The sequence below is a fragment of the Roseobacter weihaiensis genome, from assembly GCF_020622345.1.
Taxonomy (GTDB): domain Bacteria; phylum Pseudomonadota; class Alphaproteobacteria; order Rhodobacterales; family Rhodobacteraceae; genus Roseobacter; species Roseobacter weihaiensis.
In genome coordinates, this window is sequence record NZ_JACNMO010000005.1 from 113,320 (window position 1) to 170,990 (window position 57,671).

Sequence of the window (57,671 nt, forward strand, 5' to 3'; positions counted from 1 at the left end):
GACGACATCAACCCCGACGCAGGGGATCTGGATGACCCGTCCTATCTCCTCAAGGGCCGCTACACCTTCGGTGAAACCCGGGCGCATTCCCTGACCTTCAGCTACTCCAATACCGAGCAAGAGCAGTTTGACGTGCCCTACGATACCTTCGGTCTCGCCAATTTCGGCAACGTTGACCGTTTCATCGAAAACGAAGTGGCCAGCTTGCGGTACAATTACGATCCAGCAGGCAGCGACCTCATCAATCTCGATGTGGAGCTGACCTATTCGGATGAGCTTATAGAGAGCCAGGCAATTGACCGGTCTCTGCCGGTTTTCAGCCTCAACCTTCTTGATGCCGACAACCGCTATGAGACCACAACCTTGCGGATCCGCAATACGGCGCTGTTTGAGATGGCAGCCGTGCAGCACGAGTTGCGTGCCGGGGCCGAGTACATCCTGCGCGAGCGTCAGGACGCCAGCGCCGGGGCCGCCCCCGGGGGCGAAAAAGAGGTCTTTGCGCTGTTTCTGGTCGACGAGATGCAGATCGGGGATGCCTGGACCATCATGCCAGCGCTGCGCTACGAAACCCAGGAGATCACGGAGGATCCGATCAACGGCGCGGCAGAATTCGGGGATGATGCGCTGATGGGCGGACTTTCACTCCGGTACGCTTTTGCCAATGGTATCTCCGTCTTCGGCTCGGGTGCCTATACAGTCAATCTGCCCATCATTGACGATATCAGCAGCGACCTCATCCAGCAATCCGAGCGAGCCACAACCTATGAGGTCGGCGTGGCGTACGACGGGCAGGATGTTTTTGAGACAGGCGATGCTCTCGCGCTGAAGCTGAACTACTATACGCAAGAATCCAGCAATGTCACAACCATACGGGCCATCGGCAATCCACTTGATTCCGTGGATGCGGTTGACCGGGATGGCTTTGAACTGGAGGCGTCCTATGCGCGGCAGAACGGCCTCTATGTCGATCTGAACGCGCATATCTCAGATGGAGAAGAGACATTGCTGAACGGCACGGTGCAGGATTACCGGTTCAATCCGGCAGATTCGGTCCGAATCACGCTGGGACAAAGGATCAGCGACATGCTGGATCTGAGTTACGAACTGGTCGCGCAGCGACGGTATGATGAAGGCACAGATATTGCGCCTGGTTTTGGCGTCAGTAATCTGCGCGCGACCTATATGCCACAACGAGGGCTGTTGGAGGGCACGGAAATCCGCTTTGGGATCGAAAACGTCTTTGACAAAGTCTATCAGCCGCGCCTCTCGACACGCAATGCGACGGGGCGCAATTTCATCCTGACGCTCGCTGCGACCTTCTGAGCCTTGATCGACGCCCGGGAGATGCCAAATGAAGACCCATGTAGAACGACCCAATGGAGACCAGATATGTTTATCGCAATGAACAGGTTCACAGTCCGGACCGAGAACGCCGAGGCGTTTGAGGCGCTTTGGCTGGGGCGGGACAGCCACCTGAAAGACATGGATGGCTTTGTTGAGTTTCATATGCTCAAGGGTCCGGAGGCCAAGGGCACTATCCTTTACGCCTCTCACACCGTCTGGGCGTCCGAGGACGCTTTTAGAGACTGGACCCGCAGCACGGCCTTTCGCGATGCACATAAGAACGCGGGAGCAACCGCCAAACTGCACGAAGGATCGCCCACATTCGAAGGGTTCTCAACGATCCAGCACATCGCCTGAGCGCGATCACGATCTGATAGGGCTGCCCGGCACAGACAATCAGCACCATGAGACAGCAGGTGCCACCCGGTATCGCCAAGGTCCTTTTCAACGTTGTTGAAGATGAACGGCGCATGTTCATGCACCGTCTTTTGCAGGCTCCGGTGGATACTCTGTCTGCCCCACGATGGTCACAGGAACCGCGCTCTCGTGGCGAAAGGCGCTAAAATCTGCTGCGTCGTCATGTTCCTCACAGGTGATTTCGCGCGCATCGGGTAGTCAGACAGCATTTGGCTTTGGATGGGCAGGCCTGGCCGGTTTGTTTCAAAACGCCATAACAGGACACGGCTTTGCTCATCGGTCCACGGTTCGGGTCAGAGCAGTTTCGCGCGCCTGCTTCAGCCGGGGACCTTCAGGGCAAATGCATAAGTCATTCTCTGCATCCCATTCGACGGGCGCTCTCACCCACGTATCGCCAGATCGGGCCGCCTTGTCGAAGACAGAAACGTGCGGCGCGACCTTGCGGTCGACCAGCAAGCCCAGCATCGGTTCAGCACAGCAGGTCTTCGAACCGATTGCGGATGCCCTGCTACATCCAGCAATCGGATTGCACTCCGCTGCGACGATACTAGAATACTGCTCCATCGACCCAAGGTTTCCTTGAAATGCCGTGCACCAAATTCTTCCCGACCCTCGGCCCGGTATAATGTAAGAGTATCCTTGCGCACCAGTCTGTTAAGAACCGGGTGACGTGCAATAATTCAAAGGCGGCAATCCTTTCACACGAAGAAGGGCCGTGAACTGGGAGAGACCAATGGAAGCAACACTCACACTCATCATATCCTTCGGGATACTGCTGGCGCTCGCGCTCGTGGTGTTCTGCGTGATCAAGTGGTGGAACATGCCGGTGATTGGCGTCACGCCCGTACCCTTGTTCACCTTTATCGCGATCCTGTTCACATCCGGTCTGGATGTCGGTCTTATCATGTTCCCATTGGGTGAATTCCCAACCTATGCCGACACGGCAGGAAATCCCGAATATAGCTTCACCAACCCACTGGCGATTGAATTCGGCTTTTGGGGCTTTCTGATCTGGGGGTTCTACTTCCTGACAAGCTTCTATTTCTGCGCTATCGAACCGCGTGTAAAGTTCTTTGACATCCCCTTCGTCCGGGTTCTCAACAACATTGTCATCATTGGCACCTGTGCATTCACCGCAAGTCTCTTCCTTGTCTATCTCCCGTTCTATATCCCCGAAATCGGTGATGGCGAGACGGTCGTCGCGACGTTCTATGTGATTGTCTTCTGCGTCATTCTGGCTGCGGCTTACTCAAGCACCGACATCAAGTTTGTCCGCATCCTGAGTGTCGGCTCAACATTCCTCTTCCTGTCGCTGATCGTGCTGATGTGGGCCATCGGAGATCTGGGTATTACAGGGCTGGCCGGGACCCTGTCGAATATCGGGGGGTACTTCACGAATATCCATAAATTCGTCGTTCCGATCAACGCCTATCACGAGTTTTATCTGTTCTGGTGGTTCGCTTGGTCGATCATGATTGGCCAGTTCACCTCCCGCTTTGTGGGTGGGTTGAAAACACAGCACCTTTTGCTGGCACTGCTTGTCATTCCATCGATCCCGCTGGCGATCTGGTTCTCGGTTCTCTACCACTACTACGTGAGTGAGATCAGCACAGACGGGTTGCTGAACATTGCAATGGTGATTGTCGGCGTAACGTTCGTCATCAACTCTCTGGATAGCTTGATCCGGCTCTACTCGGACAACCTGAACATCACCGCCCAGCGGTTTGGCAAGTTTTGGTACATCGCGGGCAACGTGGCCGTTCTCTTTGGTCTCACCCTGCTGTTCAAAAGCCAGTGGCTGCAGATTCAGTGGATCGGTGCCGTCGTGGTGGCGATCTATCTGGCTTGTGTGATCTACATCCTTTTCCGTCACCGCGACGGGGTTCTGTCGATCGCAACCTCACCGCCCGAAAACGACCTCGATTTCGAAAAGATCAAGGTGTCAAACTAGTCAAAACCAAGCTGCGCCGGACTGGAGCCGGCGCAGTTCCCAAAAGTCTTGGCGGGTGCGCTGTTACGTGTCCACAATTGCTTGAGGCTTTGCGCAGGCCTCCGTGCGCGGCTCAAAAAGGGAATGTTTGGTAAGCTGCAGCTCCACGCCGCCTCGCGTCGATGTAAGTCCCGAAATTGCCGCGATGTGCAGGAATGCCGGTTGGCAGCAGTCGAGTTCCTCGCTCACTCCAGCGGAGATGCCAGATGGGTAGGTGTTCGATCATTCGGAATAGCCGAAAATCCCGCGCCCCATCTGCGGGCCTGTCCAATGCACGGTGCGCCGCTTTGCAATCCATAGTCACCGGCGAATGGGCTCCAGCTATTGCGCTGAAACCAATAGATGCTCCTTCCGCCGAAGCTCTTTGATACAGCCATCCTCCATAGTTTCCGAACGTAGGTGTCAATTGGACTTGGCGCCTTCAATACATCGCCTTGTTGAGCGTGATAGAGACGGGTAATCCAGTTGCGACCTGCGCACTGCCCCGCGCCAGAAGCCAGCCGTCTTCACCCTCCAGACGGGCAACAACCTGCAGCGTTGGCGAAGGGGTCGAGCTTGCGGGCACCGCCAAGGAAAACGCTATCGTCTGTGAAACGCCGTCGCTTTTGATCCGCGTTTTCACATGGCGACGTTGTTCTTTTTCCTGCAGGGCCGAGTCCTCCAGATAGATCTCGATCCGGCCTTCCGGGATCGCCTTGCCACTTTCGAATTTGATGGTGCCGTGCATATCTTGTGGTTGCGCCGATACTGCTCCGACGACCGCGACGACAGCCGCAAATCCTGCGGTTGCGAATAGGGTTCGGCGATTGATCCGGGGCTTCATCACAAGCTCTCTCACCTCTTTACTCTCCTCAGGTGGCAGCTCCGCGCATAGGGGATGGCTTCAGAAGAGGCGCCTGAAAAGCACCCCTCTCGTCCCGCGTCAGATGATAATGAAATCGTCTGCCGAAAGATCCAGATTTGTACCCAGTTGCGCAAACTGGATTGCATCAACCTCACCAGAGCCGTCCGCGTCATAGGACAACGCCCCATTGCCGGTGTCATAGATGATGCGGTCATCGCCATCACGGCTTGCCCCCGTCGCACTCCCGTGAAACGCGCCGAACGAAAGTACGCCCTCATCGCCCACGTCTTCAAAGATGAGATTGTCCAGAAGGATCACGTCCTCGCTGACTTCGAAATCCTCGATCGTGTCGATATTGCCGTCTCCAAGCGCTGTCGAAAACCGGAAAGAATCCTCTCCCTCTCCGCCAATGAGCGTATCGGCCTCCAGCCCGCCATCGAGCAGGTCGCTGCCCCTGCCACCGCGCAGCATATCGGCACCCGCCTCCCCCGGTTCAGCGGGTGCGGGGGGGAAGTCCACCGAGACGTTCAGCGTATAGGTCGAGCCCTCGGGCACGGCTTCCGTCCAGCCGCCTTCCTCGGACTCCGCCGTCCAGCTGCCTTGCAGGATGTAATAGGTGCCTGTTTCCTCCACGACAAAAACCGTGCTTGAATCCCGATTGCTTGTTGATCCGGGGTCGCCACCGCCATCATCGTTTTCGGTGACGATATCGCCATTGCTGTCCAGCAGCCGGACCCAGCTGTCATGCACGTTTGGATCGGCAATGCCGTCAATGTCGATTGACAGGATGGTTCCAGCCGCCAGATCGATACTGTAATAGCCGCCCTGTCCGTTCCCGGTGGCTTCCACAGTCGTGTGAAGCACGGTGGTCGAATCGAAGATGTCAGGGTCCTCGGCCAGAGAAAAATTATCCGAAATGTCGAAGGCCGTCGCGATGGAGTTATTCGTCGCATCCGGTCCCAGCGTGGCATAGCCGGTGCCCATTCCCGGTGTCGGCAGCGCATCACCCTGATAGGCGAAATCGCCCAGCAGCGTGTCATCACCGCGACCGCCGCGCAGCTCATCGTCGCCGCCCTGCCCCGTCAGCACATTGGCGGCAGCGTTGCCTTGCAGACGGTCGTCAAAGCCCGATCCGGAGAGGTTCTCGATCGAGACATAGGTGTCACCCTCAGAGGTGTCGCGGCGCAGATTGAGCCGGACCCCGCTGGTCGCATCGGAGTAATCCGCCGTGTCACTGCCGGCCCCGCCGTTCAACAGATCTTCGCCGCCGCCGCCGGTCAGAATGTCGTCCCCTGCTCCGCCCGAGAGGGCGTTGATCTGGTCATCGCCGATCAGCCGGTCATCGTGGAAAGAGCCCACGGCGTTTTCGAGATCGACGAGGATGTCGTGCCGGATTGTCGTGCCACGGCCCACGATCTGCACGGGTCCATCGGCATCACCGCCCGTGGCCGTACCATTGGCGAGGTCTACCGTCACGCCACTGGAGCTGCCCCTGTAGACGACTGTATCATTGCCTTCGCCGCCATCCAGATAGTCCTGCCCGGCACCCCCGATGATCGTGTCGTCGCCGCCTTCACCGTAGAGGATGTCGCCATCATTGCCGCCATCCAATATGTCATCGCCGTCGCGGCCGTTGAAGACATCGCCGCCGCCCTGGCCCAAGAAGTGGTTTGCCGCGGAGGTCCCGATGAACCGGTCGATGCGGTCGTCGGACCCGATCAGATTCTCGATATCGTAGAATGTGTCACCCGACGCGGTACCGCCGCTGGCGACATTGGTCTCAAGATTGACGAGCAGCTGGAAGGGGCTCTCGCGGCTGTAGTCAACCGTGTCGACGCCGTCACCGCCCCGGAAGACATCGACACCGGCCTGGCCGCTCATCATATCGTCACCGTCACCGCCATCGAGCAGGTCATCGCCCTGACCGCCAAGGATCATGTCGTTACCATCTCCGCCGTAAAGCGAGTCGTTGCCATCGTCGCTCTCGGTCTGGTCTTCGAGGTCTGCGACGTCGATGGTGTTGTTGACATCGCGGCTGGCAAGCGAGTCGCGCCCGCCGATGATCATGTCATCACCGCCCATGCCGAAGATCGTATCGTCACCGCTGCCGCCGTCCAGCGTTTCACTGCTGTCGTCACCGAAGATGATGCTGGTCCGGGTATTGTCGCCCACGCTGGATGCGGTTTCACCGCCCGTGTCTTCTGGCTGGTCCGCCGCCAGCTGGTCGGCCGCGCCGTCGGCGTAGATGATGTTTTCGACATTGGCGATTTCGCCTATGTCGAGGTCTCTGGACATCACGATGACCGTATCGTTGCCGCCATCCGCTTCCTCGCGCACGATGTCGTCAACGGAATCGACGAAATAGGTGTCGTCGCCATCGTTCCCCGCCATCCGGTCAGCGCCGCCACGGCCATCCAGAACGTTGTCGCCGTCATTGCCGATCAGAATGTCGTCATACCGACTGCCGATGCCGCTCTCGATGTAATACTCGGTCTCATCGGCGTTGTGCCCGGCAAAGATCGACACGTTGTTGTTGTGCCCGTTGACGCTGGAGAACTGTCCGGCACGCAGATCAAGGATCGTGCCCGCGGTGGAGCCGGAAAAGTCGACGGTATCGGTGCCGCCGGTATCATGGATCACAAAGCCGATGTCGCGCTGCATGCCCGATGACGTGAGCTCATAGCCATATTTCGAGCTGTTAAACCCGTAGACGTCGTCATCGGTATTCAGGTCGATGGTCTGATAGGTCCGCTCCCCATCCTCGTCCACTGTGGAGAAATAGCTGCGAATGACGGCTTCGATATCCCCCATCAGCGGCGTCGAGGCCGACCAGCGGCTGTCTTCGCCGACATCGATCCCATCGAAGTAGGACATGACGCTGTATTGCTGACGGTCATAGGTCCAGGTCGCATTGTTCAGGTAGTTGATCTGCACGCCCCCGGGGCCGCTATAATTGTAAAGGCCGGGATGGTTCAGGCCGAACTCATGACCCAGTTCGTGAATGAAGCTGTCGAAAACATAGCCGCCGATATCGGTCAAGTTCGGCTCGGTGTCGTGGAACCGTTGACCGACGCTGATAAAGCGGTTGCTTGAAAAGGCGCTCCCGTCGCTCTGCTCGCCCAATTCGGGGCTGACAATCTGCATCCAGTCCGTTTCCGCATCGAATGGCGCATCGTCGACGATTTCGAACTGAAACGGGGCGACAGAGGCCCACATCTCCAGGGCGCCTATAGCAGACTCCTGATAGTCGGGATGGTTACTGAGCTCCTGGACATTGATCCGCATCGGCTTACCCGCGATCTCTGGCGTCAGGTCGCGAGGAAGGGCGCCCAGATAGTTGAGATAGGCTTCGTAATCCTCACTTTTACCGAATGGGTTGTCCGGCGTCTGATCGTTGATCCACCATTGCTCGCTGGCGTTGTCGGTATCGAATTGCGCGTTGGCCGACAGTTGAAGTGGTCCGCCCTCTGCGCGCGAAAGCATCGCTTCAGGACCGTTTGCGGCGTCCGGGGTTTCGGTAGAGCTACCCGAGGCAACAGGATCCGGGACATGTTCTTCTTCGAGAGCCGCCAGATCAGGCATCGTCTCTTGAAGAGCTGTGGTTTCATCCAAGTTCGCTTGAAATCCAGCCTTTTGAAACCCGATCTTTCCAAAAGAAGTTTCTTGCTCGGGGCCGTACCCCATTTCACACATGATGCACATGTTCAGATCATCCTTTCTTAACGATGCCGGAGGCGTAAATTCAAGTCGTCGGGGTCAGGCCGCGGGTCAGCGTGCCGACGTAATCTAGGAAGGCTTCGCAGTCTTTGTTTTTGCCAGATGGATTGTCTGACGTCTGATCGTTAACCCACCATTGGTCGTTGATCTGGATCGGAGAAGGCATGTTTAAGGACTCCCTATCGGACAACCAAAAGTTGTTGAGGCTGTTCGGGTTTGATTGAGCCAAGTATCAACTGGCTTCGTGTGTGCTGACGGCGGAGAAAATGTGCTGGCTGTAAAAACTTTACACCTTCATCAATAATAATGCGGTGTTTTTATGTGGTTACGATTCTGCCTGTGCTTCTTTTTTTCGAGATTTACGTATTAAATTCAACTGGAAATCCGGATAGTAACACTATCGGCGAAATTTGGCTTGGTAACCGGAGCGTGTAGGCACAGCGACACTCCCCACCATCAAGATCAGAATTTGGTGGGCCAATGAAGCGCCCAAGCGCCCGCGCGCGCCAAAATCAAGGCGCATCCCAGAGGTCAATTGTGATGCTCCGCCGACAGGTTGACCTGTAGCGTGGCGGACTGATCGGCACCGCCCTGAACGCCCTAAGAACGGAGGTTAGACTTGCGTAACCGCGGGGTTGCCTTTCCCGTATTGCAACCGCTGATCCGGCCAAGAGTGCGGCGCGGTGGACGGATGTCCGATATGGCAACCGGTCAGGTCCGTTTTCGCTGATGCGAATGGCCTGTATTGGCTGCCCAATTCCAAAGTGGCGTGAGCGTATTCTCTATCAATCCGTTGTTTTCCTGAGCCAAAGATCGAATGCAACCACTCCTCATGAGCGCCTCAGGCACCCTAACATGGCTGTGGTGAGTTTGGAGCCATCAACGGGTTTTCGTCCGCATTGCATGCGCGTAGACTGAAAGAGTTGTTTAAGAAAGGGCCGTGAGTTGGAGGCGTTGTTTGTTGTTCTGGGACTTGCATTCCTTGGGATCCCGGTAGCGGTCATCTACCTACTGGTCCAGCATTTTGGCGTTAAGCGCGAATTGCGAAACCTGCAAACGCAATTGACGTTGTTGCAAGAACGCCTCGGAGACCGCGCACAGCCTGTGGACGATCAAGGCTTCTTAACACCCGGCGCCGCAACGCCGGATGCGATGACTTCCCCCGAACCTCTTCCCACAGGAGGGACCGTTGGGCCCTGGGTCCAGCCTAAGCAGGGTGTCATCGAACCGACCACTGAGGCTAACATCACAGCGTCGCAAGATCCATTGCAACAGGCAGAAAGCAGTGCTGAACCGCCCCGAGCCGTAGTCCTGCGGCGCGAAAACCTCCGAAAGTTGGCGGCCTGGTTGTCCGGGAACTGGTTCTATGTCGCCTCCGCCATTTCACTGGCGCTTGCCGGTATCTTTTTAGTTCAATACGGGGTCGAAAACGGTCTCCTGCCACCGCGCATCCGGGTTTTGGTCGCACTTGCCTTTGGCGCAACCCTGATCGCAGTCGGCGAAGTGATCCGCCGCCGCTACGGCGACAACGATGAGGCAACAACCGCCTACCTGCCGTCTGTATTTTCCGGAGCCGGGATCGTCACGCTGTTTGGAGGCATTCTATCTGCGCGTCTCTTGTACGATTTGATCACCCCCGAGACCGCGCTCAGCGGGATGGTTGCGGTGGCTGTCGTGGCGCTTGTGCTGGGCTGGTTCTACGGCGCACTTCTGGCGGCGGTCGGGATCGCTGGTGCCTTCATCGCACCTTTCATTGTCGGAGGCAGCTCAAACGACCCGAGCTGGCTCTATGGATATTTCGCCGTGATCGCGATCCTTGGCCTTGGGATCGACGCGGTTCGTCGCTGGGCCTGGATAACGGTGCTGACGCTGGTCTTGGCCTATGCGGCTGGAGGCCTGGTTGTCCTTGGCAGCCCGGGCACCGCAGGCGCCTTCGCTCTTTTCGTAACGGCCGTGGTGGTGTTTGCGATCCTCGTGCCTGTCCGACGCCTGTCCCCCGATCATGACGGCACAATGGTGCTTGAGGCGCTTGCCAGGAGACCCGGGACGCCCTGGCCCGACTTTCCGGCGCGCGTGGCGTTCGCGGCAATGCTGGCAACTGCGGTGAGCCTTTTCTGGGTCTCGATGGCAGGCGTCACCGAGTTCTGGCTCGCAACCGGGCTTCTGACCACGCTTGCTGCCTTGCTGATCCTTTGGACACGACAGGGCCCTGCCCTTCAGGATGTGGCCCTTCTGCCCGCCATCGGGCTCATCAGCGCGCTTACGTGGCAAGGCAAGGAGCGGATGGATGTATGGCGTTTGTTCAACGAAAACTATGACGATACCCCCGAGGCGGATTTCCCGCTCGCAGTGACAGCCCTCCTTCTGATGGCAGCCGGTGTTTCGGTTCTCGCGTTCTGGCGGGCACTGGCGTCGCGCGGCTCGGAGGCTCGCTTTGGTCTCATCTGGGCGGCTGCGGCGGCGCTGTCAGTACCTGCGGCTGCGATCAGCCTCGAGCTCCTATGGGAACCGGCCGCCGTCATCGGTGCATACCCCTGGGCCCTGCACGCCGTATCACTGGCCGCTCTGATGGTCGTCTTTGCCGAGCGGTTGGCCCGAACCGACGGCCCGGATGATCGCCTGCGGATGTCGCTGCCGGTGCTCTCTGCGCTGTCGGCACTGGCATTTGCCTTCACCATTCTGTTCTCCGAGACCGCACTCACGCTGGCCTTGGTTGCGACAGTGGTTGCCGCCGCCGCGCTGGACCGGGCGTTCCGGATACCGCAGATGACGGCCTTCATCACCGTGGGTGTTGTCACCATCGGCTACCGTGTGATCGCAGATCCCGGTTTAGGCTTCGCTCTGCAAGGACCGCTTGCAGAGGTCATTTTTATTCATTGTGGCACCCTGGCCGGTTTTGTCACAGCGTTCGTCCTGATTACCGGACTGACCCGGCCCACAGCCAAAACCATGCTGGACAGTGCCGCCTGGGCTACGGCCGGGTTGCTCCTCTCAATTCTTCTCTTTCGCTGGCTGGACACCTTGTCTCAAAACCAGGATGCGTCACACTGGGCAATGGGTCTTTATGCGACGATCTGGCTTGGCCTGATGGCAGCGCAGCTCCAACGGCTGTCACTGGGGGGACTGCTGCGCTATGCACGCATCTTGCTGTCCGTCGGTTTCGGCCTTCTCGGATTTGGGGCCACATTAGTTGCCCTGACGTTCGTGAACCCGGTCGTCAGTAACTGGTCCGGGACGGTGCTTGGTCCGCCGGTCTTCAATACGCTGGCGATTGCCTATCTTTTGCCGGCCCTTTTGCTGCTGGCGACAGCGCTACGGCTACATGTTCTGGACCGGCGGGCCAAAATCGGTTTCCTGACAATAGCTGCGGGCCTGATTTTGTTCTGGGTCTTTGCGACGATCCGACACTACTGGCAGGGCGCAGAGGGTATGGTCCTCGATCAAGGCATCTCCCAGCCTGAACTTTACAGCTACACCGTTGCGCTCCTCCTGGTCGGGGCAGGCTTGTTTTATCAGTCCTTGGCACGCCACTCGAATTCGATGCGGCGGGCGGGGCTGACCGTCATCGCTCTGGCGGTGGGAAAGGTATTCTTCATCGATGCGGCGGGGTTGACCGGTCTGACGCGGGTGTTTTCGTTTCTGCTGTTGGGTGTTGCGCTCGCCGCGCTGGCATGGCTTGGACGCTGGGCCGGACGGAGCATGGGCCGTGAGCACCTTTGACCCAAACGGATGTTGGATTGCTGCGGGGGACCAGGAAACCCATCATGGACATTTGTTACGAATGGTCTCAACACGCGGCCCACAGAGGCGAGATACTATGGGCCGCCCCTGGACCAGTACAGTTGAGAACAAGGCACCTATGAGCCGAACCCCATGATGCGCCAATTCGTCTGGGTTTACGGCATGGTGATCCCGGAACACTTTGCAGACCCAAGTGAAAGCCGAACGGTATATCAAACGTTGAAGAAATTCCGCCAAGAAAGGCCCCCGCGAAGGCGGCATGGGTGTACGACCGCTATCAGAGGCGTAGCGGCGCCGAAAGCGCTGCCCGGTTTAGCGCCGAATGACTGTTGGGATCTTGAACAGCTTTGAGAGCATGAAACCTGCGCCTCTTTCTGATGACTTCGCGCTGCGTTTGGTCAGAAGCGGCAGCGGGAAATTGGCCATCCGGGCGTGACGCGGGAACACCGACCCCATAAACGGCTTTCGACGGCTCAACAGCGGCAGGATCAGATCTGCCATCCTTGCGTGGCGCGGAAACGCGAATTTGTCAATCGGCTTGCGCGCGCTCAGAAGCGGTATTGGAAATGCCGCCATCCTCGGCCCGTCCGGGATCACCGCATTGGTACCCGTTTTCCCATTGATGAGATGCGGGAACGGCCAACTGGCCATCCGCGGATGACGCCCAATCAGGGATCCTGCATAGGGCTTGCGGCGGCTGATCAGCGGCAACGGCCAGTTTGCCATGCGGGCATGACGCGGGAAAGCAAAGTTGTCGGACGGCTTGCGTCGAATGGTGAGGGGCAGCAGGATGTTGGCCATCCTTGCATGACGCGGAAATATGAACTCGTCACGTGGTTTATGCCGGGTGATCAGCCGGAACGGCCAGTTTGCCATCCGGGCATGAGGCTCGAACAGCATATCCGCGTATGGCTTGCGGCGGCTGATCAATGGTATCGGCCAGTCCGCCATATGGAAATTGGTATTCGAGGGGTCTCTGTCGCGGGTCAGAAAACGTGGATGATCGCTGAGAATAGAGGACTTCTTGACCGGTGGATTCGGGACGAACACTTCCTCAGGCAGGTTGCCCAGGCTCACCGCACCCATCTTTGCCATGATCTCTCGCGTCGTCTGAGCAACGCCAAGCGGTTTGTAACCAGCAACGACCAATACAACAGCGCCGCCATTCGCAACGCGGTGCTCATATGCTTCGGCCGTCGCAGGTTCCACGTGGGCCGTGGTGAGCGCACCGACGAGGCCGTCCGCATCCGTGTAGACCCGTATGACTTTCTTCGGAAGCCTCGCGAACCGAAGCTCTCGCTCGGCAGCGCGGGCGCGCGCCGCGTCACTGAAATATCGCGTGATGACCGTTGTCATGATGCCTCCACCGGTTTGGCTTGCAGATCCGGCGCTGCGGATCCTTCAACACTGTTCTTACGCGACCGTTGCGCTGTCTTGCCGCCCACCAAGAGATACAAGAGCGCCCCGCAGGCGAGAATGAGAAAGACGATTTCAACCATGAACACTATATTATAGGGTGTATGGGCCGAAATGCTAGTTTGGGATGGCGCGTTGAGGATCAGATCCCGCGCAATCCCGGCAGCCGCGACCCCCAAACCGGCCGATGTCGCCTGCACCGCCCCCCAGGCCCCAAGGGCCAGACCGATCTGGTTCCGCGCGGCAGACCGCATGGTTGCCGTCAGCATGGCGTGGCCGAACAGACCCGCCCCGAGACCCGTAATCACCGTACCCGCAAGAAACCAAAGCGGCCCGCCACCAAGCGAGGACGCGATGATCGCCGCAAAGCCCGGTATGCCGATCATGGCGCCCAAAAGTCCGAGCTTCTCTGGCGACCCGCCCGCCCCCAACAGCCGGGATGCCACTCCAAATCCAATCAGCGTTCCGCCGGCCAAGAGTGCTGTGAGCTTGGTGGTATCAGCAACAGAAAAGCCGAGTATCTGGCCGCCATAAGGCTCCAGCAGCACATCGGCGGCCCCAAAACCAAAAGTTCCGAGTGCGATGACAACCAACAGCCACAGCTTTCCCGGTCCCTTTATGAAATCTCCCCAGGCATGGCGGAACGGCAGCGGTCGGGTCTTGGCCATTTGCTGCGCGCGCACCCGGTCCCTGGCCTCCTGTTTCCACATGGCAAGAAGATTGAGAGCCACAGTTACGACAGCCGCACCCTGAATCACCTGGATCAGGCGACCTGGTGAATAGTTCTCCAACAGCGCACCAAAAACCAGCGCGCTGAGCACCATACCGACCAAGAGCATCACGTACATCAGGCCGACGACATTTGGTTGACTTTCTTCATCTACCAGATCGGTCGCCAGTGCCAGACCGACGGTCTGGACCATATGCGCCCCCGCCCCGACCAGCAGAAATGCCAGCGCGGCAGAGCTCAGGCCGATCCACCGCGGCGCATCCACAGCTTCACCGTATCCGGACAGGACCAGCAGCGCGAACGGCATGATCGCAAAGCCACCGAACTGATACAACGTGCCCTTCCAGATAAAGGGCACCCGTCGCAAACCGAGCGCTGAAACATGGACGTCAGATTTGTGACCAATCAAGGCGCGCAGCGGCGCAAAAACCAAAGGCAACGCCAGCATTACGGCCACCAGCGACGCCGGGACGTTCAGTTCGACGATCATCACGCGGTTCAAGGTGCCGACAAGGAGCACCACAGCCATTCCGACAGTGACCTGAAACAGCGACAGGCGGAGAAGGCGCGACAGCGGGACCGCGTCGGTCGCCACATCCGCAAAAGGCAAATAGCGTGGCCCAAGCGAAGCCAGTCTTCGCAAGGCAAAGTCGCGATAGTCGAACATCATACACCCGTCAAAAGGACTTGGATGCCGCCTGCAGGCCTAAAGCCCGCAGGCTTGGTCCGTTAAGGAATGCCGGTCGAAACCCCGACCGGCCCGCTTTCATTGCTTGGCAATGGGCGGCGGTGAGGCAGAACTGCTTGCCAATACCTCTGGAATCTTCAGCAGGGCCGTTGTCGTCGTACCGTCTGGCAGAACAACAAGCACCTGTTGCGTGCCGTCAGAGTTCGGGATGACAAAGGACGCCTGTCCCGTATTCGCTTCTGCCTCTGGCACCATCATGGCGGACGCCTCTTGCGTATCACCGGTCCCAAGCGGGACGCCCGACAGGAAGTCCGAAACCCAGGAAGTGTTGCTCAGAACGGCAACATGGACCGCGAATGATCCCACCGCGACGGCCCCGAGGAAAAGCGGAACACCTACGGCGGGGGGGACAACAAGCCACATCTTTGCATTATTCATGACGGTCCTCCTTTAGCCGAGCCACGGCGTCGAGGCCGCAACCAGCAAATGAGCGATGAGTGCAATAGCACCGAAAACACGTGTCCCATCGATGAGATAGCTGTGGACTTCTTCGGCTTCGTGCAGGGTCAGCCCTGTGGGCCATACCTTATCTGGGTCGTCGGACATACGGAAACTCCTCCAATGCAGCATATTCGGAGCGCGAGGACTGCGACCGGAATCGCAACAAGGTTTTGCCCTGTTACTCCCTTGGCCGTGGCAGTTGTTGCCCGACCATACCCTCATGGTGTCAATTAATTTAGACATATCAAGTGTAAAATATATCTGACATGTCTGCCCCAGCCTATTCAATCCAGCCCGGAAATTAAAAAATCCTCTTTCTTTCATAAATGTAGACGGAAGCGTACCTTCGTTCACATTTATCCTGGCGGGCAAATCCATCCCAACGGCAGAGGCAATCAGTGCCCAGAAAATGGTCAATTGGGTTGTCCTAAAATGATTCTAATTCAGACCGAATCGGTCTGGCAGCTGTCGGAGGCGCAAAATCAACGGCATGTCCAAGCCGGATGCTGCTTTAGGTCACGCCGCCAGCCCGGTCACTTTGACCGATCATGCACGAATATGACTGTGGCGGCAGCGCAGGAGACAAAAAACCGGGTGTTTGGTGACACCTTGCTGCGTCAGGGCCGATCAACTGAAGCCATCCGGCGTGCCTGTCTCGATGGACGGTGAGGGGCAGTTTTGCGTGGGGCAGAGCGGACCGGCACAAAGGACCGTTTTCGCCACCTCGATCTAGTTCCTGGCGTTCGTTCATCACGCGGCGAAAGCTATCCGAAACAGTGTAGTCTTCGGTCGTTGTCATCCGGCCTTTCATCCAATCGGGCAATGATCGGTAGGTCTCCCCTCTGATTGGGCAAACCAAGAAAGAGCTTTGCTGTGAGGCAACGGCTACTTCAGCTAGTTGTTTTTCGTACTCCACCCAAGTGCCTTTTGTGTTGGGTGAGTGGAACAGAACAAACACAGCTCCGTCGGCAACCCCTCTTTTCATCTCTTCGATGAATGGGTCCCCGGATCTATGGTTTTGACATCGTAGAAAGTGGCAACGGCATCAAGTTCTTTATAGACCTTGTCGACAAAACTCTTGTCCAAGCTGGAATGGGATAAAAAAATTGAACCTTTTGGATGCTGCATTTTTTCCAATCTGTGTGGGGTCAACACGCTCAGATTGTGCCAGCAACACCAAGTAGTAAAGACGGAAACACTAGCGATGCCCCAACAATGTGCAAGGTAGGCACCAACTTGTTCGATTTCGCCATTAGTTCAATTAGGTCTGAACGAGTGAACCAAAACTAGAGCGTCAATGTGGCCAAGGTATATGAAGCTGTTGTCACAGGCTGCAAGGTAGGAACGTTCAAATCCTGTATGTGGCACCCATAGTGCACCCGAGGCATAAGTACGGCCTTGCTCTATTCGCCTTCCGCACCCTAAGTATCTGTTATTAATTTGGAAAAATGGTGCCCGGGGGCGGCATGGCATTCCAGTCCCAGCAAGCCCCATATAGTATCTTAGACGCTTGGAATAAATAGGTTTTCCTGGAACAGCGCTCTCAGGAGTTCTTGCGCCATCTCAGTAAATCCCGTAACCTGTGGGGGATAATTTGGGGGATACATTCTTGGGGAACCTAACAGCCCTCTTCATCAAATCCGCGCCACCCGGCAAACATGAGGATGGCGATGGGCTGCGACTGATCAAGCGCAAGGATGGCGGCGGTCAATGGGTCTTTCGCTACACGCTTTACGGGCGGCGTAGGGAGATGGGCCTAGGTGGCTTAAAGGCTCTTTCCCTGAAGGACGCTCGGGAGCTCGCCTCTGAATATCGGACTTTGGTCGTCAAAGGCAACGACCCCATCGAACATCGGCGCAAGCAACGCCGAGACGCCATGCGCAACCGCCATGTCCTCAAAGATGTCGCATTGGACGCCTTCGAAAGCCGCAAAGCCGATCTCAAGGGGGACGGGACTGCGGGACGATGGTATAGCCCGTTGGAACATCACGTGCTGCCCAAACTTGGACGCATGCCCGTCACCGAGATCACCCAAAGCGATGTCCGGGACGCGTTGGCCCCGATCTGGCATGCCAAGGCTGCAACTGCCACGAAGGCCGCCAATCGCCTCAAGATCGTTCTGGATCACGCAGCCGCTCTGGGCCTCGATGTCGATTTGCAGGCGGTTGCCAAGGCGAAGCAACTCCTCGGTCGGCAGCGGCACGAGGTCACGTCGATCCCGAGTATGCCGTGGGAGGATGTCCCGGCGTTCTACGCCTCCATTGATGAGCCAACGATCACGCATCTCGCGCTGCGACTGCTCATCCTTACAGGGCTTCGCTCACGGCCCGTGCGGTTTGCGCGGCTGGAAGAAATAGGTGGCGATATCTGGACCGTGCCCGCGAACAACATGAAGGCGCGCCTGGGCGCTGCGGAGGACTTCCGCGTCCCCCTCAGCGAAGAGGCACAACGTGTTCTCGAGCTTGCCCGCCCCTACGAGCGCGATGGGTATCTATTTCCGTCTGTCCGCAAGGGCGTCATCAGTGACGCAACCATGGCACGGCTGATGGAGCGCCGAGGGCTTGAGGCCCGTCCGCATGGCTTCAGGTCCAGTCTGCGGACATGGCTTGCCGAAGAGACAGACGCCCCGCATGAAGTGGCAGAAATGGTCTTGGCGCACGTCTCCGACAGCAAGGTCGTCCGGACCTATCGCCAGACCGACTTCCTCGATCAGCGGCGGCCTTTGATGGACCGCTGGGCAAAGATTTGCACGGGGCAATGCCCCTAACACGTCGCTGGCCGCTGACCTCTGGACCACTACCGGCTCAAGGGCCCATCTCGTTTCCGAGCGTCTTCGAACGCCCCTTTCCCCTTCTCGGCCCAAACTTCTCGCGCATGATCGCCTTGGTCGCTTTGCAGTTTGTCGGCTATCCAGAGCAGTGCGCCGTAGATCAGGGCGCGGTCGTCACCGGTGAGCTCCACGACGCGCGACTTGACGAGAAGGCCTCCAAGTTCGATCAGATGCCGTGTGCGCTTGCGGCGTTCGACCTGCCAATTGCGCATATCACGCCGCGCCTTTGTCGCCTGATGCCGGTTGCGTGCCGCTCGGTTGCGCCGGAGTGCTTTTCGCGTTGCGGTCAGCCGTTTTCTGAGATCGCCGCGACCGGCGCTGAAAGAACGCGGCCCCGCGTTTTGCCCATGCCTCCCTTTTGCCGGTGTCTGTGGTCTCGGCCAGCACGATCAGTGCGCCCGCCAGTTCGTCGGCGCTGAACGCATCGGCCCCGGTGGCAATCACCAGCTCGCCAAGCTGCTGCACCTTGCGGGACTTCAGCTCTTTCGCCTTCGCTTCCAGTCCTTTCAGTTCCGCATCATAATCCCGTGGTTTGCGCATTCCTGCCTCCATAACCTGTTGATGCAGCGAGGATAGCGGGGCATGTTTCAGAAGGCAGGAGAGTCGTCAGGACGGCTGGGGACGCACCGGTCCATCCCGAGATTTTATTGAGGGAGGGCGCGCTTATACGTCGTTCCGACGTGGGCGTTCTTGTGTAGATGATTGCGCCATCATGGCAATCTATCATCTCCACGTGAAGGTCATCGGGCGCGCAGCTGGTTCCAGCGCGGTGGCGTCCGCTGCCTACCGCGCAGCATCGCGGTTGCGCGACGAGCGGCTGGACCGTCCCCGTGACTTCACGGCCAAGCGCGGTGTCGTGCATTCCGAGGTGCTGCTTCCGGAAACCGCGCCCGAGGTCTGGTCTGACCGCGAACAGCTCTGGAACGCCGTCGAGGCGGTCGAGGTCAGGCGCGATGCGCAGCTGGCCAGGGAGGTAGAGTTCGCCATTCCGCGCGAGATGAATCAGGCAGAGGGCATCGCGCTCGCCCGCGACTTCGTGCAGTCGGAGTTCGTGGATCGCGGTATGATCGCCGATCTCAATGTGCATTGGGACAGGGGTGCGGATGGCCTGCCCAAACCCCATGCCCATGTCATGCTGACGATGCGGTCCGTCGATGAAGATGGGTTTGGCAAAAAGGTGCGCGACTGGAACAGCACCGGGATGGTCGGGCGTTGGAGGGAACGCTGGGCGACGCTTGCCAACGAGCGGTTGGCTGAACTCGACATCGACGCACGCATCGATCACAGGAGTCTGGAAGACCAAGGCATCGCGCTGGAGCCGCAAAGCCAGATCGGCGCGCCCGCGCAGCGTATCGCGGGCGAAGGGAGCCCTGCCGACCGGACCGAACTGCATCGTGAGATCGCACGCGACAACGGAGCGAGTATCATCGCGGAACCTTCGCTTGCACTGGACGCGATTACCCATCAGCAATCGACCTTCACGCAGCGCGACATGGCACGCTTCGCACATCGGCACAGCGATGGGATCGATCAGTTCAACGCGGTGAACAACGCAATCCGAAGCGCGCCCGATCTGGTTGGGCTTGGCCAGGATGGGTGCGGCGAGGACCGTTTCACCACCCGCACGATGATCGAGGCCGAACAGCGCCTGCATCGGGCCGCCAAAGTCTTGGCCGAGAAGCAACATCATGAAGTGCGGGATGCGGATCGCGAAGCAGCCTTGGCGCGTGCGGAAGCGCGCGGTCTGGTTCTATCGCGCGAGCAGGCCGATGCACTGTCGCAAGTAACCACCGGGCGCGATCTTGGCATTGTCGTCGGCCATGCCGGGACGGGAAAGAGCGCGATGTTGGGCGTAGCGCGAGAGGCCTGGGAGGCGGCGGGGTATCGGGTACGCGGCGCGGCGCTCTCCGGTATCGCGGCAGACGGTCTTGAGGGTGGATCGGGCATCGCGTCGCGCACCATCGCCAGCCTGGAACACGGTTGCGCGAACGACCGCGATCACCTCACCGCGCGCGATGTGCTGGTTATCGACGAGGCGGGCATGGTCGGCACGCGGCAGTTGGAACGCGTGCTGTCACATGCCGCAGACGCGGGGGCCAAGGTCGTACTGGTCGGCGATCCGCAACAGCTGCAATCCATCGAGGCGGGCGCAGCCTTCCGGTCGCTCCACGAGCGTCACGGTGGCGCGGAGATCGGTGAGGTGCGTCGCCAGCGCACGGACTGGCAGCGTGACGCCACCCGCGATCTGGCGACCGGTCGAACCGGGGCGGCGATCCAGGCCTATGAGGCACAAGGCATGGTGCATTCCGCCGAGACACGTGAGCAGGCGCGCGCCGACCTGATCGACCGCTGGGACCGCGACCGGCAGGCGGCCCCGGATCAGAGCCGGGTCATCCTGACCCACACCAACGCCGAAGTGTACGCCTTGAATGATTTGGCACGGGAGCGGAAACGCGCGGCGGGCGATCTGGGAGAAGACGTCTCCTTGACGGTCGAGCGCGGTGACCGTCTCTTTGCCAGCGGCGATCGGGTGATGTTCCTGCAGAACGACCGCGGCCTTGGCGTAAAGAACGGCACGCTCGGGACCATCCATGAGGCCAACACACAGTCCCTGTCCGTTCATACCGATGATGGGCGCTCCATCGCCTTCGACCTCAAGGACTACGACCGCCTCGACCACGGCTATGCCGCGACCATCCACAAGGCCCAGGGCATGACGGTGGACCGCACCCATGTTCTCGCGACGCCGGGCCTCGACGCCCATGGCAGCTATGTCGCCCTGTCGCGGCATCGGGACGGACTAAACCTGTACTACGGTCGCGACGACTTCGCCTCGCAGGATCGCCTGATCCGCACCCTGTCGCGCGACCGGGCCAAGGATATGGCGCTCGACTACGCCGACACCAATCCGGCGCTGGCTTATGCCGAGCGGCGCGGGATCACGTTCCGGGAGCGTGTTATCGAGGTCCTGCGCAAGGTGGTGCCCGAGAGACTCCGCGATAGGATTGATGGGTCGCGCCCTGCCAAAGACGGCGCGCTTGGCTCGGATGGCGCGCAGAGGCCGGGAAGGGAAGAGGCAAGAAAGGATATCCGTCCCAGCGCGGATACGCTGCAGAAAGCCGTGGCGTATGACCCGGAAGCGGCAATGCGAAAAGCCCGCACCGAAGCCCTCAAACGCCATGCGCGCGCGGTGGATGCGATCTTCACGGCTCAGGAGAGGGGGAACTCGGGCACGCCTGACCAGTTGCGCGACCTCGCCGAGTCTCGCGCGTCCTTCGAAGAGGTCCGGCCTGACGGCTGGCGCGATGCCGAAGCAGCCTATGCCAAGGACCCGTCCCTTGCCCGCGAGGCCGGATCGGGCCAAGCCAACCGCGCTATCCGTGCGCTTCAACTTGAGACGCAGTTGCGCACCTCTCCAGAGCGCCGGGCCGCGCAGTTCGTGGAGCGCTGGCAGCACCTTGATCGGACCAGCCTGTCGCACTACCGGTCGGGCACGATGTCCGATTACCGGTCGACACGCGCGGAGATGGGCGAGATGGCCAAGAGCCTGCAGCGCGATCCGCAACTGGAATCTCTGCTTGCCAACCGCAAGGCCGAGCTGGGCATCCGGATGGACTCGGGTCGCCGACTCGGTGCGGAGTTGGCTTATTGTCACGGCATCGACATCACCCGGGGACGCGGTCTCGGTCTCTGACACATATCCGATCTGCCGCCCATTCCACGCCCTGCTGCGACGATGGGCCGAACGGTCTTGCGCAGTCAACGTGGCGTGGGCTGATTGGTTCAGAATTACCCAGAAACAACCAGCAGGAGGCATTAAACCCATGTCCAACCCAGACCGTATCATCCGCCTGAACACAGTCCTGGACCGAACCGGCTTGTCCCGGTCCACCATCTATCGCAAGATCGCAGAAGGCACCTTCCCGGCCCAACTCAGGATCAGCATCCACGGTGCAGGATGGCGGGAGTCCGATGTAAACCGATGGGTTGAAAACCCAGTAGGCTGGCAATTGGAGCGAGAGGAACGCTGACAGCCGCGAGGGTTTTGCAGTGTTGCCGGGTTGCCTCGCGTATCAGCCAGGCGATGTCTGGCGAAGAACAGGCCGCAAGACGAAGCTGTTGCTTGCCGTGGTGAGGGCAACCGGCTCCAACAGCCAATAGCGGTCACTCGATCAGGTGCTCGCATGCTGCGGTGCGGCCCCTTATTGTGATCTTTAGCGGCAACTGCAAAACCAACTGGTGAGCGAATTCACAGTTCGCGGGACGGAGCGGCCTTATGCACCTGCAGCTATTGCTGACGCAGCATTTTTTCGCAGTTGCTGCTGTTTCTATGCTGGGATGCAGTCTGCGTCGTGGAAGCGGTCGTTTAAAGTTACAATCTCGGAGGGTATCCATACCTTCGTTTGCGTTCCAGGCCTGGTCGTCAGGACACGAAACTAGGGAAGCTTCTTTGCAACCATAAAATAGCTAGATGCACCCTTGAAAATTGCCTCAGTCTTAATGACCTGCAACCTTTCATCATCCATCAGATCGTCCAAATCTGCACTCTTGAGTTGTCGGATGGGGATCGGGATAACCCCCAACTTTAACAACGCTCTGACCAGCAGAATTTGCAGTGAAACCAAGGTTGACTTTTTTCCGCCCAAGCAAGGTGTGACAGCAATAAACAACCCGCCGGGCTTCAGCAATTCAACCGTTCTTTGCACAACACTTTCCGGATCAGGCACTGTGTGCAGCATGTTGAATGCTAACACCACATCGAATGAACCATTCTGGAACGCCTCATCGACGATGTCAGCTTGTTCGAAATCAACGTTCACGACGCCAGCTGTTGCGGCCTTTCCCTTTGCGATTTCGATCATCGCAGTTGAAATATCAATCGCGCGGACGCTCTTGACCAAGCCGGAAATCTCGCAGGCGGTCGTACCTGTTCCACATCCGTAGTCCAACACAATGTCGGTATCATTCAGATATCTTTTTGTGTTTTCGCGGCTGCGACTATGAATAAACTCAAATTTCTCTTCAGTGTTGTCATAGTTGCTAGCGGCTTGGTCCCAAAACTTTTCCGATTTGCTCATTCTGTCTTTCCTGTATTTTCAACGTGATCGTGCAGCGCATCGTCGCAATCGTGAGGACGGCATCAATGCCTTAATGCGCCTTCTTACTTGCTTGGCAGCCCGTTGTTGCGGGGCCCGGTTTGATGGTCACAATCAGTAGCAACAAAGCTATCCCTCCCAGACCAGCGGCCAGCAAAAATGGTGCCCCGGAGTGCCAAGTGTTTGCCGATCCCCCGTTTGACAATTGAGAGGCAAAAAGTTGGGTCATCATTGGGAACGAAATCAAAGACGCTAAAGCGCCAAGGCTTGCAAACCTTCCTTGCAACTCGCCCTGCCGATCAGGATCGACTTGCGCTGAGGTTTGGCCAACAATCGTAATGCCAACAATCGCTCTGAACGCGAAAACTGGCAGGAGCATCAATGCGAACAACCCTGATTGCAGCCAAACAAGTGTTAGGAAACCTGCAATTCCAAGCAGCAGCCCCAACGCAGCCACATTCAGGTTGCCTATTCGCTTGGCGACCGGTCCCAAAATCACGGCCTGTGTCAGCACAAAGCATATACCAATGATACTGAAGGAAAGACCAATCGTGGTGCTGTTCCATCCGTATCGCGCGGCACCGAAGTACGCCCAAACTGCCGAAAAGGCAAAACCTGCTAAAGCATCAAAAAAGTACACCGCGAGCAGTGCCAACGACACCCCTTGCAATGGTGACAGCAAAGGACCAAGCGGATTGATGATCTTCCAGGTTATTGGCCGTCTGTTCTCGCCAGGCAGCGACTCTTGTACAAAGAGTATCGTTCCCACCAAAGTCAACAATGACAAAGCCGAGGCTGCGTAAAATGGAGCACGGGGTCCGTAGGTGCCCAATAGTCCGCCGATGAATGGCCCCATGACAAAGCCGATTCCGGCTGCCGCACCCACGTAGCCGAAGAACTTGGTGCGGTCTTCCTTGGACGAGCGATCAGCCAAGTATGCATTGGCAACTGAAAACGTCGCCGAACTGGCCCCGGACAACATTCGGCCAAGGAAAATCACCCAAAGGTAAGGTGCCATTGTCATCATGAGATAGTCCGCCGAAGCGAGTGCCAATGAGCCCAGCAAGATCGGACGGCGGCCGTATCTGTCGGACAACGCGCCCAAGATCGGACTGAAAACAAACTGCATCGCCGCAAAAACCAATGAAAGGTATCCGCCAATCGCCGCAGCTCTGGCAATTGACCCACCTTGAAACCCGGCAAGTAGCTCTGGCATGACTGGCATAATGAGGCCGAGACCCATCGTGTTCAGGATAGCGATTGTGCAGATTACAGCCGTTGCTCGGTCAAATCCCATAGGCATATTGTTCTCCGGTTCTTCGAACAATTCTTGCCCGTAAGTTTTCTAGAAATGTTATTGAACCAAGCGGTCAGGCGCCGCGCATTTAAGATGTTATTACATCTGTCCGCTCAGGTGCTTGCCACTGCCAAGCGATCCCGATGATGGCGATTAGGGCGATCAACTGAATACCCATGAAAAAGACGTTGTCGAGGTCGGGCTTGAGGTTCATCGTCACGATCATGGTCATCGTCAAAGGGCCCACCACAATGTTCGCCTTTCGATTTATCCCATGAGGCAACAGCAATGCGAGGATTGTCATCAAGATCGGGATCTCTATCATGAGCCACCCTAGCAGCATCAACACTTCCGTGACGACGACCCCGTCAATTGTGCCGGACATCATCTGTTCCAACATGCCGGGGCGGATCAACTCATGGATATCGCGTGCAAAGAAATTCAGAATAATGAAGATCCACAGGACCGACAAAAGGATACGGGGATTGGCAATATTGTACGTCATTTCAAGTCTCATTTCTTGGTGTGGAAGGCCGGATAGAAGGTTTTGAAAGATGTTTTTGCCGACACTTTGGCGGCCTCAGCATTGCGCGTATGAAGATTTCTGCGGCCAGCAGATTGAGCACCCATGCGAAGATCATCAGCCCATCGCGCAAAGGTCCCATGGCTTCGGAGCCGGCAACAATGATCCAAGCAATACCCAAAACGGTTTGGGTCGAAGCACCTTGACCGATGGCATAAGCCCGCATCAACGACGCGCTGTGTTGGAAAACGTTGCGGGATTTGATTGCGATCACCGCCCAGATAATGAGTGCAATCATTGCTGTGCCCAACAACATCCGCACCCAATAAAGGGGAGCCCCCTGAAGCACTTCGGGAAAAGCATAAAAATGCGTCATCCAAAGGCCAGTGAGCGCAGAAACACATCCCGCCGCCGCGCCCACCCGACCGATGGCGCGATGCGCTGCGGGACGTTGGCGGCGCAGACTCGGCAAGAACTGGAACGCGCCGAGCACGCAAAACAGACTGCTGCCAAGGATGTGGAGAATGATGGGTGTTGGGGCAAGTAATGCCCGCGGATTCTCTGGTGCGATCTGCGGCCCGCCTGCAAGCTCGAGAACACGTATCACCCCGCCAACGACCGGAATGAACGAATAGACCAAGATTACGACAAGGACGACCCACTCGGATTTTCCCATGCGAAGTTTGGGAGTCTTTCGATTTGCAGTCATCATTGTGGCCGCCGCGCCCAAAAGGCAGTGCTTGCGAAGCCAGCGGAGCTGAGCCGGACCGGTCTGTATCCGACATCGACAAGCTGGGATGCATTTAACCAGGCGATCCCCTCTTGTTCTGTGATCGCCCAAGTACGCCACAAAAGTTGGACGAGTGCGCCAAAAAGTGAGGGGCGCGTCACGCAAAGGAACACCATCCCACCCGGCTTTAGAACGCGAACCATCTCTGCAAGGGCACGTTGCGGATCTGGCAGATGTTCAAGGACATGCGCGGCCATTACGACGTCAAAAGACTGATCCTCATAGGGCAATGACAAAACATCAGCCTGTTGAAGGTGTGGGTCCAGCCCGGCGTGCTGCATCACGCTCTTGGCCTGCATAAGCATTTCAGCAGAGGTATCAATTGCATGAAAGTCGGCCGGACCCTTCATGAGGCTAGCAAGCGCAATCGAAAGGCTCCCATTTCCGACGCCGCAATCAAGGATCCGCGCCTGAGGCTCAACCTGCATAAGATCTATGACAACCCGAGATGCCAAAAGGGGTTCGCAATATGCGGCATTCAATCGAAAACGACGCGCCGTCCGCGCCCATCTGCCTGAAGCCGCGTCGTAGCGACTGGCAAGGTCCGTGCTGGAGAGCACACGCCTGCTAATGACAACTTCCCAAGAGCCAAAACGACGAGAAGTCATGGGGATAGCCTGTTCCATCGCGGCATTGCGCGATGCGTTATGGCCATTCTTTCTTGGCGGCGTCATATCTTTTTACCTGCTTAAACTTGATCGTTGGCAAAGATATAGAACGCAGCCTATCGATACGGAATTGCGTTTCTCTCTTGATCTGGTATACGAAAATAATGGAGTGGAAACGATCAGCTTTTGACTGGAACCAAGCGCGGGCGTTTCTCGTTACCGCTGAAGAGGGGTCGCTGTCTGCCGCAGCGCGCGCTCTTGGGCTGACGCAACCAACGCTGAGCCGACAGGTCGCGGGCCTCGAAGAGGCTCTTGGTGTGACCCTCTTTGAACGGACATCGCGCGCACTTTTGCTGACACAGTCAGGCGTAAAGTTGCTTGCAGATTTTCGGACGATGGGCGATGCGGCAAACAATATATCCCTTGCAGCAACAGGCCAATCCCAAGCCGTGACCGGGCATGTGTTGATTTCGGCCACAGACCTGATGGCAAGGTATTTGCTGCCGCCAGTCCTCAAGAAGTTGCGCAGAACGGCGCCGGATCTTCAGATCGAGATCATCGCGTCAAATGAGTTGAGCGATCTACGGCGGCGTGAGGCGGACATCGCAGTCCGTCATAGTCGACCTAATGACGCGGCTTTGTTTGCAAAACGGCTCCACGACAAGAAGGCACATCTTTTCGCTTCGAAAGAGTACCTTGACGAGGTTGGCCGTCCAGAGACGCTCGCTGATCTTGAAAAATTGACATTTGTTGGTTTTGACCAACCAGAACTTCGGCTTGGATTGATGGCGTCACGTGGCGTGAAGCTAACCACCGCGAATTTTAATTTTTCGACGTCGAGTGCCACCCTAGCACTTGAACTTGTCCGGCAGGGCTTTGGCATTGGCCTTCTCCCAACCGAAATAAGCGAGCATTGTCCAGAACTCGAAAACCCTTATTCAGAGTTTGAGCCAATCAGTATTGAGACATGGCTAGTGGCCCACCGCGAGCTTAAGACAAATCTACGCATTCGCGTGGTTTTTGATCTTTTGGCAGAGGGTATTGGTTAAGAACATCGAAGCTCCGTTGCCGGGTTGTGGCTGGAAGGCCAAAGCCGCCGCTATTCCAAACACCTCCCGGAATGGGCTATCGGATGGGAGGTCCCAGCACAGACGAAACGTCAATTACGGGCATAGGAGCAAGCAAAGCGAATTGCCGTTTTGTCCCGCTGTCTGAGAATGCGACCTTTGATCCATGCTGCACACTACATGAATGGCTGGTTTTCGCGCTGCGCGGTAGCAACGAATTTGACATTGACGCAGCATCTTCTGCGCTGCGAGCGCAGGCAGCGCAAAATGAACAGGTCTGGTATGGGCTCTCTGCCGCCATTAGATAGGTCGCAGCATTTTGCCCGTTTGGAGCCCTCGCCCCCGGCAAGGACGGCCCGTTGCTGCTATTCGACAGCCGATCAGGATGTCTCAGTGCGCTCGCCGAACCAGCCATTCGCTGCGACTGCAAGATCTCAACGCAAGCGAACTGGAAGTATGCGGGACAAAGCGAGCTTTCGCTGCGACTGCGCCAATGGCGGCTTAGGTGATTTGGTAAAAGGTGGTAGGGTCGTAAATCACAATTTGCAAAAAAGTTGGTTGTCATGAACAACGATAATAAGATTTCCACCCACTATCACCACGGAAACCTACTAACCGCGATTGAGTCAGGCCTCAAAAAACAGGGTATTAAACCTGAAAACGCCAGTGTTGAGGATCTTGGTCCAGTAGACGAATTTCACATCGGTGGGCGGGCAGCGAGCATTCATTTCCTGGACCAGCTTAGGATATCGCCGTCCCAAACCATACTCGATATCGGCTGCGGTTTGGGAGGTTCAGCGCGTTTCACCGCGAAGACCTACGGGGCGAAGATCACTGGGATTGATCTGACACCTGAATACGTTGATGTCGGGCAGCGGCTTTGCGAATGGGTCGGCTTGTCGGATCGCATAACACTCCGGCGAGGAAGTGCACTTTCGCTTCCTTTTGAGGATGCAAGTTTTGACGGTGCATTCATGATGCATGTTGGTATGAACATCGAAGACAAGCAGGTTCTGATGTCTGAGGTGTCCCGTGTTCTAAAATCTGGCGCAAAGTTTGGTATCTACGATATTATGAAGGGTAATGACGAAGAGCTAATCTACCCTGTTCCTTGGGCAACAACACATGAAACAAGCTGGGTTGCAGCGCCCAAAGACTATCGAATGGCACTCGAAGCCAACGGGTTCGTCGTCGATGAGGAAAACAATCGTCACGACTTTGCAATGGATTTCTTCAAGAAAATGAAAGCGGCAAGCGCAGCCGCTGGAGGACCACCCCCTTTGGGTTTACATGTACTCATGCAGCAGACCACCGCAGAAAAAATCCCAAATATGGTAGCAAATTTGGCTGCAGGGCGCATTTCACCGATCGAAATGATCGCGATAAAAGACGCCTAGAACTTTGGGCTCTAGCGTTGTGATGAAACCGGTGGGATCGACATTGAAGGCTAGAATAACGGACATACGTCCAGCACGCAGCATCGGTCAATGTGGGCTCACAGCCGACCTCGGATGCATCGCAGCATCATGTGATATGATGTCTTGTCAACGTCGGGTTGTCGATGTGGGAGGGCGCGGTGGATCGGAGGATCCGTTATGGAAGCATCAAACTTACCCGCCATCCGCGCGCTGCGCCCGGCCTGGAACAAAGGCCGGATCGTCGGCCAGAAACGGCCGCTCAAGCCAAAACACGTTTGGGCGATCAGAGTGCGACTGGAGCTAGCCGAAAACCATCGTGATCTGGCCCTCTTCAATCTTGCGATCGACAGCAAGCTACGCGGCTGCGACCTGGTGAAGATGAAGGTGGTCGATATCATGGCGTCAGGCCAAATCAAGGAACGCGCGTCGGTTTTGCAGAGCAAGACGCAGAAACCTGTGCGTTTCGAAATTTCTGAAGGCACTCGAGCATCGTTGGCACGGTGGATGCGAGAGCCGCTCATGATCGGATCAGAATATCTCTCGCCCGGGCGTTTTCATGAACGGCTGCACATCGGGACCCGCCAGTACGCGCGGATTGTGCGAGAATGGGTGATATCCATTGGCCTAGAAGCCAGTGCCTACGGCACCCATTCGATGCGGCGCACGAAGGTGACGCAAATTTGCAAGAAGACCGGCAAACTCAGGGCAGTCCAGCTTCTATTGGGTCACACCAAGATGGTCAGCACTGTCAGGTATCTCGGCGTCGAGCTTGAAGACGCGTTGGCGATCGCCGAAGCTATCGAAATCTGAAGGCATGGGCCGTCTTCACGGACGGCCCATAGACGACCTCCACCGACCATCCGGATGCCGCGCCGCAGCTTAGCCAGACCAGCGATTGGTGCAACGCGCAGCATTTTCAAGAAGCCTACTTCTCTGACGTGCTATGTGGCTGGCAAATACTGAGATGCTGAGCATACAACTACTCTCTTCGCCCCTCTGGTGAGCGCAACATACAAGTTTTTGGCATTCATTTCATGTGTATCGACAATCACGACCTGATCGGCCTCTAGGCCTTTTACCAAAAGCGTGCTGCCGACGGATTTTTTTCCGAGAGCACGGCTATGAAAGCGCCGTTCCTCTCGTGCCTTGAGCACCATGTCCGCAAAGTCGCTTGCGCTTGCAGATGCGTGCAGTGCTTTCAGAAGGTTTCTAAACACTTCTCCTCTAAAGGCTGACACACCGGACTGATTGCTCAGAGCTGACAAAAGAGCCGCCGCCTTTTGAGGGGTCTTTTCCGCGTCGAAACTCAGCGCCGCCATTTCTTGAGCTGTGGCTGGCTTCCGGTTTGTACCTGCCTTGAGTGACACAATTCTCGCCATCATTTCGGTCGCGCTTATTCCGCGAAGAACGCTTGCGGCTTCATTAAGCAATTCAGCGGTGGCGTTGGGAGAGGCAAAATCGAAACGTCGAGCAAAAGAAACTAGGTCCGTAAGGTCCGCGTTCTCTACGACTGACGCACCGTTTGTAAACTGAGCAATTTGTTGTTGCCTCTGACGGTTGCGGCTGCTGCAAATAATCAGCGAGCTCTCGATGTCCTTTGACATACCATGAGTTGCCGCAAGAATTTTTTCAAAATCTTGGTCGCCTGCAATAGGTACCCATTCCAATTCTGATGGAGCCGTAGTGAGGTCAATTTGGCCACCGCTCAAAAGTGTTGGTCGCAAGTCCAGCAGCCATTGGCCCAACGATCCAGCCCCGGCAAGGTTCCAGCGCCACGGTGTGGATAGCTCACTTACCAACGGAAAATCCTGAAGCACTTCAGCGTTCCAGTCTACCTGTGTGTCCCCAAAATCGAATATTCCTTGAAGGACATCGCCGAAAATGCAAGTCGGCAGCACTCTCGCAAGTTCACATATTATTCGGTGCTGGGCGCTCAGGCAGTCTTGGTATTCATCGACTAGTAGCCGAGAGTAGTTTGCTGCAAGAAGGTTGTCGATATGGCGTCCTTGCAGCAGACAGAGCGCAGCCCGCTTTATAGCTGGATAGTCAGTTCCTAGGCTGGACAGCTCCAAAATGGATGGGTCTGCGGCGCTTCTCAATGGAAACATGCCGACCAGTCTCATAGCCCACCCGTCAATGGTTGCGAGACGATAGCTAGATCGAGGAACTGCACCCTTGTCCAGCCTCTGCCGAAGCGCCGCAACCGCCGCATTCGTATGAGTCAAAACGAGGATTGGTTTCTCAGTTGTACAGCGCTTTAAACTTTCCGCAATTAGGTGGGTTTTTCCGCATCCAGCGGGAGCCTGTATGCATCCTCTTGATATCTGGAGAGGATCAGGTTCGGTCATTGTGCCCCCAAGCCCAATTCATCAACGCTGTAGTGATGCCCGTCAGGTCGGCATGTAGCGAGGAATAACTGGGAGCTAAAATATTCTTTGCCACATGTTCATATGGCGCAATCCGCTTGAACCAACCGTCTGCACTACGCGCTGCCTGGCCCAGTATGGCGGCGGTTGCGGGCTGAAGCGTATTTGTTTCCGCCCAATTCTTTGCTTGAGCCAGATTGAATTGGTTTCTTGATGCCGTACAAATCTGCGCGTCGACCTTATTACCGTTTGGTAACGAAACGGCGTAGTCCAACAACGCCGCAATGACCGGCCCGGTGGCACACCGGAAAATCGCATCTTCGAGAGCACATTGGTTTGGCCACTTGAATACCGTGCCTCCTCCAGTAATAAAAGCCTCTTCATCAGCGGCCTCTAGAGGCACGTCACTATCCATGAAAATTGATACATTGTACCCGAGGCGGAGGAGTTCATTCGCGGGAGAAAGCACCTTCTTGGCTCCACCTCCGTCAACTAGTACGGTTCCAAGCGCTTCCATTGAAACATTTCCAAGGCCGCAACTATGCTGATCAAAGCCTCTTATGAAGCCTATCTCGGATTTGCCTTCGCAAACGATTACTCGCTTAGCTAGAAATGCCTCTGGGTTACTTCTCAGCAATCCCTGAGCACTCTCAGAAGCGGAATGGGCCCGGTGTTTTCCGGTGGTTTTGTCAACACGCAGCAACGTCAACTGGGTGTGGTTTAGCTCTCTCAGAACAACTGGCGAATGGGTCGTTGCGTAAACCTGTTGGGAAGCCGACGTGTCCTTCGCACCCAGCGTGTTGAGCAGGCTTCGTATCCGATGCGGTTCCAGACCCGTTTCCAACTCATCAACCAAGGCGATGCTAGCGGATGTTGCGACTTTTCTTGCCAAGCCTGCCACCAGCAGGCGTTTTGATCCAGTACCCAAAGATGAAAGCGGTATGTTGTTCGCGTCATGCAGCGCAATCGCTCCCGTGCCAAATTTCACTGAGTTCGCATCGAGTAGCGCGTGTACCGCCCCAGCCGTCGGTACGCCCAACTCATCGGCAGACTTCTTCACCACATCGAGGCTGTCCGTCAGTTCCTTGTTTGCTGTACTGCCAAAGTCTGCTCGGGCTTTTCGAGCGGCATCAGACAAGCCCTCCGTTAGTGCTAGCTTTTCATCCGTCAGCCTTTCAAACAGCGCACCACGTCGCCATGAGAGGTGCCAGTCGGGGTGATCTCCCAGTCGCAAAGGCGAGGAGGTTTGGCGATCCTCCCACCGCAGATTTCGCTCTATACCCTTAGCCTTCGCCCGCTTCGACAAAAGTGACCATTGTGGTTCTAGGTCTTTTTCAACTTTCAGTCGGAGCACCAAAGTTGTTTCTAATCCGTGGCCAGGTTCATCTTCAAATTTTCCCGTAGCGGGGTTGTAGCCGCAAAAATAGTCACCATAGGCATCTATTGAGAGAAGTGACGGTTCAAGCGCACCAAGTGCGACCAAAATCCTTATTGATTCGCTGGTGTCGGTCTTATGAAAATCGTAATCGGAAAACTGCGCTGAACGTCGCGCACCAAGACAGTAGTCAATTGCGTCCAACACAGTGGTCTTGCCGCTGTCACCGCCCCCAATCAGACAATTCATGCCGTGGTTGGGCTTCCACGATAGCTCTTTTATCGATCTGAAGTTTTGAATGTTTAGATAGACAATTTTGGGCAAGATGCTGAGTTCCCCGAATTATAGTTTTCACAACCTAGCGGAGAAACCGAAGAAGTATAACACCCCACGTGAATTCATGCGCTTACTGGTTGTGCCAAGCGATTGAACGTCCGCTCTGTTCTATCCGGCGCTTAAATAGCTGGTGTGCAGCGAACGGCAGCTCTCCGCCCTGACAGCCTATCATAGTGACCATGAGCCGATCACTATCGTAAGTCCCGACCAAAGCACTTATGGCTCAACCGTTAGGTCGAAGAACGTCAAACAGACTTCGCCTGGGGGATGCTTTGGGGGACACACCTTCTCGAAATGTCTTCAAGATACTGTAATATAAGTATTTTTACCAAATAAATGGTGCCCGGGGGCGGAATCGAACCACCGACACGAGGATTTTCAATCCACTGCTCTACCCCTGAGCTACCCGGGCACGGGTTGTCAATTACATGACTGGGTGAGCGGGTTCTAGGAGGTTGCGGCAAGGCTGTCCAGTCCATTTTTTCGGGCCAAAACAAATACGCCCCAGTGATCGAACCGCAGATACTACGACCCGACCTGACAGCCGGGGCAGTTCGATCAACACCCGCAATTTCTCCGCTGATTATCAACTGAAGCCAACTTCTGGCACACAGGTTCCGGCTTGGAAGCCAGTACCTCTTTTGGCCTTTCGCAGAGTGGCAATTAATTGATATTAATGAGGTTTTTCTTTGCGAGCGGCGCGGCGCGCTGTGTCCAGCGCCTCATCGAGATCGGCAAGATCATCGGGCTCGTCGGAGGGCACCGCATAAGACCCGTTCAGCCACCGTGCAAGATCCAGGTCAGCACATCGCTTCGAACAAAACGGACGCGCCGCCTTGGATGTCGGTTTACCGCACATCGGGCAAGTCATCCGATCACCTCGCCTACGGGCATCCGCGCGCGTTTGCGTTGCAACTCGTAATGTCCCAGTGGTGTCCAGCCAACAAGCGCGGTTTCCACGTCATCGCGTTTAAAGGCCTGACGCAGCACCGTTTCAAAACTGCGCCTGTCTTTTTTGGGCATCGGCGCAAGATCAAGCACGATCTGCCCACCCAAGCCGCGCAACCGCAAGGCACGCGGCAGGGCCGCCGCCGCTGCAAGATTGGCCTTGATCCCTGATGCCAGCGACGTGTCGCGGCCTGTGTTGACGTCGACGGCGACAAGGGCTCGGGTAGGTTCAACGAACAAATAGCCCCCCCCATCGAGCGGGACGGCATCACCGAGGCCGTCGTCCAGAGCATCCAGCACACCATGCGTTTCAAATGAACCTGATTGCGTCACAACCTCTGCCGGGGCAACCCAATCGCGCCACGCCAGCAGATGCGGCCCGTCCCCCTGCGCCAGCACCTCCATTTCAGAGCCCCCGTCCGAGGTCACGGCCTCTGCCAGCAGTATCATTGCATCAATGTCCTGCGCGATATCCTCAGACGAGGCACCTTCGCAACTGGAGCGCAGGATCAGCCCGACCTCTGTATCCCCTGCCGTCTCATGGGCGATTTCCAGCAGGCGGTCTCTCTCGGTCTCTTCCCGGATAGACCGGCTGATGTTCAGACCCGGCGCGTCCGGCGTAACGATGGCAAACCGGCTCTTGAACAACAGTTTTTGTGTCACTGGGATCGCCTTGCCCGGCTCAGCATAGCCTGTGACCTGCACCAGGACGTTTTGGCCGGGTGCCATACCCTTCACCTGACGCAGAAACGCTGATCCGTCGGGGGTCTTGAGGAACATGCCGCCCTGACCCTTTATCGGCCGATCCGCGATCGCGCGATAAACAGTACCGGGGCTTGGCGCATCTGAAGCAATCAGGAGGTCCTGCAAGACCCCATCCTCGATCAAAGCCGCCGCTTCACGCCCTTCAAGATGGTCCAGCACAATCGTACGGCCCTTCATGGTGCCCCCTTATATCCTGCCGCTTGCAACAGCCCTGCCGTTTCCGCCAAGGGCAAGCCGACGATCCCCGTGTAAGATCCGCTGATCCAAGGGATCAATGCGCCAGCCGGCCCCTGAATGCCGTAGCCCCCCGCCTTGCCCCGCCAGTCCTCGCTGGTGATATAAGTGTCGAGGTCTTCCTTCGACAGGCCCTTCATCCGCACCAGACTGACAACGTCTTTCTGCCAGAGCTGCGCCCCCAGGCGAAGTGCAACGGATGTAATCACCCGGTGCCTGCGACCGGACATGGCAGTCAGGAAACCGCGCGCCTCAGCCGCATCCTCGGGCTTTCCGATAATGCGGCGACCTAAAGCCACGGTGGTATCCGCACATAAGACGATATCATCCGGGCCGGCTTCGACAGCCAGCGCCTTTTCACGGGCGATCCGGGCGCAATAGGGGCGTGGCAACTCACCCTTTAGCGGTGTTTCGTCGATATCCGGGGCACGGATATCATCCGGCACAACGCCAATCTGCGCCAGCAATTCCTTGCGGCGCTCCGAGCCAGACCCCAGAATAAACAAGAGGTTACTTGAAGCGGTAGTTGATCCGACCCTTTGTCAGATCATAGGGGGTCATCTCGACCTGCACCTTGTCGCCTGCCAGAACGCGGATGCGGTTCTTGCGCATCTTGCCTGCCGTATGCGCGATAATCTCATGGCCGTTTTCAAGCTCGACCCGAAATGTCGCGTTAGGCAGGAGTTCCTTTACGACACCGGGAAATTCGAGCGTATCTTCCTTGGCCATGGTTTCTCCTTCTTAAACCCGCCCACATTTCGTGGACGCCGCTTAGATGAGCCCATTTGCAATTATTTTCAAGGGCAATTCAGCGCAAAGAAACGATTGACGCGACATCATCGCGGCCTGTTTGCTCGGACCAATGCTGTCGGCCTAACACAACACCGGCCTTGCGGACCCGCGCAATCGCATCGAGATCAACCTCGGCAAAGGTCCAGCCCGGGTGGTTCAATACCCCCTCGGACAAGACGCCGGTCGCCGGGAAGCCTGTGTCGGGGGGGCCGAAAAGACCCCCTGCCCCGGTTGAGGTATCAACCGCTTCCGACCATGGGGCGGCGCCGACCACGGAAGACATCACACTGACGCATTGGTTTTCCAACGCACGTGCCATCGCGCCGATCCGCACCCGCCAATAGCCTGCAAGCGTTTCGGTGCAGGACGGCACCAAAAGGATATCACATTCGGCCAAGGCTCTGCCCAACAAGGGAAATTCACAATCGTAGCAGATCAGGATGCCGATTTTTCCCAGCACCGTCTCAAAGACCTGCAACGGGCCACCGCCCTGCACGCCCCAGGGGTCACGCTCGAACCGTGTCATGATCTGCTTGTCCTGAACACCCACGGCACCGCCGGGAGCAACAAGCCGGGCGCGATTGACCGGACGGGACGCTGTGATGGCAGGCCCGGAGGCGGCCAGAATGTGGAGATTGTACTCCGCCGCAAGCCGCATGTGCAGCCCATCCGCCGCCGCAAGCCGCTCCGAGACGGCCAAAAGAGAGGCTTCCAGATCAGCCGCGACCTCTGCCCCGGCGAGGGTTGCCAGCTCCATCGCGCCGTATTCGGGAAAGACCAGCATCTGTGCCTGCTCTTGGGCGGCACGGTGCACCCAGGCGGCGATCTTGTCCTCATACTGGGCCCAGGAGGACAGAAAATCCAGCGGATAGGCGGCAGTTGCGATTTTCATGGAGACGTCCCTTGCTGTGTCGCGGCCATGGGACCGGAATTACCAGCCAACCGCAAGAGGCCAAGAGCCTTTGACAGACGCCGTTTCAGCGGGCACACAGCAGGCAAAGGGAGCACGCGATGCAGAAAATAGTATTACTGACCGGCGCAGGGATTTCAGCCGAAAGCGGGCTTGGTACGTTCCGGGCCGAAGGTGGCCTCTGGGCCCAGCACCGGATTGAGGATGTCGCCACCCCCGAAGGATTTGCACGTGATCCAAAGCTGGTGGTGGAGTTCTACAACGCCCGCCGCGCGCAGGCCGCCGCGGCGGAGCCGAACGCAGGCCACCACGCCCTCGCCCGGCTGGAGGCCGATTTTGACGGTGAGGTCGTGCTTGTCACGCAAAACGTGGATGATCTGCATGAAAAAGCCGGGATGAAACGGGTAATGCACATGCACGGCGCTCTGACAGGGGCACTTTGCGGTGCGTGCGACCACCGCTGGCCTGCCAATATGGTGATGCGCCCCGGCGATGGTTGCCCCAAATGCGCCGCACCGGCGGCACGGCCCGATATCGTCTGGTTCGGCGAAATGCCCTATGACATGGAAGAGATCTACGAACACTTGGCGCAAGCCGACCTTTTTGCCAGCATCGGCACATCGGGCAACGTCTACCCGGCGGCAGGGTTCGTGGCTGAAGCCCGCCGGCACGGTGCGCGCACCATAGAGTTCAACCTCGAACCCTCAGCCGTCGGCAGCGATTTTGATGATATCCGCATCGGGTCTGCGAGCCAAACGCTCCCCGCCTGGGTTGCAGAGGTTTTGGGCGGCTGAGGCTGCGTGTCCTTGGAGATCAGTTTGTGGTGCTGTGATCTGTTGCACCATGATCCATCGCACCGTGATCTGGCTGGCGTTCATTGTCCACAGGGATCGTCACCACCACGTCACCCGCCTGTTCAAAAGTCAGGGTGACGACGACTTCGCCACCCTGCTCCAGGCTTTCGTTCAGGCCCATGAACATCACATGGTCCCCGCCCCGCACCATCATGTGGGTCTCGCCCGGCGCGATGGGGAACCCCTCTTCGACCTCAACCATCTTCATGATGCCGTCCCCCTGATCGATATGGGTATGCAGCTCGACGCGTTCGGCGATGTCAGAGCTGGCGGAGATCAGGCGATCCGCCGTCTCACCGGTGTTCTGGATCATCATGAAAGCGGCCCCGGTCGGCGCATTGGGCCGCGATGCCCGCGCATAAGGGTCTGTCACGACAATCTCGGCGAGGGCAAAAACCGGAAATGTAACGAGAACAAGGGCGCATGCGCCGCGCGACAAAGAAGGGAAAAGCATGATGTCTCCGGGTTTTTTGCTACCCCTGATAGCTATGGAGCCGGACGGCTCACTGCAAGAGAGGTGCAATCGATAAACCGCGATAAAAAAGGGTCTATTTCCTGCCGGTAAAGAGGGCCGCCGCCAGATGTGGGACCCGCGGAGCCGACCCCGCCCTTCGGACGGGCAAACGCCTCAGAAACGCAGCAGCCCCACCCGTTTCCGGGCAGGGCTGCAAATCCTGGTCTTTGCGATGTTCAGCTCAGCGCGTCAGCCGTGCTGGAGGTCTTGGCGATTGCCTTTTTGACCTTGAGCGCATTTGCAGACAGATCACTGTCCTTCGCTTTTGCAAGAAACTTGTCCAGCCCGCCGCGATGGTCCACGGTACGCAGAGCCGCTGCCGAAATGCGGAACTTGAACGCACGCCCCAGCGCCTCGGACTGCAGGGTCACGTCATTCAGGTTCGGCAAAAAGCGCCGACGGGTCTTGTTGTTGGCGTGGCTGACGTTGTTGCCAGTCATCGGGCCTTTTCCGGTCAATTCGCATACGCGCGACATGGGGTCATCCTTTTCTCTCAGGTCGTTCCGGCGGTCCGGTAACGACGAAAGGGGGCGACCGCTGGCCACACCCCGGAAATTCGTTCGCTGGCTTTAGTGGGAATCGCACCGCCGGTCAACCCGGCCCACAGGGGAATTCATGACTTTGATGTCGAAGAGGCGCCCAGCTGCGCCAAAAAAGCCTCTGCCGCCGCAGCAGGGGCCAGATCACCCGCGCTCACCTTGTCGCCATATGCTGCCAGCGCCGCGCGCGCGCGCGGGGTCTCAAGCTGCGCCAAAAGCGCCTGCCGAACGTCCTGCTCGAACCAGTAACGCGCCTGACCCGCGCGCGCCCGATCCCAGAAGCCCTGCTCCTTGCGCCAGGTGACGAGTGTTTCGATATCACGCCAGACGTCCACAAGACCGCTCTCATGCAGCGCCGACACCATCACCGCCTTGGGAAACCCCGCCGGGTCCTGCGGGCGTTTGCGCAACAGCCGCAGCGCGCCCGCGTAATCCGCGCAGGTCCGCGTGGCGGCGGGCTTGAGATCACCATCCGCCTTGTTCACCAGAATCATATCCGCGATTTCCATGATCCCGCGTTTGACCCCCTGCAATTCGTCCCCGCCTGCGGGAGCGAGCAACAGCAGGAAAAGATCCGACATCTCCGCCACCACCGTCTCGGATTGCCCGACGCCCACGGTCTCGATCAGGATCACGTCAAACCCGGCGGCCTCGCAGAGCGCCACCGCCTCGCGCGAGCGGCGCGTGACCCCGCCAAGGTGGGTCTGACTGGGCGAGGGCCGGATGAAAGCACCGGGCGCGCGGGCCAGACGGTCCATCCGCGTCTTGTCCCCAAGAATTGACCCGCCCGACCGGCTGGAGGACGGGTCAACCGCCAGAACGGCCACCCGCAGCCCCTGCCCCACCAGCATCATCCCGAAGCTTTCGATAAAGGTCGATTTGCCCACCCCCGGCGTGCCGGAGAGCCCGATCCGCAGCGCCTGCCGATCGGCGGGCAGCGCCTCCAACAAGGCGCAGGCTTGCGCGCGATGATCCGCGCGCGCGCTTTCAACCAGCGTGATGGCCTGCGCCAGCGCCCGTCGCTCGCCCTGTGCCACCCGTGCTGCAAGATCGGCCGTGTCCATGGTCCCCTGCCCTTCTACCTGCCCCCGGTTGTCCGGCAGCCGCCCGCAAATGTCCAGAGCTTGGCGCGCCCTGCGTCCTCCGCTAAGCAGAGCCATGTCTGAAACCCTGCCCATCGACGCCATCCTGCCGCAGGTCACCGCCGCGTTGCGTAAAGCCGGCCGCCTTGTACTGCAAGCCCCGCCGGGTGCCGGCAAAACCACCCGTGTGCCGCTGGCCATTCTTGAGGGCGCGCTGACCGAAGGGCGGATCGTGATGCTGGAACCGCGACGTCTTGCAGCACGGGCGGCGGCTGAGCGCATGGCGCAAACCTTGGGCGAGGAGGTTGGGCGGACGGTCGGTTACCGGATACGCGGCCAGTCGAAAACCGGCAAAAGCACCCGGATCGAGGTCATCACAGAAGGCATCCTGACGCGCATGTTGCAGGATCGTCCCGACTTGCCCGGCGTGGGCTGCGTGATCTTTGATGAATTTCACGAACGCTCCCTGAACGCGGATCTTGGGCTGGCGCTCTGTCTTGAGGTGGCTGAGGCGCTGCGCGATGATCTGCTGCTGGTGGCGATGTCGGCCACGCTGGATGCAGAACCGGTCGCCGCCCTGATGGATGCACCGATCCTGACATCTCAAGGGCGCAGTTTTCCGGTCAGCACGCATTGGTTGGACCGTCCCCTGGCCAAGCGCCAGCGGCTGGAAGACGCGGTTGCCGACCTCACGCTTGAGGCGCTGCACCGGGAGGACGGCAGCGCGCTGGTGTTTTTACCGGGCGAGGGCGAAATTCGCCGCACCCAGGCGCGGCTTAAGGGGCATCTGCCCTCGGATGTGTCCTTGCATCCGCTCTTTGGTGCAATGGATTTCAAGGACCAACGTGCCGCAATCGCACCTGCCACAACGGGCCGCAAGGTCGTGCTTGCCACCTCGATCGCGGAGACCTCACTGACCATCGAAGGCATTCGCATCGTGATCGATGCAGGCCGCGCGCGCCGGTCGGAATTCGATCCCTCCTCCGGCATGGCGCGGCTGGTGACCACCCGCGTCTCACGCGCCGAAGCGATCCAAAGGGCGGGCCGCGCGGGCCGGGTGGCACCGGGGGCCTGCTACAAGCTGTGGACCAAGGGGGAGGACGGGGCCCTGCCCGCCTTTGCCCCTGCCGAGATCGAGGTTGGCGACCTGACAGGCCTGGCGCTTGAGATCGCCCTCTGGGGCGGGCAACCCGAAGCGATGCGTTTTCTCAGCCCGCCCCATGCCGGTCGGATGGGGGACGCGCAGGCCGTGCTGCAAATGTTGGGCGCGCTGGACGCCAAAGGCCGGATCACCGATCACGGGCGCCGCCTTGCCGCCCTGCCCCTGCACCCGCGTCTGGCCCATATGGTCGCGCTGGGAGGGTCCTCCGCGCCCTTGCTGGCGGCCCTGCTGGCAGAGCGGGATATCCTGCGCGGCGCGTCCTGCGACCTGACGCTGCGGGTCGCGGCAGCCCGAGATCCATCGGGATTTGAGCGTACCGAGGGGCTCCTGCTGCACCGGCCAACGCTGGCGCGGGTACGGGAGGACGCCAGAAGGCTCCAGCGGGCAGCACCGGGCGAGGGACCCGACCGGATCGGGATCCTCACAGCCCTGGCCTATCCCGACCGTGTCGGATTGCGCCGTCCGGGCGATGCGCCGCGCTTTGTGCTCTCGGGGGGCAAAGGCGCTTTGCTGCCCGAAGGTGACCCGCTGGCCGCTGCCCGGCTGATCGTGGCCACGGACCTCGATGGGGACCCGCGCGAGGCGCGCATCAGACAGGCCGTTGCACTGTCGATGCAGGATCTGCGCGACACCTTCGCCGATCAGATCGCCTGGCATGATGTCTGCGTCTGGTCGCGCCGCGAGAACCGGGTTGAGGCCCGACAGCAGGAGCGTTTCGGCGCGTTGATCCTCGAAGACCGCCTTTGGCGGGAAGCACCCCCAGAAGATATCGCCAAGGCGATGCTGGAGGGGATAAGGCACCTTGGGCTCGCCTCTTCGGCCGCCGCCAGACGTCTGATGGTCCGCGCCGCCCTGATGCGCGCCGCGGATCCGGATTTCCCGGACCTGAGCGAACCTCATCTGATGGACACGCTGGAGGGTTGGTTGCAGCCGCATCTCACCGGGATAAAGACAGCAGGTGACTGGAAAAGCTTCGATATCCTGCCCGCGCTGCAAGCCTGTCTTGGCTGGGACAACATCCAGAAGCTCGACCGCGCCGCGCCTGCCCATTTCGTCACCCCGCTGGGACGCAAGGTGCCGATTGACTACGCCGACCAACAACCGCGCATTTCCGTGCGCCTGCAGGAGATGTTCGGCGTCACACAGCACCCCAAAGTGGCTGGAAGGCCGGTGCAGGTCACCCTGCTGTCCCCGGCACAACGCCCCGTGCAGGTGACCGAAGACCTGCCGCAGTTCTGGGCGTCGTCCTATGCGGATGTGCGCAAGGATATGCGCGGGCGCTACCCCAAACACCCCTGGCCCGAGGACCCGACCGCTGCCGATCCGACCCTGCGCGCCAAGCCGCGCAAATAGCCGCCCTTAGCGGTCGAGACACCAGCGCATGATCGCCTTTTGCGCGTGCAGCCGGTTTTCGGCCTCGTCAAAGATCACCGAATGCGGCCCGTCCATGACCTCGGACGTGGCCTCGTCATCGCGGTGCGCCGGCAGGCAGTGCATGAACAGCGCCTCGGGCTTGGCCTTTGACATCAGATGCGCATCCACCCGGTAGGGCCGCAACTGGTTGTGCCGCCGTTCGCGGGCCGATTGCGCGTCGTGCATCGACACCCAGGTGTCCGTGACCACCAGATCAGCGCCCTCCACCGCTTTGAGGGGATCGCGTTCGATGGCGACATCAACCCCCTTGGCGCGCGCCAGATCGACAAACTCCTGTTCCGGGTCAAGCGTTGGCGGCCCGGTGAACGTTAGGTCAAACCCGAACTGACCCGCCGCATGCAGAAAGGAGGAACAAACATTGTTCCCGTCCCCCGACCAGACCACCTTTTTGCCTTTGATCGGGCCGCGATGTTCCTCGAAGGTCATGACATCCGCCATGATCTGGCAGGGATGCGTGCGATCCGTCAGCCCGTTGATCACCGGAACGGTGGCAAATTCGGCCATCTCGGTCAGCACCGCTTCGTCGAAGGTGCGGATCATGATGAGATCCACATAGCGGCTGAGCACGCGGGCGGTATCGGCGATGGTCTCGCCATGGCCCAACTGCATGTCGGAGCCCGAGAGCACCATGGTCTGCCCGCCCATCTGGCGCACGCCCACGTCAAAGGACACGCGCGTCCGGGTGGAGGGTTTTTCAAAGATCAGCGCGACCATGTGGTCCTTGAGAGGCTGGTCGTCATCCGGGGCCCCGCGCGGTCGCCCGGCGCGCGCGGATTTCATCACCACGGCCTTATCAATAATGCCGCGCAAATGGGTTGGATCCGTCAGGTGTATGTCGAGAAAATGGTTCATGTCATATTTCTTTTTCTGGAACGCCTCGAGGGCCTTGGCCCCCCGCTGGCTTGTTGGGAATTTCACGCAGCCTCTAGTGCCGATGCCGTGGCCTCCAGACGGTCGACCGCCTGCGCGATCTCGTCATCGGTGATCGTCAGCGCGGGCAACAGGCGCACCACGTTATCCGCCGCAGGGACGGTGAGTACATTCTGGTCGTACCCGGCCTGAACGACATCGACGTTGGGGGCCACGCATTTGAGGCCCAGCATCAGGCCTGATCCGCGCACGCTTTCGAAAATGTCCGGGTGCGACGCCACGAGCCCTTCAAGCTTTTGCCGCATCAGGCCGCCCTTGCGCGCGACCTCGGCCAGAAACGCGGGATCAGCGACGTGATCGACAACGGCGCAGCCCACCGCACAGCCCAGCGGGTTGCCCCCATAGGTGGAGCCATGAGTGCCCAGCGTCATGCCTGAGGCGGCCTCTTCGGTGGCCAGCACAGCACCGATGGGGAAGCCACCGCCAATGCCCTTGGCCACCATCATGATATCCGGCGCGACGCCTGCCCACTCATGCGCAAAAAGCTTGCCGGTGCGCGCAACCCCGCACTGCACCTCATCAAAGATCAGCAGGATGCCATGGGTATCACACAGATCGCGCAGACCCTTGAGGCATTGGTCCGGCACCGGACGGATGCCGCCTTCACCCTGTACCGGTTCGATGATGATGGCCGCGATATTGTCGGAGAGAGCCGCCGTCAGCGCGTCATGATCGCCAAACTCCAGATGTGTGAAGCCGGGCAGAAGAGGGCCAAACCCCTTGGTCATCTTGTCCGACCCTGCCGCCGCGATCCCCGCAGAGGAGCGTCCGTGAAACGACCCGGTGAAGGCAATGATCTCTGACCGCGCGGGCTGGCCCTGCGCGTCCCAGTACTTGCGGGCCATCTTGACGGCCAGCTCACAGGCCTCGGTGCCGGAATTGGTAAAGAACACCGTATCGGCAAAGGTATGTTCGGTCAGCTTATCCGCAAGCGCCTGCTGCTGCGGGATCTGATAGAGGTTCGAGACATGCCAAAGCGCCTCCGCCTGATCGGTGAGCGCCTTGACCAGCTTGGGATGCGCATGTCCCAGCGCTGTCACCGCGATGCCTGCCGCCAGATCAAGAAAGCGTCGGCCATCTGCCTCAATGAGCCAGGAGCCTTCGCCTTTGACGAAGCTCAGAGGGGCACGGGCATAGGTCGGCAAGAGTGTCGGGATCATCGGATCGTCCTCAAGAAAGGTATCGCAGGCAAGAGCACAGAACGTGCATGAGCCATTGGTACAGGTCAACAATGTTTAGATGTTCAGGAAGGTTCAGGTCCGCGCACCACAAGATGCGCGTCATGTTTTACCGCTTTAGGCGGCGCAACGACAACGTCGTCGGATCGCATTACGTGTCAAAACCATCATCCTGCCTCTCTACGGTAGCGCAGGCAGGAAGCAAAGTGTTTTCTTGCAATCCCCGGCACCAAATAGCACCGCTTACAAGTTCCCCGCTTGTATCTCCCTATCCAGTGCTTAGAATAGACGCTCAAGGAAAGATGCATTGGCGGCCTGGAAACATCGGGCCGCCTTTTGAATTGGGGAAGTGTTGATGTCGTGGACAGACGAACGGGTTGAGTTGCTCAAGAAAATGTGGGGCGAAGGGCAGTCGGCCAGCCAGATCGCAAAAGAGCTTGGCGGGGTGACCCGCAACGCCGTGATCGGCAAAGTACACCGCCTGGGACTGTCGAACCGCGCCACCACCACGACAAAGACCGAGAACAAAGCCAAACCCGCCCCCAAGGTCGAGGCCAAATCCAAACCCACACCCAAACCTGCCGAGCCCGCGGCCAAGGCAGCAGCCGAGCCTGCCCCCAAACCGCTGCCGCCGCGCAAGCAGATCATCCCCGCAGGTCAGCCTCTGCCGCCGCAGCCTTCCGCAAATGAGATCAGCCCCGAAGCGCTCGCCAAGGTCTCTGCCATTGAGAAGAAGGCCAAGAGGCTGTCGTTGATGGAACTGACGGAACGCACCTGCAAGTGGCCCGTTGGCGACCCGGCGACCGAGGATTTCTGGTTTTGCGGCTTGCCCGTGCAACAGGGAAAACCCTATTGCGAGGCCCATGTGGGGGTCGCTTTCCAGCCCATGTCCTCGCGGCGCGACCGCCGCCGCTGACAAGCGGTGCGGCCTGGCAGCAGCCCACGTTGAAACATCAAAAACGCAAAGGTGAGTTGCACGCAGCACAGCATCAAGTATGACCGCAGGCATTCTTGAGAACCGGAAACGATTGCCTTTGTGACTGACACCTCTTCCTATATCCGCGCCGCCGATGCGCTGGCACAGCGCCTTTATCGTGCCGGCTGCAGGCATGCTTTTGGCATGCCGGGGGGCGAGGTGCTGACTCTGGTCGACGCGCTGGAGGCCGCCGGGATCACCTTTATTCTCACCAAGCACGAAAATGCCGCCGCCTTCATGGCCGAAGGGGTCTACCACCAGACGGGAGCACCGGGCATTCTGGTGGCCACGGTCGGGCCCGGTGCCCTGAACGGGGTGAACGCGGTAGCCAACGCCCATCAGGACCGGGTGCCGCTGATCGTGCTGGCAGGTGCGGTGGACGCGGATGAGGCGCAGACCTACACCCATCAGGTGCTCGACCAGCAGGCGGTGTTTCACCCGATCACCAAGGCGAGCTTTTCGCTGGTTCCCGGTGCAGCCCATGTTATCGCGGACAAGGCCGTCGCCATCGCCACCGAAGGCCGACCAGGCCCGGTTCATATTGACGTGCCGATCTCTGTCGCGGACAGTCGGGTGCCGGCGCAAGCGCCTCCCGCCCGCACGGATGCCGCCCGCACCGCCCCGGCGGGCGACGATCTCAGCCGCGCGCGCGGCTGGTTGGCCACCTCGGTGCGCCCGCTCATGGTCTTGGGCCTTGATGCCATGACCCAGGAGGCAGGCGACGTTGTGACCCGGTTTGCCGAAACCCACGGGGTCCCGGTGATCACGACCTACAAGGCAAAGGGCCTGATCCCCGAGGATCACGCGCTGGCATTGGGGGCCGCAGGCCTCTCGCCACTGGCGGACAAGCACCTGTTGCCGCTGCTGAAAACGGCCGACCTGATCCTCTGCGTCGGATACGACCCGATTGAAATGCGGACCGGTTGGCGGGAGGCATGGTGCCCCCGCGAACAGCGCATCATCGACATCACCGCAGAGCCAAATCACCACTACATGCATCAGTCGAGCCTGAATATCGTGGCCGATTGCGCCGCCTCGCTCGCTGCAATTTCAGAAGGCATCACGCCGCAAAAAACCTGGCCCGATCAAGCGCCGCAGCAGACCAGGGCGGCACTGCAAGCGGCCTTTCCCGCCGATGACACCTGGGGGCCTGCCGCTGTGATCGACACCTGCCGGACCTCTTTGCCGCGCGACACGATTGCAACGGCGGATAGTGGCGCGCATCGTATCCTGCTCAGCCAGATGTGGCAGTGTTACAGCCCCCGCGGGCTGATCCAGTCCTCTGCCCTTTGCACAATGGGCTGTGCCGTGCCGCTGGCGATGGGAGCCAAGGTCGCCCGCCCCGAGACCCCGGTGGTGTCCTTTTCGGGGGATGCCGGGTTCCTGATGGTGGCCGGAGAGCTTTCTACGGCGGCTGAATTGGGTCTGAACACCCTTTTTGTCGTTTTCGTAGACGCCTCGCTTGCGCTCATTGAGCTGAAACAGCGGTCGCGCCAGCTGAAAAACAACGGCGTGGACTTTGCTCGACATGATTTTGCGGCCATCGGGCGGGCCTTTGGCGGCGCAGGCACAACCGTGCACAGCCGTGCCGAGCTCAGCGCAGCGCTGGAGACCGCCCTGCAGGCCGAGAGTTTTACCGTAATTGCGGCCGTGATCGAGAGGGGCAGTTATGACGGACGCATCTGACGCACCAGCCGCTCTGAGCGGCCTCGTGGTGCTGGATCTGACACGGATCCTGGCCGGGCCGACCGCGACCCAGCTTCTGGGCGATTTCGGCGCGACTGTTCTGAAGGTTGAAAACCCCAAAACCGGGGGCGATGACACCCGCATTTGGGGGCCGAACTACGCGCGCGACGTGCACGGCCAGAACACGGATCTCTCTGCCTATTTCATGGCCGCCAACCGCAACAAACGCTCTCTTTCCATCGATATCTCGACCGCCGAGGGCCAACGGGTCGTGCAACAGCTTGCCGCCCGCGCAGATGTCGTGATCGAAAACTATAAACCCGGCGGGCTGGAAAAATACGGGCTCGATCACAAGACGCTCTGTGCCGCCCACCCGGAACTTGTGTATTGCTCAATCTCGGGCTTCGGTCAGACCGGGCCGAACCGGGACAAGCCGGGATATGACCTGATGGCGCAGGGCTATGGCGGCATCATGTCGTTGACGGGTGACCCCGACGGGCCACCTGTGAAGGTCGGTGTGGGGATCGCCGATGTGATGTGCGGAATGTATGCCACCATCGGCATTCTGACGGCCTTGCGCCACCGTGATGCGACTGGCGAAGGACAACACATCGACCTGTCGCTGGTTGATGCGCAGATGGCCTGGCTTATCAACGAGGGCACGAACTACCTCACCTCTGGACAGTTGCCCAGAAGACGCGGCAACGCCCATCCCAACATCGTGCCTTACGAGGCCTTTGTCTGCTCTGACGGGCATGTGCTGATCGCGGTCGGGAACGATGCGCAATTTGCCCGCTTTTGCGATGCCTTGAGCCTGCCCGAGCTGGCCACGGACGCCCGGTTTACCACCAATCTGGCGCGTCTGGAAAACCGTGAGGTGCTGATCCCGCTGATCTCCGCACCGCTGGCCACAAAAAGCAAATCCGAGGTGATTGCAATGCTTCAGGCGGTCCATGTGCCGGTGGGTCCGATCAACACCGTGGCCGAGGCGCTTGCCTCGGATCAGGCCGCGTCCAGAGGGGCGGTTGTGAGCGTGCCAGCCAGCGGGATCGAGAGCGGCGCGGTTGAGCTGCTGGCCAATCCGCTCAAATTGTCGCGCACGCCCGTGCAGTATCGCCGCGCGCCCCCCCGCTTCGGGCAGGACACCGAGGAGGTTCTGGCAGAACTCGGCATAAAGCCACCGAAAAACTGAAACTTTTGGCGGCGTAAAATGGCCTAAATCACCGAAATAGTGGTTAATTTGAACTGTTCTTATGAAATATTCAGCGCTTTGCAACACATAGCTTCACGTTGGCGTGTAACCACTGCCCAAGGTCTTCGCACGCTCCGATATTGCGGTACACAAGAGACAGCTACAGTAAAAAGGTACGCCCATTATGATGTATGATATCTGTCAAAGCCCGGTTTCCCTGACGACCCAGGACGCTCTGGCGGAGTGGAACGGAATGGTCCGGGCCTTTCTGGCCCACGGGACGACGACACCGACGCATCTTGGCGCTGTGCTCCAAAGCCATCCTCATTTTGCGATGGGTCATGCAGCGCGCGGGCTTTTTTCCCTGATGATGGGCCGCGCAGAACTGGTACAGACCGCGCATGAGGCTGCACAGGCCGCGCATCTGGCGCTGGCCAACGCCGAGGCCACCCCCCGCGAAGAGGCATGGGTCACCGCCCTTGACCGCTGGCTGGAAGGCACCCCCTCGGGTGCCATCGCTGCAATCGAAGGCGCGCTGGATATGCATCCCGCCGACACACTCTCCGCCAAGGTCAGCCACGCCATTCGGTTCATCCTGGGCGATGCCAGCGGCATGCGCAGCTCGATCGAGCGGGTGCTGGGGGCGCATGACGCCGATCACGCCTGCCGGGGATACGCGCTGGGGTGCCACAGCTTCACGCTGGAAGAGACCGGCGACTATGATCTGGCCGAGGCTGCCGGGCGGGCCGGGCTTGAGCTGGTCAAAGATGACGCGTGGGGCCTGCATGCGGTCGCCCACGTCTATGACATGACCGCGCGCCCCGACCTTGGGATCAATCTGATCGAAGGGCATACAAGCGCCTGGGATCACTGCAATAATTTCCGGTACCACGTCTGGTGGCACAAGGCGCTGCTACATCTGGACCGGGGGGAGCTGGATGTGGCCCTGGGTCTCTATGACGCGCAGATCCGTGCGGATAAAACCGATGACTACCGCGATATCTCGAACGCGACATCGCTGCTTGTCCGGCTGGAGCTTGAGGGCATCGCGGTCGGACCCCGCTGGGCGGAACTGGCGGATCTGGCGGAAAGACGTATCGACGATGGCTGCGTGGTCTTTGCGGACCTGCACTATATGCTGGCGCTCACCGGCGCGCAGCGCCCCGAGGCGCAACAGCAGATGAAGGCCCGATTTGCCCGCGACGCTGCCCGCGACGGCGAGATGCAACAGCGCTATGCGCACCCCGGACTTGCGGCCCTCGCAGGGCTCAATGCCTTTGCCGAAGGGCGTTATGATGCGGCCTTTGCCGATCTTGTTGCCGCCCGCCCGGACATGCAGAGCATCGGCGGCAGCCATGCCCAGCGCGATGTCTTTGAACGGCTGACCATTGACGCAGGCCTGCGCGCAGGCCGTTATACCCAGACCGAAGCGATCCTGAACGACCGTCTGGCGCGCCGCGCCGGCAACGCGGATCGCTACACCAAAACGCGTCTGGCCAGCATAGCGGACGCACGGCGGATCCCTGCTCAGTAACTGCGGGCCGCCGATGAAATTGCTGATGACACTTTTAAACCGAAAGCATAAAGACCGGCCATGACACTTGCCGCTCCGTCCAATCTGGCGCAAACGCGCCCGTCCGCTGCTGCTCAGGCGGCATCGCCGGGCCAGCGCATCCGCGATCCGCGTCTGGATTTCTTCCGGGGCATCGTGATGTTCATCATTCTCATTGCGCATACGCCCGGCAACTGGCTCACCCTTTGGATTCCCGCGCGCTTCGGGTTTTCCGACGCGACCGAAGTCTTTGTCTTCTGTTCCGGCATGGCCTCGGCCCTTGCCTTTGGCGCGGTGTTCCGCGACCAGGGGCTGCTGATGGGAACCGCACGTACGGTCTTTCGGTGCTGGCAGGTCTATTGGGCGCATATCGGGCTCTTCTTTGCTGTCGCGGGCACGATGCTGTTGCTCAACAACACCGGTTGGTTTGAGCGGGACTATGTCGGTCAGTTGAATCTGTATCCATTCCTCAACAACCCCGAAGAGAACCTTCTTGGCCTGCTGACCCTGACCTATGTGCCGAATTACTTTGATATTCTGCCGATGTATCTGGTGGTGCTGGCCATGATGCCGCTGGTGATCGCCTGCCACCGCTTCCACCCGCTGGCGGCCTTGCTGCTGGTTGCGGGCGTCTGGTTCGGGGCCCAGTTCGACGCTTTGGCGCTGCCGGCAGAGCCGTGGTCCGCGCGGGAGTGGTTTTTCAACCCCTTTGGCTGGCAACTGGTGTTTTTCACGGGCTTTGCCTTCATGTCAGGATGGCTGCCTGCGCCACCGCGCCACAAGCTTCTGGTCATTCTGGCGGGGGTCATCGTGCTGGTCGTCATTCCGCTTGCCTATTACCGCATCACGCGCCAACTGCCCGAAGTACGGGCTTGGCGGACGGAGTACCGCTTTCTGATCGCCAAAACCGACTTTGGTGTCCTGCGCTATGTGCATTTTCTGGCCCTGGCTTACCTGTGCTGGATCGCGGTAGGCGAAGCGGGCCGCCGCATCCTGCCACCGCAAACGGGCGGCGTTCTGGCAGAGCTTTGGCGGCGTGTGCTCGCCATGATCATGAAGGTCGGGCAGCAATCGCTTGCGGTGTTCATCACCTCGATGTTCATCGCACGGCTTCTCGGGGCAGCGCTGGATACCCTGGGCCGTGGCTCTCTGCTCAACCAGCTCATCGTCAATCTGGTCGGCTTTGTGATTTTGATCGGTGTGGCCTACGGCGTGGGGTGGTTCAAGACCCAGCCCTGGCGAAAAAAGGTGGTGCAATGATGCTGCGTCGGGATGTCCTCAAATCACTGGCCGCTCTTGCAACAGCCCCCACCGCGGCGCTGGCCGACGCGGCCACCCCCGAGCCCGGCCTGCAACAAGGTACGGCCACGCCCTTTACGGCAGAGCTGGTGCGTACCCGCGCCCAGGCGCTTGCCCAAACGGACTATACCCCGCGCCCCTATGTGCCGGAGAGCTGGCGAAACCTCAGCTACGACCAATACCGCAAAATCTGGTTTGATGGCCGCAATGCCCTGTGGCAGGGCACCGAAGGGCCACAACGCGTCGACCTCCTCCCACCCGGGCTCTATTTTCCGCAGCCTGTGGAAATCAATGTGGTTCAGGACGGTCAGGCGCGGCCGTTGCTGTTTGATCTGGGCGTCTTTGACAGCACGGATAAGTTCCCGGAGGTCGAGGTTGACGACACGCTGGGGTATTCCGGCTTGCGCCTAAGGGCCGAACTGCAGCAACCCGGCATTTTTCAGGAATACGCGGTCTTTCAGGGGGCCAGCTATTTCCGCGGCATTGGCGCGGGCGAAACCTACGGGCTGTCTGCGCGGGGCCTGGCGCTCAACACCGCTGAGCCCGAAGGCGAAGAATTCCCCGATTTCATCGCCTTCTGGCTGGAAACGCCCAAGCCTGGCGCACGGTCCGTCGTGCTGCATGCGCTGCTCGACAGCCCCAGTTGCACAGGCGCCTACCGGTTCAAGATCACCCATGGTGAAACGCTGACGATGGCGGTCGAGGCAGAGATTTTCGCCCGCCAGGAACTGCTGCACGTGGGGATCGCCCCGCTGACGTCGATGTTTCTGTTTGACGAGACAATGCGCGAGCGTTTTTCGGACTTCCGACCAGCCGTCCACGACAGTGACGGGCTGATGATCCACAATGGCGCGGGCGAGGTGATCTGGCGCCCGCTGTCCAATCCAAAGCATCTGCAGATCAGCGCCTTCGCGGATGACAGCCCGCGCGGGTTTGGCCTGATGCAACGCGCCCGCGCCTTTAGCGATTTTGCCGACCTTGAAGCGCTGTATCACAACCGGCCCGCTTTGTGGGTCACCCCCGGCGAGGACTGGGGACCGGGCAGTGTCACCTTGGTGGAAATTCCCGCCGACCTGGAAGTCTACGACAATATCGTCAGCTATTGGCGGCCCGCAGCCCCCATCCCGGCAGGGGCTTCACACAGGATGTCCTACCGGTTGGACTGGGCCGACGATCCAGCCCCGCGTGCGTCAATGCCGCTGCGTGTGCTCAATACCGCCATCGGCGACCGGCCCGAAGGCGGCAAGGTCGTGATCGTCGATTTCGAAGCCCGCGCGGACGTGCCCGAAGATCTGACACAGCTCGATATTGTCCTGCGCAGCAGCAGTGGCGAGATGTCGCAAGGGCTGGTTCAGCGCAATCCGGAAACAGGCGGGCCGCGGCTGGCTTTCACCTTCTACCCGCAGGAGGCTGAGCTGATCGAATTCCGGGCGCAACTGCGTCTGGAGGGGGCTGCACTCACCGAGGTCTGGCTCTATCGGTGGACCCGCGCATGACCGAAAAAACGCAGAGGCTCTTTGAGATGATGCCGGCCCGCGCCCCGCTTGAAATGCAAGCGCAACCCTTGCGCCGCGCCCCCAAGCCGCAACCGGGCAGATCGCCCAAACCCGAGGCATCGCTGCTCTGGCGGCTGGCGGTCTTTGTACCTGCGTTGACGGGCACGTTCTTGCTGCTCAAGGGTCTTTACGGATGGTTTGCCGAAACCGGCATGTCGGGGCTTGAATGGGCCTTGCTGAGCATGGTCGGTCTGACCTTTATCTGGGTAACCCTCTCGGTCAGCACCATCGGCGTGGCCGTCGCGGGGCTCCTGGCGCGCGCGGACACACCGGATCAGGAAAAACCCCCACCAGCGCCGCTCGATGTGGCTCTGCTGGTGCCCGTCTACAACGAAGACACCGGCGAGGTGTTTGGCAATGCCGCAGCCATGTTGGGGGATCTTGCCCAGCTCGACAGCGCCCACAGCTACGCGCTTTTCATTCTCTCGGATACACGCGATGCGGAGATTGCCGCGCGCGAAGAAGAAGCCTTTGGCCTGCTGCGCGCGCAAGCACCAAAGGGCATGGGCGTGCATTATCGCAGGCGGCTTGAGAATACCGACAAGAAGGTCGGCAATCTTGTTGACTGGATTACCGGATGGGGTGCGGCCTATGCGGCTATGGTGGTGCTCGACGCGGACAGTCTGATGACAGGCCGCGCGATTGACAGGCTGGCCAATGAGCTCAGCACAGATCCGGAGGCCGGGTTGATCCAGACTTGCCCGGTGCTGGTCGGGGCAGAGACGGTCTTTGCCCGGCTGCAGCAGTTTTCCAACATCGCCTACGGCTGGCTGCTGGCCGAAGGTCTGGCAAACTGGTCGCGCAATGAAGGCAACTACTGGGGCCACAACGCGATCATCAGAACGCGCGCTTTCGCAGCCTCCGCCGGGCTGCCGCATCTGCGAGGGCGGCGCGGGCAGTCCGAGATGATCCTGAGCCATGATTTTGTCGAGGCCGGGCTGTTGCGCCGGGCCGGATGGACGGTCCGTTTCATGCCCCGTCTGACCGGTAGTTTTGAAGAGACCCCCGGCACGCTGATCGACTATGTCTTGCGCGACCAGCGCTGGTGCCGGGGCAACCTGCAACACCTGCGCCTTCTGGGGACAGCAGGTCTGCACCCGGTGTCTCGGTTCCACCTGCTGCACGGGGCGGTCAGCTACCTGCTGTCTCCTGCGTGGTTCCTGCTGCTGGTCATCTGGTTCCTGCTGGGCAAAGACCGCGAGACCAACGTGATCCGCTACTTCAACGAGGCCAACCCGCTGTTCCCGGACTGGCCCCCCGCGATGAGCCATGTGGATTCGGCGGTCTTTCTGGTGATCATGTATGCCATGCTGCTGACCCCCAAACTGGTGGGCGCAGGGATCATTGCCGCACATCCCAAGGCGACCCGGCTTTACGGCGGACGCGGGGCCTTCTTGTCCGCCTTCGCCGTTGAGGTTGCCCTGTCCATTGCCTATGCGCCGATCCTGATGGTGCAGCAGACCCGTGCGGTCTGGCGGAGCGCTCTGGGTCGCGACAGCGGGTGGCGCACGCAAAACAGAACCGCCCGCGCCTACCCGCTGAGGGATCTTTCGCGGTTCCACTGGTTTGAGACGGCGCTTGGCGTCATTCTGACTGCCGGCCTGTTCTCTGGGCTGGTGTCTTTGTGGCTCATCCCGATCGCGGCGAGCCTGCTGTGCGCCGTGCCGCTTTCCGCGCTCAGCGCCCTGCCGGTAGCAAAGTACCTGCCCAAGGCGCTGCACATGCAAAGCCCGCTGACCCTGCGTGAGCCGCATATCGTGACCCAGGCGCGCCGGGAGCGGCGACGGATCAACGCGATGCTGGATCAGGCAGGATTGTCCGCCGGGTAAGGGGCGATTTGTGGCGGTACCGTGGCCGGTTTACTCAAACGCGACCAAAGGCAGATCCCGCCGCAGCCAGCCCGGCCCCGCACCGGACCCCAGCATGCCCTCGGGCACATCGATGATCTGGGTATAGCCGGCGGCCAGCAGACGTGCGGACAAATGGCGCGACCGCACACCGCGCGCGCAGATCAGGGCAATGGGCCGCTGTCGGTCGCCTTGCGTGTGCTGCAACAACGCCTCTTCGAAATCAGGGCGGCGCATGTCGATGGGGACGGCCCCTTCGCCAAGACCCGTCCGGCGCCACTCGTCAGGCCTGCGGATATCGATCAGCAACACCGCCCCGGACAGAGCTGCCTGATGTGCATCGGGAGGGCTAAGTGCCGTGCCGCCATTTTCCGCAAGGATGTTGAACCATTGCGCCGCGATTGCCCCACTGGTTGCCAGACCGGCCACCCCCAGAAGCACAATACCCCGCCGCGACAAACGCGGCGGGGTTTTTTGACTTTCCTCTACCGGATCGTAGAGGCGCATGTTCAGTTCACCGGCGCAGAGCTGGAAAACTGCGGGATCTCGCGGTCGGAGGCTGCGTCCTCCTCGATGTTCACCCAGTTGTTTTCAGCCAGGGTCAGGTTGCCTTCGATGTCTTCTTCCCAAAAGCCCACGACGTTTTGGGTGATGTTGAGGTAGAGCTTGCCGTCAACGATGCGCCACAGGTTCGGGTTCGCGGGAACTTTGCCACCTTTGGAGACACCATAGGCACAGTGACCATCGTATTGCGGCGCGTAAGCTTCGGGGTTGGCAACAAAGCGGTCTCTGTTTTCTTCTGATGAAAAGGCAAATGTCGCGCCATTGAAGTCAGCTGTGATATCTTTGTCGCCCGGGACGGCGGCAGGCTGCGCTGTGCCGACAGGTGACTGTTCGAGGTCAAAATAGGCAACCACATCATAGCCGGAGACGGCAAAGCCCGTGGGGTCGACATATTGATCCCCTGCAAACGATGCGGTGGCGAATGTGGCAGCTGTGGCCGCTGCGGCGATCAGGGTGAGGGGGAAGCGCATGATGTAAACTCCAATTTGGCTGATGCGTCGACGGGGTGTCCGCCCCGATACTGAGGGTGTAATCCATGTACCGGTTCCGATGCACCCCCTTGATGCGTGGCTCTCAGGCTTGTGAAAATCCGCAACATGCCGTGATCGTTTCGTGAGAATTCCCGGCAGAACCCCGGATATTATTTCAATTTAGGCGGCTGAGCAGGGTCTGACCCCGGCGCGGCAGGCGTTTGTGTTACGGTCTCCTGGGGCTGCGGCAGATCAAACCGCAACCCGACCCGATCAAGCTTTTCTGCAACCGGGTCCGCGCTGCGGAAAAATGCAACATCCATCGCGCCCGCCTCTATGCCGGAAAACGTCAGCGCCTCTGCGGCGGCCTGTGCCAGCGCGTTCTGCGCCTCGGGCACCGCGCCCACAAAACCCAGCAGATGGCCGCGTGTACCGGTATCGTAGGTCACACTGACAAGATAGGCTGCACTGGCAAGTCCCATGGCCGTGGCAAGCTTGGTATCAATGGCCTGGACCAACCGCTCCGGCAAACCGGTGGGCGGTGCAACCTCGGCAATCCGGGCCTCCACCTCATCCGGCGCATTTCCAAGCGTCCGATGAAGCCACACCACGGCCTCCGCCGGCAGCAGGATCGACGATGGGGCAACCTCCAGATTCACGCCAAGCCCAATGCCCTGATCTGCAAGCATCGCCGCAATCGTTCTGCCTGACAGGGCAAGATAAGGCGTAATTTGACCCGAAAAGGCGGCCAGCCGTTCTTCGCGGTCGAAAACCAGAACGTAGCGGGCATCCTCCAGTTCGAAAAGTTCAGGAGTGACGTTTTCGTCACCGTCCCCGACCTCGGACTGCAGCATCAGGAAAAGCTCGCAATCTGCCAGCCGCTCGTAAAATCCAAGCCGCGCGGCGTCACTCTCGGCATCGGCCTGCATCGCGGCATGAGCCCGGTCAAGCGGGGTTTCATCAGTCATTCAATACATCCTTGATCCGGGATCGGAGACGCGGCAGCACATCCTCCTGAAACCACGGGTTCTTTTTCAACCACCCCGTATTGCGCCAACTTGGGTGTGGCAAGACAAAGGTATCTTTCTCGCGCAGTCGCCATCCCTTCACGGCTTCGGTGACCGACATCCTGCTGCCAAGGTGGTACTTCATCGCGTAGCCGCCGATGATGATTTTGAGGCGCAGCTCGGGCAACGCGTCCATAACCTGATCCCGCCAGGTCGCCGCACAAAGAGGCGGCGGCGGCAAATCACTACCCCTGTCGGAATAGCCTGGAAAGCAGAACGCCATCGGCACGATTGCGATGCGGCGGCGGTCATAAAACTGATCAGCCGTCAGCGCCATCCAATCTCTCAACCGCTCGCCCGAGGGATCCGTAAAGGGCTTGCCTGAAAGATGCACCTTTTGCCCCGGCGCCTGACCCGCGACCAGGATACGTGCCGTTGAAGAAAACCAAACAACCGGCCGCGGTGCGTGGGCCGTCGCGGTCACGGCAAACCGATCCTTGCAAAGCGTGCAGGCGGAAATTCGGGCGGTCAGTTCAGTCACAGAGCAAACCTAATGCAGATGGCAGCACCCGCAACGCCAAGCGTCCCCAAACCCTGAGGTATTTGCCGCTGCTATGTCGTTTCACGCAGCATACGCCTTTCGGCATCTGTCTCGAAACCAATGTTCGGACAGCGATTTTGCCCGTTTTGTTCACTGTTTCGGCCCCGCAACGCAAACTTGCCGCCCAAGACGGTTCTTCTCGCCAATGCATTGTACATTTGTTTTAAATTACGACATAATAATGCCCAATATGGTAGATAATCCGTAAATAACCTCTGGTAGAGAGAAAATGGCCCCAGAACGGGGTCTGTTGAGCAGCGGAGACGCCATGCTGGCCTTCGAAAACGTATCCAAGTCCTTTTGGACAGGCACACAGCACAAAGTGATCCTCGACAAGGTGTCCTTTGAAGTTGAGCTTGGCAATTCTCTTGGCGTGCTCGCCCCCAATGGCACTGGCAAAACAACCCTCATCAACATGATGGCCGGGCTGGAAAAACCCGATGAGGGCGAAATTCGGCGCGGGTGCAATATCTCCTTTCCCCTTG

The 57,671-nt window shown here is 59.1% G+C and carries 49 protein-coding genes, 1 tRNA gene and 1 pseudogene (2 of these 51 only partly in view); 20 read left to right on the forward strand and 31 right to left on the reverse strand.

Annotated elements, in window-relative coordinates:
* Positions 1 to 1,323: the 3' portion of a TonB-dependent receptor domain-containing protein gene (locus H7847_RS07790; protein ID WP_227268821.1), read on the forward strand. The gene continues 693 nt to the left of window position 1, outside the view; 1,323 of the gene's 2,016 nt are visible here — the last part of the coding sequence; the start codon falls outside the window, past its left edge; its stop codon occupies positions 1,321 to 1,323.
* Positions 1,324 to 1,389: 66 nt separating this feature from the next.
* Positions 1,390 to 1,701 carry an antibiotic biosynthesis monooxygenase family protein gene (locus H7847_RS07795; RefSeq protein ID WP_227268822.1) on the forward strand — a complete coding sequence of 104 codons (312 nt, stop codon included), beginning with the start codon at positions 1,390 to 1,392 and terminating at the stop codon, positions 1,699 to 1,701.
* Positions 1,702 to 1,914: 213 nt separating this feature from the next.
* Here the strand turns inward: H7847_RS07795 and H7847_RS07800 are convergent.
* Positions 1,915 to 2,229, reverse strand: a pseudogene (locus H7847_RS07800) (IS5/IS1182 family transposase); the annotation flags it as partial.
* 265 nt (positions 2,230 to 2,494) lie between these two features.
* Here H7847_RS07800 and H7847_RS07805 point away from each other — a divergent pair.
* Entirely contained in the window at positions 2,495 to 3,712 is a 1,218-nt protein-coding gene (locus tag H7847_RS07805; protein WP_227268824.1) for a BCCT family transporter, read from the forward strand.
* 460 nt (positions 3,713 to 4,172) lie between these two features.
* Here the strand turns inward: H7847_RS07805 and H7847_RS07810 are convergent, their stop codons facing one another.
* Positions 4,173 to 4,589, reverse strand: coding sequence for a hypothetical protein (locus H7847_RS07810; protein ID WP_227268825.1), 417 nt, complete (start codon positions 4,587 to 4,589; stop codon positions 4,173 to 4,175).
* 84 nt (positions 4,590 to 4,673) lie between these two features.
* On the reverse strand, positions 4,674 to 7,994 hold the full coding sequence (locus H7847_RS26985) for a M10 family metallopeptidase C-terminal domain-containing protein (protein WP_406675975.1): 3,321 nt from the start codon (positions 7,992 to 7,994) through the stop codon (positions 4,674 to 4,676).
* A 1,665-nt stretch (positions 7,995 to 9,659) separates the two neighbouring features.
* Between H7847_RS26985 and H7847_RS07820 the strand changes: the two genes are divergently transcribed.
* Positions 9,660 to 12,032: a DUF2339 domain-containing protein gene (locus H7847_RS07820; RefSeq protein WP_227268827.1), complete on the forward strand. Its 2,373-nt coding sequence runs from the start codon at positions 9,660 to 9,662 to the stop codon at positions 12,030 to 12,032.
* A gap of 333 nt (positions 12,033 to 12,365) precedes the next feature.
* On the opposite strand, the gene H7847_RS07825 is transcribed toward H7847_RS07820, so the two are convergent.
* The 4 genes from H7847_RS07825 to pufB all read right to left on the reverse strand — a co-directional run bounded on the left by H7847_RS07825 (position 12,366) and on the right by pufB (position 15,493).
* The gene (locus tag H7847_RS07825; protein ID WP_227268829.1) at positions 12,366 to 13,409 is read right to left on the reverse strand and encodes a PucR family transcriptional regulator; all 1,044 of its coding nucleotides are present in this window, start codon (positions 13,407 to 13,409) and stop codon (positions 12,366 to 12,368) included.
* Entirely contained in the window at positions 13,406 to 14,866 is a 1,461-nt protein-coding gene (locus H7847_RS07830; protein ID WP_227268993.1) for a PucC family protein, read from the reverse strand. The genes H7847_RS07825 and H7847_RS07830 overlap by 4 nt, the downstream gene beginning before the upstream one ends.
* Positions 14,867 to 14,965: 99 nt before the next feature.
* Positions 14,966 to 15,325 carry a light-harvesting protein gene (locus tag H7847_RS07835; protein ID WP_227268830.1) on the reverse strand — a complete coding sequence of 120 codons (360 nt, stop codon included), beginning with the start codon at positions 15,323 to 15,325 and terminating at the stop codon, positions 14,966 to 14,968.
* A gap of 12 nt (positions 15,326 to 15,337) precedes the next feature.
* Positions 15,338 to 15,493: a light-harvesting antenna LH1, beta subunit gene (pufB, locus tag H7847_RS07840; protein WP_227268832.1), complete on the reverse strand. Its 156-nt coding sequence runs from the start codon at positions 15,491 to 15,493 to the stop codon at positions 15,338 to 15,340.
* A 1,504-nt stretch (positions 15,494 to 16,997) separates the two neighbouring features.
* On the opposite strand from pufB, the gene H7847_RS07845 reads away from it, so the two are divergent.
* Positions 16,998 to 18,155: a tyrosine-type recombinase/integrase gene (locus H7847_RS07845; RefSeq protein ID WP_227268834.1), complete on the forward strand. Its 1,158-nt coding sequence runs from the start codon at positions 16,998 to 17,000 to the stop codon at positions 18,153 to 18,155.
* 29 nt (positions 18,156 to 18,184) lie between these two features.
* Here H7847_RS07845 and H7847_RS07850 read toward each other — a convergent pair whose 3' ends face one another.
* Both H7847_RS07850 and H7847_RS07855 read right to left on the reverse strand, forming a co-directional pair.
* Positions 18,185 to 18,430 carry a conjugal transfer protein TraD gene (locus tag H7847_RS07850; RefSeq protein WP_227268835.1) on the reverse strand — a complete coding sequence of 82 codons (246 nt, stop codon included), beginning with the start codon at positions 18,428 to 18,430 and terminating at the stop codon, positions 18,185 to 18,187.
* A 1-nt stretch (position 18,431) separates the two neighbouring features.
* The gene (locus tag H7847_RS07855) at positions 18,432 to 18,758 is read right to left on the reverse strand and encodes a conjugal transfer protein TraD (RefSeq protein ID WP_227268836.1); all 327 of its coding nucleotides are present in this window, start codon (positions 18,756 to 18,758) and stop codon (positions 18,432 to 18,434) included.
* 172 nt (positions 18,759 to 18,930) lie between these two features.
* On the opposite strand from H7847_RS07855, the gene traA reads away from it, so the two are divergent.
* Both traA and H7847_RS07865 read left to right on the forward strand, forming a co-directional pair.
* On the forward strand, positions 18,931 to 21,912 hold the full coding sequence (gene traA / locus H7847_RS07860) for a Ti-type conjugative transfer relaxase TraA (protein ID WP_227268837.1): 2,982 nt from the start codon (positions 18,931 to 18,933) through the stop codon (positions 21,910 to 21,912).
* Between the two features lie 130 nt (positions 21,913 to 22,042).
* Entirely contained in the window at positions 22,043 to 22,249 is a 207-nt protein-coding gene (locus tag H7847_RS07865) for a helix-turn-helix transcriptional regulator (RefSeq protein ID WP_227268838.1), read from the forward strand.
* Between the two features lie 405 nt (positions 22,250 to 22,654).
* Here H7847_RS07865 and H7847_RS07870 read toward each other — a convergent pair whose 3' ends face one another.
* The 5 genes from H7847_RS07870 to H7847_RS07890 all read right to left on the reverse strand — a co-directional run bounded on the left by H7847_RS07870 (position 22,655) and on the right by H7847_RS07890 (position 26,598).
* Positions 22,655 to 23,296 carry a class I SAM-dependent methyltransferase gene (locus tag H7847_RS07870; RefSeq protein WP_227268839.1) on the reverse strand — a complete coding sequence of 214 codons (642 nt, stop codon included), beginning with the start codon at positions 23,294 to 23,296 and terminating at the stop codon, positions 22,655 to 22,657.
* Between the two features lie 70 nt (positions 23,297 to 23,366).
* Positions 23,367 to 24,617 carry an MFS transporter gene (locus H7847_RS07875; RefSeq protein ID WP_227268840.1) on the reverse strand — a complete coding sequence of 417 codons (1,251 nt, stop codon included), beginning with the start codon at positions 24,615 to 24,617 and terminating at the stop codon, positions 23,367 to 23,369.
* Between the two features lie 82 nt (positions 24,618 to 24,699).
* The gene (locus tag H7847_RS07880) at positions 24,700 to 25,116 is read right to left on the reverse strand and encodes a DUF6326 family protein (RefSeq protein WP_227268841.1); all 417 of its coding nucleotides are present in this window, start codon (positions 25,114 to 25,116) and stop codon (positions 24,700 to 24,702) included.
* A gap of 1 nt (position 25,117) precedes the next feature.
* Positions 25,118 to 25,846 carry a DUF2306 domain-containing protein gene (locus H7847_RS07885; protein ID WP_227268842.1) on the reverse strand — a complete coding sequence of 243 codons (729 nt, stop codon included), beginning with the start codon at positions 25,844 to 25,846 and terminating at the stop codon, positions 25,118 to 25,120.
* The gene (locus H7847_RS07890) at positions 25,843 to 26,598 is read right to left on the reverse strand and encodes a class I SAM-dependent methyltransferase (RefSeq protein ID WP_213890718.1); all 756 of its coding nucleotides are present in this window, start codon (positions 26,596 to 26,598) and stop codon (positions 25,843 to 25,845) included. Before H7847_RS07890 ends, H7847_RS07885 begins: the two co-directional genes overlap by 4 nt.
* A gap of 98 nt (positions 26,599 to 26,696) precedes the next feature.
* Here H7847_RS07890 and H7847_RS07895 point away from each other — a divergent pair, with 98 nt between their 5' ends.
* The 3 genes from H7847_RS07895 (at position 26,697) to H7847_RS07905 (ending at position 29,827) form a co-directional block, all read left to right on the forward strand.
* On the forward strand, positions 26,697 to 27,581 hold the full coding sequence (locus H7847_RS07895) for a LysR family transcriptional regulator (protein WP_227268844.1): 885 nt from the start codon (positions 26,697 to 26,699) through the stop codon (positions 27,579 to 27,581).
* A gap of 581 nt (positions 27,582 to 28,162) precedes the next feature.
* Positions 28,163 to 28,996 (forward strand): class I SAM-dependent methyltransferase, encoded by an 834-nt coding sequence (locus H7847_RS07900; protein ID WP_227268845.1) that lies wholly within the window; start codon positions 28,163 to 28,165, stop codon positions 28,994 to 28,996.
* Positions 28,997 to 29,194: 198 nt separating this feature from the next.
* A complete protein-coding gene (locus H7847_RS07905; RefSeq protein WP_227268846.1) occupies positions 29,195 to 29,827 on the forward strand; it encodes a tyrosine-type recombinase/integrase in 633 nt (210 codons plus the stop codon).
* 131 nt (positions 29,828 to 29,958) lie between these two features.
* Here H7847_RS07905 and H7847_RS07910 read toward each other — a convergent pair whose 3' ends face one another.
* The 8 genes from H7847_RS07910 to H7847_RS07945 all read right to left on the reverse strand — a co-directional run bounded on the left by H7847_RS07910 (position 29,959) and on the right by H7847_RS07945 (position 36,725).
* Positions 29,959 to 31,365, reverse strand: coding sequence for a UvrD-helicase domain-containing protein (locus H7847_RS07910; RefSeq protein ID WP_227268847.1), 1,407 nt, complete (start codon positions 31,363 to 31,365; stop codon positions 29,959 to 29,961).
* A complete protein-coding gene (locus H7847_RS07915) occupies positions 31,352 to 33,082 on the reverse strand; it encodes an ATP-dependent nuclease (RefSeq protein WP_227268848.1) in 1,731 nt (576 codons plus the stop codon). Before H7847_RS07915 ends, H7847_RS07910 begins: the two co-directional genes overlap by 14 nt.
* Before the next feature lie 349 nt (positions 33,083 to 33,431).
* Positions 33,432 to 33,506: transfer RNA gene (locus H7847_RS07920), tRNA-Phe, on the reverse strand.
* Positions 33,507 to 33,767: 261 nt separating this feature from the next.
* Positions 33,768 to 33,965: a DNA gyrase inhibitor YacG gene (locus H7847_RS07925; protein ID WP_227268849.1), complete on the reverse strand. Its 198-nt coding sequence runs from the start codon at positions 33,963 to 33,965 to the stop codon at positions 33,768 to 33,770.
* Positions 33,962 to 34,984, reverse strand: coding sequence for a ribonuclease E/G (locus H7847_RS07930; RefSeq protein ID WP_227268851.1), 1,023 nt, complete (start codon positions 34,982 to 34,984; stop codon positions 33,962 to 33,964). Before H7847_RS07930 ends, H7847_RS07925 begins: the two co-directional genes overlap by 4 nt.
* Entirely contained in the window at positions 34,981 to 35,547 is a 567-nt protein-coding gene (locus H7847_RS07935) for a Maf family protein (protein ID WP_227268852.1), read from the reverse strand. Before H7847_RS07935 ends, H7847_RS07930 begins: the two co-directional genes overlap by 4 nt.
* 4 nt (positions 35,548 to 35,551) lie before the next feature.
* The gene (infA, locus tag H7847_RS07940) at positions 35,552 to 35,770 is read right to left on the reverse strand and encodes a translation initiation factor IF-1 (RefSeq protein WP_005978431.1); all 219 of its coding nucleotides are present in this window, start codon (positions 35,768 to 35,770) and stop codon (positions 35,552 to 35,554) included.
* Between the two features lie 79 nt (positions 35,771 to 35,849).
* Positions 35,850 to 36,725: a carbon-nitrogen hydrolase family protein gene (locus tag H7847_RS07945; RefSeq protein ID WP_227268853.1), complete on the reverse strand. Its 876-nt coding sequence runs from the start codon at positions 36,723 to 36,725 to the stop codon at positions 35,850 to 35,852.
* 119 nt (positions 36,726 to 36,844) lie between these two features.
* Between H7847_RS07945 and H7847_RS07950 the strand changes: the two genes are divergently transcribed.
* Complete coding sequence (locus H7847_RS07950; RefSeq protein ID WP_227268854.1) at positions 36,845 to 37,537, forward strand: NAD-dependent deacylase; 693 nt, start codon at positions 36,845 to 36,847, stop codon at positions 37,535 to 37,537.
* A 19-nt stretch (positions 37,538 to 37,556) separates the two neighbouring features.
* Here H7847_RS07950 and H7847_RS07955 read toward each other — a convergent pair whose 3' ends face one another.
* The 3 genes from H7847_RS07955 to meaB form a co-directional block, all read right to left on the reverse strand.
* On the reverse strand, positions 37,557 to 38,051 hold the full coding sequence (locus H7847_RS07955; RefSeq protein ID WP_227268855.1) for a copper chaperone PCu(A)C: 495 nt from the start codon (positions 38,049 to 38,051) through the stop codon (positions 37,557 to 37,559).
* A gap of 236 nt (positions 38,052 to 38,287) precedes the next feature.
* Positions 38,288 to 38,587 (reverse strand): 50S ribosomal protein L28, encoded by a 300-nt coding sequence (rpmB, locus tag H7847_RS07960; protein WP_227268856.1) that lies wholly within the window; start codon positions 38,585 to 38,587, stop codon positions 38,288 to 38,290.
* 137 nt (positions 38,588 to 38,724) lie between these two features.
* On the reverse strand, positions 38,725 to 39,714 hold the full coding sequence (meaB, locus tag H7847_RS07965; RefSeq protein ID WP_227268994.1) for a methylmalonyl Co-A mutase-associated GTPase MeaB: 990 nt from the start codon (positions 39,712 to 39,714) through the stop codon (positions 38,725 to 38,727).
* A 94-nt stretch (positions 39,715 to 39,808) separates the two neighbouring features.
* Between meaB and hrpB the strand changes: the two genes are divergently transcribed.
* Positions 39,809 to 42,247, forward strand: coding sequence for an ATP-dependent helicase HrpB (gene hrpB, locus H7847_RS07970; protein ID WP_227268857.1), 2,439 nt, complete (start codon positions 39,809 to 39,811; stop codon positions 42,245 to 42,247).
* Positions 42,248 to 42,253: 6 nt separating this feature from the next.
* On the opposite strand, the gene argF is transcribed toward hrpB, so the two are convergent.
* Together argF and H7847_RS07980 are read right to left on the reverse strand one after the other, a co-directional pair.
* Positions 42,254 to 43,180, reverse strand: a complete 927-nt coding sequence (gene argF / locus H7847_RS07975) for an ornithine carbamoyltransferase (protein WP_227268995.1) — start codon at positions 43,178 to 43,180, stop codon at positions 42,254 to 42,256.
* 62 nt (positions 43,181 to 43,242) lie between these two features.
* Entirely contained in the window at positions 43,243 to 44,418 is a 1,176-nt protein-coding gene (locus tag H7847_RS07980; RefSeq protein WP_227268858.1) for an aspartate aminotransferase family protein, read from the reverse strand.
* Positions 44,419 to 44,791: 373 nt separating this feature from the next.
* Here H7847_RS07980 and H7847_RS07985 point away from each other — a divergent pair, with 373 nt between their 5' ends.
* From H7847_RS07985 to mdoH, 7 genes are all read left to right on the forward strand, one after another.
* Entirely contained in the window at positions 44,792 to 45,352 is a 561-nt protein-coding gene (locus tag H7847_RS07985; protein WP_227268859.1) for a GcrA family cell cycle regulator, read from the forward strand.
* Between the two features lie 120 nt (positions 45,353 to 45,472).
* A complete protein-coding gene (locus tag H7847_RS07990) occupies positions 45,473 to 47,098 on the forward strand; it encodes a thiamine pyrophosphate-binding protein (RefSeq protein ID WP_227268860.1) in 1,626 nt (541 codons plus the stop codon).
* Positions 47,082 to 48,290 (forward strand): CaiB/BaiF CoA transferase family protein, encoded by a 1,209-nt coding sequence (locus H7847_RS07995; RefSeq protein WP_227268861.1) that lies wholly within the window; start codon positions 47,082 to 47,084, stop codon positions 48,288 to 48,290. The genes H7847_RS07990 and H7847_RS07995 overlap by 17 nt, the downstream gene beginning before the upstream one ends.
* Positions 48,291 to 48,474: 184 nt before the next feature.
* Positions 48,475 to 49,824: a tetratricopeptide repeat protein gene (locus H7847_RS08000; protein WP_227268862.1), complete on the forward strand. Its 1,350-nt coding sequence runs from the start codon at positions 48,475 to 48,477 to the stop codon at positions 49,822 to 49,824.
* A gap of 60 nt (positions 49,825 to 49,884) precedes the next feature.
* On the forward strand, positions 49,885 to 51,102 hold the full coding sequence (locus tag H7847_RS08005; protein WP_227268863.1) for an OpgC family protein: 1,218 nt from the start codon (positions 49,885 to 49,887) through the stop codon (positions 51,100 to 51,102).
* Positions 51,102 to 52,637 (forward strand): glucan biosynthesis protein, encoded by a 1,536-nt coding sequence (locus tag H7847_RS08010; RefSeq protein ID WP_406675976.1) that lies wholly within the window; start codon positions 51,102 to 51,104, stop codon positions 52,635 to 52,637. Before H7847_RS08005 ends, H7847_RS08010 begins: the two co-directional genes overlap by 1 nt.
* Positions 52,634 to 54,526: a glucans biosynthesis glucosyltransferase MdoH gene (gene mdoH, locus H7847_RS08015; RefSeq protein WP_227268866.1), complete on the forward strand. Its 1,893-nt coding sequence runs from the start codon at positions 52,634 to 52,636 to the stop codon at positions 54,524 to 54,526. The genes H7847_RS08010 and mdoH overlap by 4 nt, the downstream gene beginning before the upstream one ends.
* A 30-nt stretch (positions 54,527 to 54,556) precedes the next feature.
* Here the strand turns inward: mdoH and H7847_RS08020 are convergent, their stop codons facing one another.
* The 4 genes from H7847_RS08020 to H7847_RS08035 all read right to left on the reverse strand — a co-directional run bounded on the left by H7847_RS08020 (position 54,557) and on the right by H7847_RS08035 (position 57,126).
* Positions 54,557 to 55,051, reverse strand: a complete 495-nt coding sequence (locus tag H7847_RS08020; RefSeq protein WP_227268867.1) for a rhodanese-like domain-containing protein — start codon at positions 55,049 to 55,051, stop codon at positions 54,557 to 54,559.
* A 2-nt stretch (positions 55,052 to 55,053) separates the two neighbouring features.
* Positions 55,054 to 55,578 (reverse strand): YHS domain-containing (seleno)protein, encoded by a 525-nt coding sequence (locus H7847_RS08025; RefSeq protein WP_227268869.1) that lies wholly within the window; start codon positions 55,576 to 55,578, stop codon positions 55,054 to 55,056.
* A 170-nt stretch (positions 55,579 to 55,748) separates the two neighbouring features.
* Positions 55,749 to 56,546 (reverse strand): SseB family protein, encoded by a 798-nt coding sequence (locus H7847_RS08030; protein WP_227268870.1) that lies wholly within the window; start codon positions 56,544 to 56,546, stop codon positions 55,749 to 55,751.
* Positions 56,539 to 57,126, reverse strand: coding sequence for a uracil-DNA glycosylase family protein (locus H7847_RS08035; RefSeq protein ID WP_227268873.1), 588 nt, complete (start codon positions 57,124 to 57,126; stop codon positions 56,539 to 56,541). The genes H7847_RS08030 and H7847_RS08035 overlap by 8 nt, the downstream gene beginning before the upstream one ends.
* A 328-nt stretch (positions 57,127 to 57,454) precedes the next feature.
* Here H7847_RS08035 and H7847_RS08040 point away from each other — a divergent pair, with 328 nt between their 5' ends.
* On the forward strand, positions 57,455 to 57,671 hold the 5' end (the start) of the coding sequence (locus tag H7847_RS08040; protein ID WP_227268996.1) for an ABC transporter ATP-binding protein. It continues 443 nt past the right edge of the window; 217 of the gene's 660 nt are visible here — the first part of the coding sequence; it begins with the start codon at positions 57,455 to 57,457; the stop codon falls past the right edge of the window.

What these genes read in the sequence shown, in the direction of transcription:
- H7847_RS08020 (WP_227268867.1), bottom strand. Translation starts at nt 55,051, where the DNA reads ATGCGCCTCTACGATCCGGTAGAGGAAAGTCAAAAAACCCCGCCGCGT.
- H7847_RS07895 (WP_227268844.1), top strand. Translation starts at nt 26,697, where the DNA reads ATGGAGTGGAAACGATCAGCTTTTGACTGGAACCAAGCGCGGGCGTTT.
- H7847_RS07880 (WP_227268841.1), bottom strand. Translation starts at nt 25,116, where the DNA reads ATGACGTACAATATTGCCAATCCCCGTATCCTTTTGTCGGTCCTGTGG.
- H7847_RS08010 (WP_406675976.1), top strand. Translation starts at nt 51,102, where the DNA reads ATGCTGCGTCGGGATGTCCTCAAATCACTGGCCGCTCTTGCAACAGCC.
- H7847_RS07910 (WP_227268847.1), bottom strand. Translation starts at nt 31,365, where the DNA reads ATGACCGAACCTGATCCTCTCCAGATATCAAGAGGATGCATACAGGCT.
- infA (WP_005978431.1), bottom strand. Translation starts at nt 35,770, where the DNA reads ATGGCCAAGGAAGATACGCTCGAATTTCCCGGTGTCGTAAAGGAACTC.
- rpmB (WP_227268856.1), bottom strand. Translation starts at nt 38,587, where the DNA reads ATGTCGCGCGTATGCGAATTGACCGGAAAAGGCCCGATGACTGGCAAC.
- H7847_RS07900 (WP_227268845.1), top strand. Translation starts at nt 28,163, where the DNA reads ATGAACAACGATAATAAGATTTCCACCCACTATCACCACGGAAACCTA.
- H7847_RS07835 (WP_227268830.1), bottom strand. Translation starts at nt 15,325, where the DNA reads ATGAATAATGCAAAGATGTGGCTTGTTGTCCCCCCCGCCGTAGGTGTT.
- H7847_RS07865 (WP_227268838.1), top strand. Translation starts at nt 22,043, where the DNA reads ATGTCCAACCCAGACCGTATCATCCGCCTGAACACAGTCCTGGACCGA.
- H7847_RS07905 (WP_227268846.1), top strand. Translation starts at nt 29,195, where the DNA reads ATGGAAGCATCAAACTTACCCGCCATCCGCGCGCTGCGCCCGGCCTGG.
- argF (WP_227268995.1), bottom strand. Translation starts at nt 43,180, where the DNA reads ATGAACCATTTTCTCGACATACACCTGACGGATCCAACCCATTTGCGC.
- H7847_RS07945 (WP_227268853.1), bottom strand. Translation starts at nt 36,725, where the DNA reads ATGAAAATCGCAACTGCCGCCTATCCGCTGGATTTTCTGTCCTCCTGG.
- hrpB (WP_227268857.1), top strand. Translation starts at nt 39,809, where the DNA reads ATGTCTGAAACCCTGCCCATCGACGCCATCCTGCCGCAGGTCACCGCC.
- H7847_RS07875 (WP_227268840.1), bottom strand. Translation starts at nt 24,617, where the DNA reads ATGCCTATGGGATTTGACCGAGCAACGGCTGTAATCTGCACAATCGCT.
- H7847_RS07980 (WP_227268858.1), bottom strand. Translation starts at nt 44,418, where the DNA reads ATGATCCCGACACTCTTGCCGACCTATGCCCGTGCCCCTCTGAGCTTC.
- H7847_RS07885 (WP_227268842.1), bottom strand. Translation starts at nt 25,846, where the DNA reads ATGATGACTGCAAATCGAAAGACTCCCAAACTTCGCATGGGAAAATCC.
- H7847_RS07850 (WP_227268835.1), bottom strand. Translation starts at nt 18,430, where the DNA reads ATGCGCAATTGGCAGGTCGAACGCCGCAAGCGCACACGGCATCTGATC.
- meaB (WP_227268994.1), bottom strand. Translation starts at nt 39,714, where the DNA reads ATGGACACGGCCGATCTTGCAGCACGGGTGGCACAGGGCGAGCGACGG.
- H7847_RS07795 (WP_227268822.1), top strand. Translation starts at nt 1,390, where the DNA reads ATGTTTATCGCAATGAACAGGTTCACAGTCCGGACCGAGAACGCCGAG.
- H7847_RS07870 (WP_227268839.1), bottom strand. Translation starts at nt 23,296, where the DNA reads ATGAGCAAATCGGAAAAGTTTTGGGACCAAGCCGCTAGCAACTATGAC.
- H7847_RS08000 (WP_227268862.1), top strand. Translation starts at nt 48,475, where the DNA reads ATGATGTATGATATCTGTCAAAGCCCGGTTTCCCTGACGACCCAGGAC.
- H7847_RS07955 (WP_227268855.1), bottom strand. Translation starts at nt 38,051, where the DNA reads ATGCTTTTCCCTTCTTTGTCGCGCGGCGCATGCGCCCTTGTTCTCGTT.
- H7847_RS08025 (WP_227268869.1), bottom strand. Translation starts at nt 55,578, where the DNA reads ATGCGCTTCCCCCTCACCCTGATCGCCGCAGCGGCCACAGCTGCCACA.
- H7847_RS07995 (WP_227268861.1), top strand. Translation starts at nt 47,082, where the DNA reads ATGACGGACGCATCTGACGCACCAGCCGCTCTGAGCGGCCTCGTGGTG.
- H7847_RS07890 (WP_213890718.1), bottom strand. Translation starts at nt 26,598, where the DNA reads ATGACGCCGCCAAGAAAGAATGGCCATAACGCATCGCGCAATGCCGCG.
- traA (WP_227268837.1), top strand. Translation starts at nt 18,931, where the DNA reads ATGGCAATCTATCATCTCCACGTGAAGGTCATCGGGCGCGCAGCTGGT.
- H7847_RS07805 (WP_227268824.1), top strand. Translation starts at nt 2,495, where the DNA reads ATGGAAGCAACACTCACACTCATCATATCCTTCGGGATACTGCTGGCG.
- H7847_RS07855 (WP_227268836.1), bottom strand. Translation starts at nt 18,758, where the DNA reads ATGCGCAAACCACGGGATTATGATGCGGAACTGAAAGGACTGGAAGCG.
- H7847_RS08005 (WP_227268863.1), top strand. Translation starts at nt 49,885, where the DNA reads ATGACACTTGCCGCTCCGTCCAATCTGGCGCAAACGCGCCCGTCCGCT.
- H7847_RS07930 (WP_227268851.1), bottom strand. Translation starts at nt 34,984, where the DNA reads ATGAAGGGCCGTACGATTGTGCTGGACCATCTTGAAGGGCGTGAAGCG.
- H7847_RS07925 (WP_227268849.1), bottom strand. Translation starts at nt 33,965, where the DNA reads ATGACTTGCCCGATGTGCGGTAAACCGACATCCAAGGCGGCGCGTCCG.
- H7847_RS08030 (WP_227268870.1), bottom strand. Translation starts at nt 56,546, where the DNA reads ATGACTGATGAAACCCCGCTTGACCGGGCTCATGCCGCGATGCAGGCC.
- H7847_RS07825 (WP_227268829.1), bottom strand. Translation starts at nt 13,409, where the DNA reads ATGACAACGGTCATCACGCGATATTTCAGTGACGCGGCGCGCGCCCGC.
- H7847_RS07830 (WP_227268993.1), bottom strand. Translation starts at nt 14,866, where the DNA reads ATGTTCGACTATCGCGACTTTGCCTTGCGAAGACTGGCTTCGCTTGGG.
- H7847_RS07985 (WP_227268859.1), top strand. Translation starts at nt 44,792, where the DNA reads ATGTCGTGGACAGACGAACGGGTTGAGTTGCTCAAGAAAATGTGGGGC.
- mdoH (WP_227268866.1), top strand. Translation starts at nt 52,634, where the DNA reads ATGACCGAAAAAACGCAGAGGCTCTTTGAGATGATGCCGGCCCGCGCC.
- H7847_RS07950 (WP_227268854.1), top strand. Translation starts at nt 36,845, where the DNA reads ATGCAGAAAATAGTATTACTGACCGGCGCAGGGATTTCAGCCGAAAGC.
- pufB (WP_227268832.1), bottom strand. Translation starts at nt 15,493, where the DNA reads ATGTCCGACGACCCAGATAAGGTATGGCCCACAGGGCTGACCCTGCAC.